This is a genomic window from Pseudofrankia saprophytica (assembly GCF_000235425.2).
GTDB lineage: Bacteria > Actinomycetota > Actinomycetes > Frankiales > Frankiaceae > Pseudofrankia > Pseudofrankia saprophytica.
On record NZ_KI912266.1, the window covers coordinates 5,019,484 to 5,076,518 of the forward strand.

The window sequence follows — 57,035 nt, forward strand, 5'->3', positions numbered from 1 at the left end:
TTCGACAGTCACGGGCGCGGGCGGCGCTGGTCACCACCACGGCGCAGGCCCCGTCGGTCTCGAGGCAGAAGTCGAACAGCCCGAGTGGCCGGGCGATCGGGCGGGCCGACAGGTACTGGTCCATGGTGAGGGTGCGAGCGTGCATCTGCGCCGCGGGGTTCGCGTTCGCCCTGGCCCGGCAGGTGAGCGCGATGTGGCCGATCTCCTCCTTCTTCGTGCCGTACTCGATCATGTGACGCTGGGCCATGACGGCGAAGATCTGCCCGGGAGTGAGCAGCCCGTAGGGAGCGAAGAACTCGTCGTAGCTGCCCCATCCACCTACCTTCGCCCCGCCCGCCTTCGCCTCGGCCGCCGCGGACAGCCCGAACCGGCGCCCCGATCGGCCCCTGAGTTCCCGGAACACGAGGACCGTCGTCGCCTGGCCCGAGAGGATGGCGCCCACCGCCTGCCCGACCATGGCGCACGGCGCCACTCCCCCAGGCCCCACCTCCGCCCAGTAGGTGAGTTCGTCGATCCCGAGCGAGTCGGCCAGGTCGTTGTGCAGGACGGTGTCCATGTCGCAGCGGACGATGCCGTCGATGTCGCCCGGCGTCAGGCCGGCATCCTCGATGGCGGCCAGCGCGGCCTGGGTCGCGAGGGTCAGGTCGCTGCGACCGGCGTCACGCGAGTAGTCCGTGGCGCCGATCCCGACGATCGCGCAGCGGTCGCGGTGCTGGAACTCCTCGTTCGTCGCCGTCATCGGACGCGGTAGAGGCGAGCGGCGTTGTCGTGCAGGATCTTGCGCAGCGTCGCCTCGGGCAGGTCTCCGAAGGAATTGTCCAGGAACTCGTTCGGAGCGACCGCCGTGCTGGCCGGCCCGGGCGACATGCTCGTCGGATGCGGGAAGTCGGTCTCGTAGAGGATGTTGTCGGGGCCGAGCCGCTCGATGGCGTAGCGCGCGTTCTCGGCCTCGAACCAGAAGCAGCCGTAGATCTGCCGGCGGAAGTACTCGCTGGGCAGCAGCTCGTATTCCGGGTGTTCCTTGGCGACTCCGCAGTTCTTCCACTGCCAGTCCAGCGCGTCGAGCGCATAGGGGATCCAGCCGACCCCGCTCTCCACCGACACGAAGTCGAGATTCGGGAACCGATGGCAGATCCCCCCGCACACGAGCTGGGCGATCGTCCGGGCGTTGCTCATGAAGAACGAGACGCCGACGCTGGCGTAGTTCGCGTGCGGGCCGTTGTCCGGGTGCCCGCCCGCCATGGGTGAGAGGTCTCCGGACGCGATGTGGAAGTTGACCGGGAGGCCCATCTCCTCGGCCGCGGCCCACATGGGGTCCCAGTGCCGGTCCGTGAGGACCGGGAGACCGAAGTAGCCGGGGTCCTGGCTGAAGATGACGCCCCGGTGCCCCATGGCCCGGCAGCGCTCCATCTCCGCGATCGTCGCCGAGAGGTCCCAGAACGGCAGCGAGGCCACGGGAAGGTACCGGTCGGGGGCCACGCTCCCCCACTCGACCTGGAAGTCGTTGTACGCGCGCACGCACTCAAGCTGGAGCCCGGCGTCGCGCATCCCGAGGATCTTGCTGGCGTCGAACAGCGCGACGTTCGGGTAGAGCACCTGGGCATGGATGCCGTAGGAGTCCATCCGCTCGAGGCGTAGTCGTGCGTCCCAGGTCACCGGGTCGATGTCCGCCCACCGCCGCGGGTGGTCCGGCGGGTACTCCCCCCACCCGGCCATGGCCGGATTGCCCACCGCGGCGAGTCGCTGGTCGCCGATGAACCAGGCCTCGTCGCCGGCCCGGTCGTCCCAGCGCACATGCGGCACGTCCTGGGCCGATGCACTCGACACCCGGGAGGTCCACAGGTCGGGCGGTTCCACGACGTGCGTGTCGGCATCGATGACCGCGATACCGCGGATGACAGAAGGCATCGGAGCACCTCTCGCGTCGGCTCGGCCGGCCGGCCCCTCCCCCGGGACGAGCCGGCTGGCCGCGATCCACAACGAAGCTCATGAATCATGAGGAATTTGTCAGAGTGCCGGCGGAGTCGACGGGAGGGTCGCGGGACCGCGGCCCCCGACCTCCGCCAGGTAGCCGGTGGAGTCGGTCCTGCGGTCTCCCCACCCGATCTCGAACACGAGCCTGCTGATCCGCCAGCCGTCGGAGCCACGCCGGAGCTGTAAGTGATACCGGCCGACGAGGATGTGCATCGTGCCCGGATTGCCGCCGAACTCCTGGTGGGAGGTGTGATAGACGAGCGCGTCGGCCACGTCGCCGTCGACGTCGACGTGGTACACGCTCAGCAGGTGGTGCTGGTACAAGGCGTCCCGCGTGAACTCGTCGATCCACTTCACGACGTTGTCACCGCCGACGATCGGGTCGGCGTTGCCGTACTGCGCCCACAGGTCGTCGGCGAGCACGGCGCGTATCCCGTCGTTGTCCCGGCGGTCGATGCACGACGCGTACCGGTAGATCGTGTCGGTGATCTCGGTGCGGTCGATGAGTGCCTGGATCGCGTTGTCAGCCATCAGTGTCTCTCCGTTTCCGTCCCGCGCCGGCTGCCCGCCGGGCGTGCCGAAGCAGCGAAAGGTCAGCCGTCTACCTTCATCCACACGCTCTTGACCTGGGTGAAGTCGTCGAGGGACGCGGCGCCGAGGGTCCGGCCGTGGCCGGACTGCTTCACCCCGCCGTAGGGCACGGTCGGGTGGACCATCTGGTAGGTGTTCACCCAGACCGTTCCCACCCGCAATGCGCGGCTGGCACGGTGCGCGAGGCCGAGGTCGTTGGTCCACACGCCGGCGGCCAGGCCGTATTCCGTGTCGTTCGCGATGGCGTAGGCCTCCTCCTCCGAGCCGAACGGCAGGACGCACATCACCGGCCCGAAGATCTCCTCCTGGGCGATCCGCATGTCGTTGCGCACGCCCGTGAACACCGTCGGCTCGTGGAAGAAACCCACCTCGCCGTACCGCTGCCCCCCGAGAGCCAGGTCGGCACCCTCGTCGCGGCCGACAGCGACGTACCGCTGGACCCGTTCCAGCTGCTCCGCGGAAACCAGCGGTCCCACCTCGGTGGCCGGGTCGAAGCCCGAGCCCAGCCGCAGCGCCCGTGAGCCGTCGAGGATCCGCTTGACGACCTCGTCGTGCACGCTCTCGTGCACCAGCACCCGAGAACCGGCGGTGCAGACCTGCCCCGAGGCCCCCCACACCCCGGCCATCGCCGTCGCGGCGGCGGCATCGAGATCGGCGTCGGGGAAGATGATGAACGGGCTCTTGCCACCGAGCTCGAGGCATACCCGCTTCACCCGCTTCGCCGCGGCGGCCTGGATCGCGCTTCCGGTGGCCACCGAGCCGGTGAAGGAGATCGTGTCGACACCGCGGGCCTCGACCAGGGCGGCGCCGACGACCTCGCCGACCCCCTGGACGACGTTGAAGACGCCGGGCGGAATGCCCGCCTCGAGCGCCAGCTCCGCCATCAGGACCGCCGCCATCGGGGTCTGTTCCGCCGGCTTCAACACCACGGAGTTTCCCGCGCTGACGGCGGCGGCGACCATCGCGAAGACGGCCGTCGGCCCGTTCCACGGCGTGATGAGTCCCACCACGCCGATCGGCTCGCGGTGCTGGTAGACGGCGAACTCGGACGGGACCGGCGGAATCGCGCCCTGCAGCTTGGACGGCCAGCCGGCGTAGTAGTCGATGCCGTCAACCGCGAACTGCACGATGAAGCCGGTGTACATCCGCAGCAGGCCGGCGTCGAGCACGTCGATCTCGGCGAACTCGGACCCACGTTCGGCCACGAGGGCCCCGAGCCGACGCAGCCGGCGCTCCTTCTCCAGTGGCGCCAGGTTGCGCCACCGGCCGTCGTCGAAGGCGGCCCGCGCGGAGGCGACCGCCCGGTCCACATCGGCCGCCGACCCGGCCGCCGCGACGGCGATCTGGCTTCCGGTGGCGGGATCGATCACGGGCATGGTCGCCCCGTCCAGGGACGGCACGACCGCACCGTCGACGACGTGGCCGAACAGCGGACGGCGAAGGAGTCGAGCCGTCGTCTCCGAGATCGGGTAGGTGGCGGGGTCGGCCAGTGTGCTGCTCATCCGAATCACCTCAGTTCGATGGATGGATTGTCAGGATGCCGGCTGCCTCGTGGCATCCGCGGCCGCGGCCGCCGCCTGGGTGCGGCGGCTGCGCCTGGTCTGGGATATCTGGCGGCTGGCGAGACCGACGGCGACGAGCAGCGCCGCGCCCTGGAAGAGCGGCTGGATCCAGAATGTCCCCGGTCCGAAGGACAGCTGCAGGCCCTTGACGCCGAAGGCGAGGGCGAAATAGGCGACGAGGGTGCCCCAGACGTTGGGACGGCCGGAGAACTGCGAGGCGCCGAAGAACACGGCGGCCAGCGCCGGGAACAGCAGTCCCGGGCCTGCCTGCTCGCTGTAGGCGCCGACCCGCATCGCGTAGATGATGCCGGCGATCGCGGCTATTCCGCCGGACGCCGCCAGCGACCCGTAGGTGAGCCTGGTGGTCGGCAGACCGGCCAGGCGGGCCGCTTCGGGGTTGCTCCCGACCGCGAACAGGTAGCGCCCCACCGGTGTGTGTTCGAGCACGAACCAGATGACCGCGGCCAGCACGAGCAGGTACAACACGACGATCGGCACACCGAGGACAATCTTTCCCCCGAGCTGTCCGAACCTGTCGGAGAAGGCACCAGTGATCTGCCGGTTGTTCGAGACCTTCAGCGTGACGGCACTGAGGACCTGGCTGACGCCGAGAGTGGCGATCAGCGAGTTGACGCGGAACTTCACGATGATGAGACCGCTGACGAGGCCGATCAGGCAGCAGAGGACCACCGTGCCCACCGCGACGAGGCCGATGGGGATGTCGGTGTTCGCGCCGAACCAGTTCATCATGACGAGAGACGTACCCATCATCGCCCCGACCGACAGGTCGTACGTCCCGGCGGCGAGGGGGATGAGGAACGCCAGGGCAACGACCGCGGTGACCACCCCCTCGCTGAAGGTGATGCGGAAGGTGCTGGCGGTCAGGAAGAGATCGGGTTTCAGCGCCCCGAAGACGATGACGAAGAAGGCCAGCAGAAACAGCGCGCTGTAACGCCCCAGCACCGCGCTGATCGGTTGGCGGAACCGCGGTACTGATTGCGCGCCGGCGTGCCCGGCGCTGTCGTCGCTGTGTCCGCCGTCAGCTTTGGGGCGGACGCTGGCCTGGGTTGACATGGGCCTACCTCGGAGACTGGATGGCAGGATCTGAACGACGGGGATCTGAACGGCGGAGGTGGTGCTGGGCGGCGACGAGGTCCGGACGCGTCATGCCGCGGTCGCCGCTACCTGGGCAAGGTCGATGGCTTCCGGACTGAGGTCGCGGCCGCGGCGGATCTCCCGAGCCACCCGCCCGTGGCTCATGACGAGCACCCGGTCACAGAGGCGGGCAAGTTCGGCGCTGTCCGTCGAGACCAGGAGGACCGCCAGGCCGGACTCCGTGCTGCGCTCGATGATCTGGTGCACGGCGTCCCGCGCCTTGATGTCGATGCCCGCGGTCGGGTCGTCCAGGACGAGCGCCTTCGGTTCCAGTCGCAGCGCCCGGGCGACGAGCACCTTCTGCTGGTTCCCACCCGACAGACTGGTGATCGGGACGTCGGCACCGCGGGTCACGATGCCGAGCTCCTCGATCCACCCCTGTACCTCGCGACGCTCGGATCGAGCGTCGATCCGGCCGCGGCGCACATGGCGCCGCAGGGATCCCACGGTCAGGTTGTGGCGGACCGTCATCGACGGGAACGTGCCGTACCGTGCCCGCTCGCCCGGCACGAACGCCAGGCCCGCGGCCAACGCGGCCGCCGGGGCCGCCGGCGCGACGGCGGCCCCGTCGACGAGCACGCCCCCGGTACGGGGCAGCCGGCCGCTCACCATCGCCCCGAGTGCCTCACGCCCGGATCCCGTGAGGCCGGCGATCCCGACGATCTCACCCCGCCGGACCGTGACCGACACCGACCGGACCGTTCCTCCGGCGACCCCGTCGAGGTGGAGAACACCCGGCTCGGTCGAGGCCACCGTCTCGTCACGCCCGGTCGATATCGTCAGGTCGTGGCCGACGATCAGCCTCGTCAGGCCGTCGTGGTCAACGCCCGCCCCGGCGGTCGAGGTAACCCTGCGCCCGTCTCGCAGCACCGTGATCTGGTCGGCGACGTCCAGGACCTCGTCGAGGTGATGGGACACGAGCAGGATGCTGTTGCCGGCCGCCCGCAGCCGCCTGATCGTGGCCAGGAGGCGCTCCACCTCGTCCGCGGGCAGGGACGCGGTGGGCTCGTCGAGCACCAGCACCGCTCTGCCCAGGGCGGGGTCGGGCAGCGCCCGGGCGATCGCGACTCCGGTGCGGTCCGCCAGTCCCAGCTCTCCGACCGGCCGGCGCACGTCGGTCTCCAGGCCCACCCGCGCCAGCATCTGCCCGGCCAGCAGCCGGGCCTCCCGCCAGCGAATACGTCCCGGGAAGGCCCTTGGATAGGGCCTCGTCAGCATCAGGTTCTCGACGATGCTGAGCTCCAGTACCAGGCCGAGGTCCTGGTGGACGAAGCGGATCCCCCCGTCGTGCGCCGCCGATGCCGACCCGAGCTGCAACGGCCGGCCGGCCACCGACGCCGAGGCTCCCGGATCCGGCTGGTGGTAGCCCGCCAGAACCTTGATCAGGGTTGACTTGCCGGAGCCGTTCTGCCCGACGAGGGCGTGCACCTCCGCCTCGCCGAGGACGAGGTCCACCCGGTCCAGTACCACCTGACCGGAAAACGTCTTGGACAGGTTGCGGATCTCTAGGGCTGGCTCATTCATCCGTTCTCCTACGACACGGCCACGACGGCACCGGAAACCGGCCCATCGGGGAGCCGGTGGGATCCGCCGGCGGCGCAAAAGTGCTTCGACCCCGCGCCGCCGGCGGAAAGGACTCCGGTCAGACGCCCCACAGCTTCTTGAGTGTGTCCTTGAAACCTTCCGGCCCAGGCCAGCCGTGCTCTAGGCCCACGAGATCCTTCGCCAGCTCCGGTGAGTCCACGAGGTAGAACGGCGGCACGGCGGCCGCGCGCTCGTCCTTGAGCGACCACTTGTTGACCGAGAGCCGGGCCATCTGGTCCGTCATGGTCCACATGGCGAACTCCTCCGGAAGCGCGCTCCACGCCGCCGAGGTACCTTTCGCCACCTCGGCGAACTGCGGCTGGTTCCCCTGCGTACCGACCAGCTTCACCCTGTCGGTCAATCCGGCCGCCTTCAGCGCGGCGGGCACCCCGCCCTCAAGTCCGTTGTAGGTGAAGTAGACGTAGTTGATGTCGGGGTGCGCCTGCAGGTAGGAGGTGACGTTCTGCGGGACGGCGCCGCCGGCGAGGTCGTTGACCGTGACTTCCAGCTTGTCCAGCTTGCAGCCTGCGCAGTTCTTGCCCAGCTCCGCCTTGACCGCGTCCACCTGGGCGGTCAAGATCGGGTAGGAGGGGATTGTCACCGCCAGGATCTTCGCCGACCCGCCAGAGTCCACCGTCATCCAGTCCGCCATCGCCTGGCCATAGACGTTGGACGCGGTCGCGTCGTAGCAGTCCGAGTAGAGGTTGTTCTCCGGGCCTTGCGGCACGTCGGTGTTGTAGCACTGGAAGAGTGGGATCCCCGCGGACTTCGCCTCGTCCATCTGCGGCTTGTAGAGGGCGATCGGGATTCCGGTGATGCTGATGTAGTCAACCTTGGCGTCGATCGCCTGCTGGATGGCCGCGCCGAAGTCGCCGCCACTCGCGCTGAACGTCACCAGATCCCAGCCCAGCGCGCCGGTGGCGTCCTTCATGAACCCGGCGAGAGTCGCGCAGTTCGGGTCCGCGCACTGGATGAAGGCCACCTTCTTCTTCGGCGGCACCGCACCCAGCGGCTCGTCCTGCACGATGCTGGTCGGCACGGACGAGTACTTGTCCGCGACGGCCTGCGCCGCCGCCACGTTGGCGGAGGCCGCGCCCGATGCACTGGCGCCGCCCCCGTCGGACGAGTCAGAGCTCCCACACGCCGCCAGCACGGCGACGAGTAATCCGGCGACCAACGCGGTCGCGCGTCGAGCGGAAGTGCGCATGCTGTAACCCCCAGTGTTGCACTGTTACCGGAACGTCGTTGGAAGTGTGGTCACCGGGTCATCGTCGTTGCTCACCGTTATCGTTTGGGCCCCCGCAGCCGCGGCAAGGGGGGCCCGTCCACCGACGGGGGCTGCGCGTCCCGTCCCGGCGGCTCCGGCCGTGACCCAGGTCACGGACACCATAAACATCATGAGGAATCATGGCAAGGGGTCCAAGCAAGCTCTTGCGACGATTCCTCATGACGTTTAAGGTGCCGGCGTGAGCTTCGACACGGTAGCAATCCGGTGAGCATCGGCCTGACGGTGTACGGCCTGCACCCCCGGGACCTGCTGGACCTGGCCGTTGCCGCCGACGAGCTCGGCTTCGACGCGATCTGGCTGGGCGAGCACGTCGTGCTGCCCTGGGGGTACTCGAGCGAGCACCCGACCAACGACGAGACCACCCCTCAGCACATCGCCGGACCGATCATCGACACGGCCACGGAGCTGGTGGCCCCGCTGCCGGCCCTGGCCGCGGCCGCGGCGGTCACGACGAGCCTGAAGCTGGCGACGGGCATCTACCTCCTTCCGCTACGGCATCCACTCGTCACCGCCCGCGCGGTGCACACGGTGCACGAGATCTCCGGGGGCAGGTTGATGCTGGGGGTCGGGTCGGGCTGGCTGCGGGAGGAGTTCGACGCGCTCGGGGTCCCGTTCCAGGGCCGCACGGCCGCCCTCGAGGAGGCGCTGGGAGTCCTCCGGTCGGCCTTCGCGGGCGGGCCGTTCGACAGCCCCGGCCCCCGCTTCCCCTTCGGCCGGGTCCAGGTCAGCCCAGAGCCGGTGGACGTCCCACTGGTGCTCGGCGGCAACTCGGAGAAGGCGCTGCGGCGGGCCGTCCGGCTCGGGGACGCGTGGTTCAGCTCGGGCACCCCGTCCTTCGAGGACGCGGTACGCCTGCGTGACCGCATCGCGCAGCTGTGCGCCGAGCAGGGCCGCGACCCGCTGCGCTGCTACTTCCGTACCGAGAAATGGGACGCCGAGACGATCGGCCGCTACCACGCCGAGGGAATAACCGATCTCGTCATCTGGGCCGACCAGGTGTGGCCATCAGGAGACCTCGCGGAGAAACGGCGCAGCCTGTCCCGGGCGGCCGAACAGCTCGGACTGGAACCTCCGACCAGCACCCTTGACTAGAACGCAGCCGTCCGCGACACGTCACGAGGGACCGACGGGGGGACCTACAGGGAACCCCACACGGGACTCACGAGAAGTAGTGACGAGAAGACCGACGAGAGGACGGCGTCCGGATGCGGACACGCGCGGCCGTGCTGTGGCCCGGCCAGTCGACCTGGAGCACCGAGGAGATCACCCTCGATCCGCCCGCGTCCGGCGAGGTCCTGGTCCGGCTGGTGGCCACCGGCCTGTGCCACAGCGATCATCACCTGCTCGCCGGCGGATACCCCGGCATGCGGCTGCCCATGGTGGGCGGGCACGAGGGAGCCGGCGTCGTCGAGGCCGTCGGGCCGGGAGTGCGCGGGGTCCGGCCCGGCGACCACGTCGTGCTCAGCGTTCCCGTCCCGCCCTGCGGCGCGTGCGCGGCCTGCCTCGGCGCGCTCCCCCACCTCTGCGAACGCGGCGCTCTGACGGGCACGGGATTCCAGATCTCGGATGGCACCGCCAGGCATCACGCCCGCGGCGGGGACCTGGGCGTCTTCGTCTTCCTGGGCACCTTCGCCGAACACACGGTCGTCCACGAGACGAGCTGTGTCGTGGTGGACCGCGCGATCCCCCTCGAGATCGCGTGCACCATGGCCTGCGCGGGGACCACCGGGTGGGGAGCGGTCCTGAACACGGCCGAGGTCCGGCCCGGCGACCTGGTCGTGGTCGTCGGCGTCGGCGGGATCGGCGCCAATGCCATCCAGGCCGCCCAGTTCGCCGGCGCCCGCGCGATAGTGGCCGTCGATCCCGTCCCGTTCAAGCGCGCCGTCGCGGCGAGACTCGGCGCGGTGGCCGCGGCGCCGAGTCTCGCCGACGCACTGTCCGTCGTCCGAGACATGACGGAGGGTCGGATGGCGAACCACGTCATCATGGCCGCGGCGGTCGGTGACGGACGGCAGCTCGAATCGGCGCTTGCCCTGGTCGGCAAGCGCGGGCGGGTCGTCGTGGTGAACGTCCACTCCGCCGACGAGAACGTGGCCACCGTCAGTCTGCGGAACCTGCAGAGCCTGGAGAAGCAGGTCGTCGGATGCCTCGCCGGCTCCTGGGACGGGCGGCGGGGAATCGGCTTTCTCGCCGATCTCTACCTGCGGGGCCGCTACGACCTCGACCTCGTCGTCACCCGCCACTACGACGGTCTCGACGCGTTGCCGCAGGGATATCGAGACCAGGCCGACGGTGCCGTGGTCCGGGGAGTGATCCGACTCTCCGACGGTTCCTGACCGGGCGCTCCCAGCGGTGGTTGGAGCCAGCCGGCAGCGTGCTCTCCTGGCGCGGTAGAGAGGTTATGTCATGATGAATGCTCCAAAGCGCGACGGGGAGGGAGCGAACGTGGCCGTGCGGCACGGCACGCTGGACAATCCGCCGGAGCTGGCGCCGGTCCGGCCGGGCGAGGAGCTGCCGTGGGACCAGCTGGTCGACTACCTGGTGCCCCGGTTGGCCGAACAGGGGCTCGACGTGCCCGCGGAGCTGTCCGTTCGACAGTTCCCGAACGGCTCGGCGAATCTCACCTACCTGCTGTCGTTCGGCGACGTCCGGCTGGTGCTGCGCCGGCCGCCCTTCGGCGAGATCGCGCCGGGCGCACACGACATGCGGCGCGAGTACCGCGTGCTGTCCAGGCTGTGGCAGCGGTATGACCGAGCGCCCCGCGCCTTTCTGTTCTGCGACGACCACGACGTCGTGGGCAGCGACTTCGTGGTCTCCGAATACCGGTCGGGGGTGGTGATCTGGGGGGCGCTGCCCGCATCGATGCGCGGGCTACCCGACGCGGCCCGCCGGGTCGGCCTCGCCACCGTCGACGCCCTCGCCGACCTGCACCTTGTCGACCCGGCGGGCTGCGGCCTGGGCGACCTAGGCCGGCCCGAGGGCTATCTCACCCGCCAGGTCACCGGATGGCGCCACCGCTGGGAACTCGTGGCCGCCCCCGACTCCGACGCGGCGATGACCGAGACCGGCGAGCGGCTCGAACGCACGCTCCCGCCCTCGCCGGTGCCGGCGATCCTGCACAACGATTTCAAGATTGACAACTGCCAGTTCACGCTGGGGGAGCCAGACCGGGTGGCGTCGGTGTTCGACTGGGACATGGCGACCCTCGGCGATCCGCTGGCCGACCTCGCCACGCTGCTGGGGTACTGGCCCGATCCGTCCGACACCCCGGACGACCACGCGCTGCACGTGCCCGGCCTCGAGGCCCTCGGCCTGCCGACACGCGCCGAGATCATCGAACGATATGCGGCCCGGACCGGTGCCGACGTGTCACGGATCTCCTGGTACCAGACCTTCGCCAGCTGGCGGACCGCCGTCGTGTGCCAGCAGCTCTACCACCGTTATCTCCGGGGTGACAGCACCGACGAACGCATGGTCGCCCGCGGCGAGAGCGTTCCGGGGCTCGCCGCCCGCGCTCTTCGCATGGCCCGAGAAGACCTGGCATGAGCGGCGAGTCTGCTGGTGCCGCCGAACTGCCCGAACGCCGCGGCGACTTCTCCGAACCGCCACGGCATGATCGATCGCCGGGAACGGCGGTAGGCTCACATGATGCCTGATCGTCGTAACGTCGATGCGTCGCGTAGTCGTGTGGCCAGTCGTGATCTGCCGCTGTCACGAGGATGCATCGCGATCGGCTCGGGCGATGCCCTGATGCGCCGCCTCAAGACGTCCGAGAAGGTGGCCCGCGACATCGTGCACGACATCATTTCGAATGGTCTGCGGCCCGGAGACGGTCTGCCATCCGAAGCCGCGATGCTCCGGCAGTACGAGGTGAGCCGCGAATCCCTTCGGGAGGGCCTGCGCCTGCTCGAGGTGCAGGGGCTGATCACCATTCGGCGCGGACCGGGTGGCGGCCCGGTGGTCGGCACCGTCGATCCGGCCAATCTCGGCCGGATGTCGACGCTGTATTTCCACATGGCGGGCGCGACCTATGACGAGCTCTTCGACGCGTGGTCGCTGGCCGAATGCATGCTCGCCGAACTCGCCGCCCGTAACCCCGACCGCGAGGCCCGGGTCGCGGCCATGGCTCCGTACCTTGCGCCATCGAGCGCCGAGGACGTGGCGTCCGAAGACCTGGAGGAGTTCGTAGCGGAACAGGGCCGTTTCCACGGCGTCGTCGCCTCGCTGGTCTCCAACCGCGTGCTCGAACTGATCCTGCAGACCATGGGTCTGATCGTCAGCCACCACGTCGCCTCGACCGACGACCCGCGGGTGCTGCACGACCTCATCGCCGAGGGGCATCGCCAGCTCGCCAAGGAGATCGCGACCGGGCACCCCAGGGCCGCACGCACGCTGATGGAGGAGCACATCGGCGAGATCAGCGCCTACAACCGCGAGCGGCTGGGCTCGAAGGTCAACGATCTCATCGAGTGGCACTGACGCAGGGCTGACCCACCGGGAGGAGATCCGACCGGCGGACCCGCCGCCGGTCGGATGACTCGCTCAGTCGAGGTGGTAGATACGCGCGGCGTTGTCGTGAAGGATCTTGCGCAACACATCCCGCGGCAGGTCGGACAGTGCGCCCTCGATGAAGTGGTCGGGCCGCACCGCCGCGGTCGCGGGGCCGGGCGACATGCTGGTCGGATGCGGGAAGTCCGTCTCGTACAGGATGTTGTCGGCGCCGAGGAGCTCGATCGCCTGCTTGGCGGTCTCGTTCTCGAACCAGAAGCAGCCGTGGATCTGCCGCTGGAAGTACTCGCTCGGCAGCAGGTCGTACTCCGGGTGCTCGAGCGGCACGCCGCAGTTCTTCCACTGCCAGTCCAGGGCGGCCAGCGCGTAGGGGATCCAGCCGACGCCGCTCTCGACGGAGACGAAGTTCAGCCGCGGGAAACGGTGGCAGATGCCGGCGCAGATGAGGGTCGCGATGGTGCTGGCGTTGCCCATGAAGAAGGAGACGCCGACGGAGGCGTAGTTCGCGTGCAGCCCGTTGCTCGGAATGTTCTTCTCGATCAGCGACAGGTCACCCGAGGCGATGTGGAAGTTGACCGACTGGCCGACGTCCTGCGCGGTGGCCCAGAGTGGATCCCAGTGCGGGTCGGCGAGCATCGGCAGCCCGAAGAAGTCGGGCTGCTGCGCCATGATGATGCCCCGGTGGCCGGCCGCGGCCGTCCGCTCGACCTCCCGGCAGGTCGCCTCGATGTCCCAGAACGGTAACGCGGTCATCGGCAGCAGGCGGCTCGGGTCCGCGCTCGCCCATTCCGTCTGCCAGTCGTTGTAGGCCTGGATGCAGCGCAGCATCAGCTCCGAGTTCTTCAGCCCGAGGAACTTCCCCATCCCGAACCCGGCCACGTTCGGGTAGAGCACCTGCGCCCAGATGCCGTACTCGTCCATCCGCTTCAACCGCTCCGGTGCGCTCCAGAGCGCCGGGTCGACGTCCGCCAGCCGCCGCGGGTGCTTTGGCGGGTACTCGTGCCATCCGGCCATCGCGCCGCCGGCGGTCGCCGACAGGCGCTCGTCACCGAAGTACCACGCCTCCTCCTGGAGCTCGTCGTCCCAGCGGGCGTGCGGCACCAGATTGCCCCACTTCTTCGTGGAAAGTCGCGAGGTCCACAGGTCGGCGGGTTCGATGACATGCGTGTCAGTGTCGATCACCTTGATGTCGTCGATGACAGGCGACACGGCCATAGGTCAGCCTCCTGGAGGTCCGGGAAACAGCGGAAAGCCCCAGGGACGGGCTGTGTGCCAACGCGTCAACCCAGGTACAGTTTTAGGCTATTCCTCATGAGGAAAACGAGCAAGGCGCGCGGTCGCCACCGCCGGTCATCGGTACCGGCGGTGGCGACGCCTTCTCGGCCGCGCTACGGTCCACCCACGAACGCACCGCCGGGCTGCCCGGGCGGGTTCCTGGGTCAGGTGACCCACCGCTCGCTCGGACGGGCTCGGTTCCCGGCCCTCAACCCGCGTAGGGCACGACCGCCTGGCCTCCGTCCACGGGGAGCACCGCGCCGGTGGTGAAGCTCGACCCGGGTCCGGCGAAATACAGCGCCGCACCGACGATCTCGCCTGGCCGGCCGCCCCGGCCCAGCGGGAACCGGGCAGCCATCTCCTCGAACGCGGGCATGTCCCAGGCCTTGCTGATGTCGGTGAGGAACGGCCCGGCCATGATGGTGTTCACCCGGACCGACGGCCCGAACGCCTGGGCGAAGCCGGCGGTCAGGACGTTGAGACCCGCCTTGGCCGCGGCGTACGGGAGGTCGGTCGGCGTGGGCCGGACCGACGCGACGCTGCTGATGTTGATGATCGAGCCGCCGCCGGAGGCGGCCATCCGGGCGCCGACGAGCGCGGTGAGCCGGAACGGCCCCTTCAGGTTGACTCCGATGACCTTGTCGAAGAGTTCCTCGCTCACCTGGTCGAGGCTGGGGTAGAGCGGTGCCATGCCGGCGTTGTTCACCAGGATGTCGAGTCCGCCGGCCTCGTCGTAGACGGCGTCCACCAGCCGACCGAGGCCGTCCCAGTCGCCCACGTGCGTCGGATACGAGAAGGCGCGGACGTCGGTGGTCTTGCGCACCTCGTCGGCAAGCGCCTCGCATGCCTGCGCCTTCCTGCTGACGATCGCCACGTCGGCGCCTGCCTCGGCGAACGCCAGCACCATCTCCCTGCCAAGCCCCCGGCTACCACCCGTCACCAGGGCCAGCCTGCCCGCGAGTGGCCGGTCGCCGCCCGCCGCCTGATCCCGTAACACCTCGTCGTCTCCTTCTCTGGACCCAGGACCGTCGGCCCGGGAACTGATGATCAGGTCTGTGTGGCGTGGAGCGCAGCGGGCCTCACCACAGGGACTCGCCGCCGTCGACGACGAGGCTGACGCCGGTGACGAACCGGGCGGCCGGACTGCACAGGTACACCGCCGCCGCCGCCATGTCCTGCGCGGTGCCCGCCCGGCCGAGCGGTACCGACGCCGACGCCTCGGCGAAGACCTCCGGATTTCCCTCCAGCGCCAACGGGGTCGCGGTGATGCCGGGGAGCAGCGCGTTGACCCGGATCTGGCGGCTGGCCAGCTCGTAGGCGGCGACCCGGACGAGCTGGTTGAGACCCGCCTTGGTGACCGAGTACGCGAGACGCCCGGGACGGACGCCGAGCGAGCGGATCGACGAGACGACCAGGATGGCGCGGTTCGCGCCGCCGTCCGCCGGCCCGTCGTCCGCCGGGCCGCCGTCCGCCGATCCACCGCCGGCCAGCATCGCCTGCGCCGCCCGCTGGCAGCCGAGGAAGGTCCCGGTGAGGTTCAGCGCGATGGTCTGGTTCCACTCCTCGAGCGGGATCTCGAGGAATGGCCGCATGATCCCGCTGCCCGCGTTGGCGACGTAGACGTCGAGGCGGGGGAAGGTGGCCTGGATGGCACCGAACAGCTGCTCGATCGAGTCGGTGTCGCTGGTATCCGCACGGGTGGTCACCACGACCTGGTCGGCGCCAGCCCGCCTGCGCAACGCGTCGCCAGCTCGATCGAGATCGTCGGCGTTACGGGCAACGATCATCACGTTCGCTCCGGCGGCGACGAAGCCCTCCGCGATGCCGAGGCCGATCCCCTTGCTTCCACCGGTCACCACCGTCCAGAGACCGTCCAGTCGGTGATCCGCCGGCTCCGCCGCTCGTCCGCGCTCCGCGAGCAGCGCCCCGTTGACATCGTTCATGGCCTGGGCCTCCCTGCCGGCGCGCCGGGCGGCACGGCCATGGCGCGAGGCCGAAGATTCGTCATTGATGCCTCACTCTCCCCGGCCAGAGACAGCGGCCGTTCCCCGGGGCCCGAGGCGGCGGCGCGCCGCCGACTCCCCAGCTCCCGGCGCCGGCCTGCCTCATGACCATCCGAGCGCTTGCGGTCTTTCATCATGAGAAATAGAGTGTAACGTGTCACACGGCGCGGGTGCATCACTCGCGCATCCGGCCAGTGTCGGCCGCTCAGCCGTTTCCGCGGGGCCACCCGGGTGGCCAGTCGCTGTCGCTGTCGCCAGCCGCCCGACGTGTGCAATCGACCACGAGGAGGACGAGGTGGAGGTTGGGCAGGTCTGTCCGGATGGAGGGAGCGGTGCCCTCCGCTCGGGTGATCGCACCGAGCGCCGGGCCATCGGGTCCACGCGGATCGGAAGCCGCCTGGACCCCGATCTGCCGCGCTCGTCGATGCTGCCTGAAGGTGATGGAACACGTACCGATCCGTTGGTCGACGACGGCACCCGACGGCCGCGGACACGGCGCGGGCCACTCTCCGGAATCCGGGTAGCCGACTTCTGCTGGATGGGCGTCGGCTCGGTGGCCACGCGGATGCTGGCCGACTTCGGCGCCGAGGTCATCAAGATCGAGAACCGTGCCCGCCTGGACACGCCGCGGCGCCTTCCCATCTACAAGGACGATCCCCGGTCCTACGGAAACGAGGACCCGAACCCGGACCCGAACAAGGGCGGCCTGTTCAACAACTACTGCCGCAACAAGCTCGGCGTCACCATCAACATGCGCTCGCCGCGGGGCCACGAACTGGCCGAGAAGCTGATCGCGAAGAGCAGCGTCGTGACCGAGAACTTCGCTCCCGGGGTCATGGAGCGATGGGGGCTGACCTACGAGCGGATCCAGGAGCTCTCCCCGGAGGCCATCTACGCGCACATGAGCGGGTTCGGCCAGACCGGCCCGCACAGCTCCTACCGCAGCTACGGCCCAATTGTCCAGGCGGTCAGCGGCCTGACGTTCATCAGCGGGCTTCCCGACCGGGAACCGTCCGGCTGGGGCTTCTCCTATATGGACAACCAGGCGGCCTACTACAACAGCGCCGCGCTGCTCATGGCCATCATGCACCGTAACGCGACCGGAAAGGGCAACCAGATCGATGTCTCGGCCGTCGAGGCCGGCGTCAGCCTGCTCGGTCCCGACCTGCTCGACGTCATCGTCAACTCACGGCCGACCCGGCGCCCCAGCTTCCCACCGGGTAACCGCCTGCAGTATCCACAGGCCGCGCCGCATGGCGTGTACCCGTGTACCGGCGAGGACCGGTGGGTCGCCATCGCGGTCTTCGACGACGCCGACTGGGAACGGCTCGTCGAAATCATGGGCAGCCCGGCCTGGGCGTCCGCTCCCCGCTTCGGGAGCCAGCAGGACCGGTTCGACAACCAGGATGCGCTCGACGGCCACCTGTCGGAGTGGACGAGAAGCCGCGAGCCGCACGAGGTGATGCATCTGCTGCAGCGCGGTGGCGTCTGTGCCGGGGCAGTTCAGGATGCGCGTGATCTGAACGAGGTCGACCCGCAGGTCGCGCACTACGACCTGTTCTTCGAGCTCGACCATCCCGTGATCGGGCCTGCCCGCTTCGAAGGCAATCCGATGAGGTTCTCGCGCATCGAACAGGACAACTGGCGCTCGGCCCCGCTGCTCGGCGAGGACAACTCCTACGTCTTCACCGAGATCCTCGGCCTCTCCGACGACGAGGTGCGCGAACTCGCCGCCGTGGGCGCGATCTAGCCGGGGCGCCGGTCGCGAACAACGAGCCTTTTCCATACAACAGGATCCGACGGGAAGGCAAGGCGCCTGACGGAGTGCCGGAAAAGGCTCAACAGCTGATCATTTGTTTCGGCCATATGAAAGGCCAGAAATGAGCGAAACCGACGGGCGGGGTGCCGCGCCCTACACGGGGCTCGTCGTCGTCGAACTAGCTGACGACCCCGCCGGCGAACAGACCGGAAAGCAGCTTGCCGAGCTCGGCGCCGACGTCATCAAGGTGGAACCACCAGAAGGATCGCGGTCCAGGCGGACCGGGCCGTTCGCCAGGGACGTCGTTGGGGTCGACACCAGTCTGACGTTCTGGACGTACAACGCCGGCAAGCGCAGCGTCATCCTCGACGGGTCCGCCTCCGGCCGAGCGGCCCTGCGGGCCCTGATCGCCAAGGCGGACGTCCTGCTGGCCACTCTGCGGCCGAGCGAGCTCGCCGCGGCCGGGCTGGACTACCAGCAGCTGCTCGAGACCCACCCGCGCCTGGTGATCATGTCGGTCACCCCGTTCGGCCTGGAGGGCCCATGGGCCGGCTACCGTACGTCCGACCTCGTCGGACTCGCCGCGGGTGGCCCGCTGATGAGCTGCGGCTACGACGATCACTCGATTCCGCCGATCAGGCCTGGCGGCAACCAGGGTTATCAGACGGCGGCGAGCTTCGCCCACTGTGGCCTGCTGCTGGCGTTGATCGAGCGGCAGCAGACCGGCACCGGCCAGCTGGTGGACGTGTCGATGCACTGTTCGCTCGCCGTCAGCGGCGAGCTGGCGAACCCGTACTGGTTCTATCCCAAGGTCCTGGTGCAGCGGCAGACCAGTCGGCATGCACAGCCGGAAATGACGCAGCCGGCGCTGTTTCGCTGCGCGGACGACCGATGGATCTATTTCGCGCTCATCCTGGCCGAGCAGAAGCCGTGGGAGGCCCTGGTCGATTGGATGGCCAGCCTGGACCTGGCTGTGGACCTGACCGATGCCGAATATTCAGACCTGACCTACCGGCAGCAGAACTTCTATCACGTGCAGGAGCTCATCGAGGTGTTCTTCCTCCTCATGGACTCCGCCACGGCCTACCACGAGGGGCAGCGGCGCGGCCTGCCCATCGGGCCGGTGCAGGCGCCGGAGGACCTGCTCGACGACCCCCATCTCGCGGCACGGAACTTCTTCGCGCCGTTCTCCGATGACCAGGGGGCCACCGCGCTTGTTCCCACCAGCCCCTTCCGGTTCTCCTCGTTCGCCGTCCCGTCCCCCAGGCGTGCTCCGAGACTGGGCGAGAACACGGCGGAGATCCTCGCCGACCTGGGCGAGGCACAACATCGCGGGATACCCGGGTGAGGCGTGGACCTGGGTTCATCGGACGAGGAGGAAGCGAAGCGTGACGAAGAGCCGACCGATCGACGACGGGCTTTTCATCCAGACCGACGACGGCCCGCGGCTCGTCGGCAGCAGCTGCCGGTCCTGCGGGACGACGACGTTCCCGCGGCAGCAGTCGTGCCCGAAGTGCACCCGGGTGGACATGGCCGACAGCGTTCTGCCCCGCCGTGGCGCCCTCTGGTCGTTCACCGTTCAGGGCTTCCGGCCCAAGCCGCCCTACGCGGGCCCGGCCGAGTTCGTCCCGTACGGCGTCGGATACGTCGAGCTGCCCGGCGCGGTCCTCGTGGAGGCGGTGCTCACCGAGAACGACCCGGAGCGCCTGCACATCGGGGACGAGATGGAGCTGGTTCTCCGGCCGCTGCGGCGCGACGAGGACGGAACCGAGGTCCTCACCTTTGCGTTCGCACCAGCCCGCTAACAGGCCGAAGGGCCCGCGATCATAGCGGGTCCCATCGGATCGCTCGCTTCGCTCCCGATCCGATGGGCTACGTGCGGCCGCACGCCCGGAGGCCGCGGTCCCAGTGACGTGAGAGGGGAACCTGCGATCGCCCGGGCATCCGGGCCGTTCTTCAAGGAAAGGGGCACGTCGTGGACGTCGCCATCGTGGGAGTCGGCATACATCCGTTCGGCCGCCATGAAGGGGTGAGCGGGCGGCAACAGGGAGCCCATGCGATCCGGGAGGCACTGAAAGACGCCGGCGTGTCCTGGACGGATATCCAGTTCGCCGTGGGTGGCAGCCACGCGGCCGGCGACGCCGACTCGCTCGTGTCCGACGTCGGGCTGACCGCCCTTCCGTTCGTCAACGTCTACAACGGGTGCGCGACCGGTGGCAGCTCGCTCATCATGGCCGACAGCCTCATCCGGTCCGGGGCACACGACCTCGGAATAGTCGTCGGGTTCGACAAGCACCCGCGGGGGGCCTTCGACACCGATCCGGCCACTCTGGGGATCGGAAGCTGGTACGGCGAGACCGGTCTCATGCTCACCACCCAGTTCTTCGGGATGAAGGCGCAGCGTTACCTGCATGACCACGGCATAAGCCGCTCCGCGTTGGCCAAGGTCGCGGCCAAGGCCTACCACAACGGGTCGCTGAACCCCAACGCCTGGCGGCGCGTCCCGCTCAGCGAGGAAGAGATCAACGCCTCGGCGATGCTGAGCCACCCGCTGACCCAGTACATGTTCTGCTCACCGGGAGAGGGCGGGGTGGCGCTGGTGCTCTGCCGGGCCGACCGCGCCCGTAAGTACACCGACGCACCGGTCTACCTCCGCTCCGCGGTACTGCGCTCGCGGCTGTTCGGCTCGTTCGAGGTGTTCAGCCCGTGGCTCGCGGTGGAACGGGCGGAGAGCCCTTCCGAGCAGGCCTCGCGCGCGGCCTTCGAGGCAGCCGGGATCGGCCCGGCCGAGGTCGACCTCGCCCAGGTCCAGGACACCGACTCCGGAACGGAGATCTCCCACCTCGCCGAATGCGGCCTGTGCAAGCACGGCGAACAGGAAGAGCTCCTGCGCACCGGCGCGACCAGCATCGGCGGCAGCCTGCCGGTCAACACCGACGGCGGGTGCATCGCGAACGGAGAGCCGATCGGGGCGTCGGGTCTCCGCCAGATCCACGAGAACGTGGTGCAGCTGCGCGGGGCCGCCGGCGCACGGCAGGTACCCGGCGAACCGAAGGTCGCGTTCAGCCACGTGTACGGCGCACCGGGCGTCAGCGCCTGCACCGTGATCACGACCTGATCTTGAGCGCCGGGATCCGAGACAGGTGCCGCCAGAGCGTCGGACAGGTAGTCAGGCTGCCTGCTGATCGTTTCTGTGGCTGGCGATGACGTGGAGGTTGTGGACGAGGGCGGTGCGGCGTAGGTCGAACAGCAACTCGGACGTGTGACTGAGGAGCCCTCGCTCGCCGAGCATCCGAGCGGGCCCGGTGCTCTGCGCTTCCATCGTGCCAGGTGTCTGGGCGCCTACCTCGTCAAGGTAGCGGCGTATGCGTCGACGATGCCCCAGCCGTAGGTCGGCGTGAACACGCCCCGCAGGTTGGCGATGGGTGTACGGGCGGTGGTGAGCAGGGCCCGTTCGACGTCGGGCAGCGTGCGCCCCTGAGCGAAGAGCAGGGCGGCGACGCCCGCGACGTGCGGGGCGGCCATGGAGGTGCCGGCAAAGGCGTCGTAGTCGGTGTAGCCGCAGGTGCGGGAGCCGGTGCCGCGGGGCACGGCGGAATAGACGTCGTCGGCGCAGCCGAGGAAGGCCGCTCCGCCTGGGGCCGCGACCGCTTTGCTGTCTGGTTTGAGCCCCAGGTTGGAGTAGGTGGCTTTGAGTTCGGTGCGGTCGGTGGCCACCACGCAGAGCGCGCCGGGATTGAACGCGGGAGTGCTGCACAACGGAGATGTCTCGTTGCCGGCCGCGGCGATGACGGCCACGCCGCGCGAGGCCGCGTAGCCGATGGCATCGGTCACGTCGCCGAGCAATCCGGTCAGGGTGAGAACCTGCGCGCCCGGCATTGCGCCGAGACTCAGGTTGATGACGTTCGCGCCGTGGTCGGTCGCCCATGTGATGCCGGCCGCGATGTCGGCGAACGAGCCGCTGCCGTTCTCGAGCACCTTGACCGGCATGATGTGCGCACGTGGAGCGACCCCGGCGATGCCCAGGCCGTTGTCGGCGACGGCCGCGGCGATGCCGGCGACGTGCGTGCCGTGCACGTCGGGTTGTTGCCCTGTGCCGTCCACGCCCTTCCAGTCGCCCAGCCCGCAGGGCGCCTCGGCCGCGCAGCCCACGAAGGTTGCGCCGGGGACGAGATTAGCGTGCAGGTCGGGGTGGCCGAGGTCGATGCCGGTGTCCACGACCGCGATCGTGGCCCCGGAGCCAGTGCTGAGCGCCCAGGCCTGCTTGGCGTGGATCTGGTCGAGTCCCCATTGCCGGTCGCGCAACGCGTCGGTGGAGGCGGCCACTGGGGTGGCGGCGGCAGCCAGGGTGGCCGCCACGACGGTGCCGCAGGCAAACAGCCTTCTCCGGCGCATCGGATTCCTTCCTGTTGCGGACCCTGGTGTGGACGTCGTTACAGGCGGACACGGCGCGCGCGGAGGCCGGGCTCGGCGGAAGCCGTCAGATTATTTGTGTAGGGGCTCTTCCAGCGTTCCGCTGACCATGGCCCGCGTGCCGTATAGATCCGCCGCGTCGCCGCAGCGAATTCCTTCCGTGCAGGAAACGTACCGCATCGCCGAGCGCATCAGATGCGCGGCAGAGGTCTGCACCGTGGTCTTCCCGTAGGCGGCGCCGATCGTGTCGGGAAGCCCGGACAAACCGTCGCAGCAGAAGATGAGAATGTCCCTCGATTTTCGCCGTTATGCCAGTCTGGTACCCGCCCGCGGGTCGTCTGACCACACTGGAGCAGCGGCTCGCGGCCGGCGACGTGGTTCGACGAGCGGCTATCCAGGGCCGCTCATGACCGCAGCGACCGAACCTGCTCGCGCGGGAAGAACTCCTGATCCTCGCCCCAGCCCCGCAGCCCGTCCCAGCGCCAGTCGGTCAGCGTCCAGAACGCCAACCGGCCGGGCCACCCGAACCAGCGCAGCGCGGTGCGCACGTCGCCCTCGGCGTGCAGCGTGCGCCCGCGGTCGTCCTCGGCATCGAGCACGACCCGCACCGGCGCTCCCCGCCGGCGCTCCAATACCCGTCGTTCGCCCCGGATCAGTTCGCCGAGTTCGCCGTCGCGGACGAGGTAGCCGTTCATGACCGTGTCCACACCGGGTTTCTCGCTGGCGATGGTGATGACGTGCCAATGCGAGTCCGGAGAGGCGATGGCCCACAGGTAGTCGCCGGAGCGCGACGCGCCGGGCTATTAGAAAGATGAACAAAGGCGTGCGATGTCGCCACCGCCGGTCTCGGGCCGGCGGTGGCGACGCTCTCTCGGCCGCGCTGTCACCCGCTATCCCGCGGTGTCCCAGGCCAGCTGGAGGTCGACCAGGCCGGCCGCGCCGCCGCGTTCGAGGACCGGCCCGTCGTCCGCGAGGCGATAGTCGGGGATCCGGCTGTGCCAGACCTCCAGCGCGACGGTCATCTCGGCACGGGCGAGGTGCGCACCAAGACAGCGGTGCGGCCCGGCCGCGAACGAGAAATGCCGGTTGGCCTCGCGATCCAGGTCGACGTCGTCGGGGTTCGGGAAGACCCTGGGGTCACGCATGGCCGAGCCCAGGGTGAGCTGCACCATGTCGCCCTTCTTCATGGGGCAGCCATGGAAGTCCACGTCCCGGGTGAGCTTGCGGCCATCCTGAATGATCGGGAAGGCGCGTAGGAACTCCTCGACCGCCGACGGCAGCACCGACGGATCGATCGATATCCGGTGTCGATGCGCCGGCGTGGTGGCCAGATGGTGGAACGCGTAGCTCAGCTGGCTCTTGACCGTGTCGAGACCGGCGAGCACCAGCACGACGCACATCTGGAGGATCTCGTCGTCCCGTAGCGGGCGGTCCCCGAACCTCGCCGTCATGAGGTAGCTGACGAAATCCCCCTCGGGATCACGCCGGGCGGCCCGGCGGTCCGCGACGAGAGTGACGAAGTACTCCATCATCGCAGTCACCGCCGCCAGCGTCCTGGCCTGCCCCTCGGGATCGGTGAAGCCGGCGAAGACCGTGTCCACCCATTCGGCGAACAGCCCGTCGTCGGCCGCCGGCAGTCCCAGCAGGGAGAGGAAGACCCGAGTGGAGTAGACCGCGGCGAAGTCGTTGACGAACTCGCAGCCGCCGGCATCGACGAACATGTCGATGGTCTGGTCGCACAGCTCGCGCATCCGGGGAACCAACGCGTTCACCGCTCGCGGCGAGAACGGCGGATTCAGGATCTGGCGGTACCAGCTGTGCTCGGGCGACGCGACATGCGTCGGTATCCAGTGATAACCCGGGTTCGGGTCCAGCGGTATGACCGAGTCGCTCCCGAAGATGTCCGGATTCTGGTAGGCCTCCCGGCATTCGTCGTAACGGGTGAGCATCCAGAAGCCGGTACCGAAATCGTTCCAGCAGACGGGCGCTGCCTCCCGAAGCTCCGCCATCTCCCTGACACCGGTCAGCACGGGGCGCGGGGACATGATGTCGTAGGTGACCACGGGACATCCGCCCCGCTCGGCCACCTTGGCGACGGTCGGTTCCTGCCGCGCCGCGGGTACCGGGTCCGCGGCGGTCGCGTCGGACCCGGGGGCGGCGGGCACGCTCATCAGCCGACCAGGCTCTGCTGCGGGATCTTCATGTCTCTCCTCTTCCTCGGCTCGTTCTCGCCGGTCGGACGGAAAGGCTGGTGGTCCTCCGCCGGCCAGCGGGTCGGTTCTCGGGGTCCGGCGATCGCGAGCGCCCGACCACCACAGCTCGTCACAGCCTCCCGGCCGCCTCCAGCTGGCGGATCAGCTGCTCCCGGTGGTAGGACGGGTCGCCGAACATCAGCGCGTTGCTCGTCGCCCGGCGGAAGTACAGGTGCGCGGAGTGCTCCCAGCTGAAGCCGATACCGCCGTGTATCTGGACGTTCTCGGCGGCCGCGAACGCGAAGCACTCCGAACAGCGGATCTTCGCGATGGAGGCGGCGACGGGCAGCTCGGGGTCCGAGGTCGCCGCCGCCCACAGTCCATGGGCCAGCGCGGTCCGAGCGGCATCCAGCTCGAGCGCCATGTCCGCGCAGCGGTGCTTGATCGCCTGGAACTGCCCGATCGGACGCCCGAACTGCACCCGCGTCCTCGCGTACGCGACGGCGGTCTCCAGCACCTGCGCCGCGCCGCCGACCTGTTCGCAGGCCAGGGCGATGGCGGCCAGGTAGCCGAGGTGCTCGAGGGTCGGGCCGGCGCCACCCTCCGGGCCGACGAGCCGGCCCGGCACGGCGTCCAGGTCGAGGCGTGCCTGGCGGCGGGTGAGGTCGAGCGTCGGCATCGCGGCGCGGGTCAGACCCGGGGCGGTCCCGTCGACCGCGAAGAGACTGACGGCCGATCCCTCGCCGTCGCCCGTCCGCGCGGCGACGAGCAGGAGGTCGGCGATGTGTCCGTCGATGACGAACATCTTCGTCCCGTGCAGCTCCCAGCCCGTCGCGCCGCGCGTCGCGGTGGTCGCGACATCGGCCGGATCCCAGCGCCCCGACTCCTCCACGACCGCCACGGTCGCGATGGTCTCCCCCGCGGCGATGCCGGGCAGATGATCCTTGCGGGCCGCCTCGTCGTCGATGTGCAGCAACGCGCCGGTCGCGAGCACGACGGTGGACAGGTACGGCGCGCACGTCAGGGTGCGCCCCATCTCCTCGAGCACCACGCCGACCTCGGCGAAGGTGGCGTCGCTGCCGCCGTACTCGGCCGGGATGCACAGCCCGGTGAGGCCGAGCTCGCCGGCCAGCCTCGCCCACTGTTCCCGGTCGTAGCCCTCCGGCGTCTCCATCAGTCGCCGGACGTCGGATTCGGCGGAGTGCGCGGCCAGAAACGAGCGCAGGGCCTTCCGCAGCTCGTCGCGTTCCTCGCTCGGTGCAAGATTCACGCTCCGGTACCCCCTTGCATGTCACTGGGCGGAGGGCCTCCGGGCGTGCGACCGCACCATGATCGCGTGCCCTTTGACCGATCAGAACCGCGGAGTTCCATGCCGTTCGACGGGCGGCCCGCGACGGGCGAGCCGCTCATTCCGCATCCGCGAGCTCGAGCTCGACGGCGTACCGCGCCCGGGCATCGGCGGCCAGGGACGGGAGGTGGCCGGTGGGGAACAACCCCGGGGCCGGTGTGACGCCGCGCAGCAGTTGCCGGGCCAGGTTCACCTTGTGAATCTCGGTGGGGCCGTCGGCCAGGCCCATGTGGAACGACTCCAGCACCCACCGGCCGAACGGCATCTCCGTGGAGATGCCCAGGGAGCCGTGCACCTGCAGCGCGCGGGACGCGACGTCCATCAGCACCTTGGGCATCGCCGCCTTGACCGCGGCGATGTCGGCGCGCACTTTGTTGTAGTCGTTGTACCTGTCGATGCGCCAGGCTGTGCGCAGGACGAGCAGCCGGAACTGTTCCATCTGGATCCAGGAATCGGCGATCATCTCCTGGACGAGCTGCTTGCGTCCGAGCACCTCGCCCTTGGTGGTCCGGGAGACCGCCCGCTCGCACATCATCTCGAACGCGCGCCTGACCAGCCCGACGGTCCGCATCGCGTGGTGGATGCGGCCGCCGCCCAGCCGGGTCTGCGCCACGGCGAAGCCGGCGCCCCGCTCGCCGAGCAGATGATCCGCCGGGACGCGCACCCCCTCGTAGCGGATGTAGGCGTGGGTGCCCTCATGCTCGTCATGCCCGGACACCCCCACATTGCGGACGATATTGATGCCGGGGGTGTCCGCGGGGACGACGAACGCCGACATCCGCCGGTGCGACGGCGCGTCCGGGTCGGTGACCGCCATCACGATGAGGAACGAGGCGAACCGGGCGTGCGAGGAGAACCATTTCTCCCCGTCGATCACCCACTCGTCACCGTCGAGGCGGGCCCGCGTGGTGAACCCGGTCGGATCGGAGCCGCCCTGCGGTTCGGTCATCGAGAAACAGGAGACGATCCGGTTCTCGATCAGCGGTTCCAGGTAGGTCTTCTTCAGGTCGTCGGTGCCGTAGTGCGCGAGGATCTCGGCGTTTCCCGAATCCGGCGCATGGCAGCCGAAAACGATCGGGCCGGAGTGGGTACGCCCGAGGACCTCGTTGAGCAACGCCAGCTTGACCTGCCCGTAGCCCGGGCCGCCGAGCTCCGGGCCGAGATGGCAGGCCCACAGCTTCCGTTCCCGGACCTGGTCCTGCAGCGGCGGGATCAGCTTCGCCCGTACCGGGTCACGCACGTCCCAGGCGTGCTCGATGACGAAGTCGAGCGGTTCGACCTCCTCACGGACGAACTCCTCGGCCCAGTCCAGCTCGCGCGCATATTCCGGATCCGTCTCGAAGTCCCAGGCCATGCCGCCTTGCCTCCTACGGTTGCTCGAACGTCTTTCTCGGTGACAGGCGTTCTTTCGGGTCGCTCCTGCTGACTTAGCGCCGTACGCTGTCGAGCCAGGTGAGGAGGAGTTCGTTGAATGCCTCCGGACGCTCCTGGTGCAACCAGTGCCCCGCGCCCGGATAGGCGATCGCGCGGCTGTTCGCCGTGGTGAAGGTTTTTTCCTCCCAGACGACTCGCGCCGGGTCGGCGTAGATCGCCAGCACAGGAACAGGCCTGCGGGCGAGCCAGGTTCTCGCCTCGTCGCTCAGGACGGTCGCGGGGTGCCGCAGGCCCCACTGCCGCATCGAGTCGGCCAGCACGTGCGGGGGGACGGTCAGAACCTGGCGTGCGTGCCAGCAGCGCAGGGCCGGCGGAGTCTCGGCCGTCCAGAAGGCCGCGAGGCCGGGCACGGCGGCCGCGGAACCCTGCTCGTCGATGGCGTCCGCGACCTCTTGGAATGCTGCGGGCCAGGCAGGGTCGTACCCGTAGGCTGGGTCCACCTCGACCACACCGAGGACTCGGTCGGGATGCTCGACGGCCAGGTGCGCCACGATCGTGCCGCCGAGCGAATGGCCGACGGCGACCACCCGGTCGATGTCGAGATGATCCAGCAGATGGACGAGATCCGTGACGTAGTTGTCGACGGCATAGCCCGAGGTCGGAACTGTCGTGTGCCCGTGCCCTCGGAGGTCGACGGCGACGACCCGGTGGGACGCTGACAGCGCCGGGATGTTGAACATCCAGTCGTGGGAGTCCGCACCCAGACCGTGCACCAGTAACAGGGGCGTCTCCCCGTCGCCGTCGTCGGAGTAGAAAAGCCTGACTCCGTCGAGGTCTGCGAACGGCATATCGAGTACCTCCGGTTGGTGCATCGGTCGGGCATGGAAAAGACCCAATGACAGCGGCAATGGCCCGCCGGGCCCGGACGAAGCCATGCGGATGCCCCGGGCCAGGGGGTGCGGAGCCCAGCTCAGCGGGGGATCTCACGCCATGGCCGGTCCCGGTCGACCCGCACGTCACCCGGCAGCCCGAGGATCCGTTCGGCAATGATGTTGCGCTGGATCTCGTCCGATCCACCCGCTATCCGGTAACCGGGCGCGCCGAGAACGTGGCTGGTCCAGGCGAAGGTCCCCCATTCGCCGGTGTCGGCCGCCAGGCGCGGCCCGAGCAGCAGTTCCGCCGCCCGCGACGCGAGCGCCATACCCGTCACCCAGTGCAGCTTGCGGAACGAGCCTTCCGGCCCGGGCGGCCGGCCGGCTCGCCGGTCGTGGGCTTCACGCAGCGCCGCCACCTCGGCAAGGCGTTCGCTGATGTAGACGTCAGCCAGCCGCTGGCGCACGAGGGGGTCGTCGAGGCGGCCCAGTGCGCGGGCCAGCGGGGCCAGCTCCCGCCATCCGCCGCCCACCCGGGGATGACCCCCGCCGGAGCCCTCACGCTCGAAGCCGAGTGTCGTGAGAGCGGCCTTCCAGCCCGCCCCCACCTCGCCCAGCCGAAGCGAGTCGGGAATGCGCACGTCATCGAGGAACACCTCGTTGAACGACGTGCCGCCGGACATCTGACGCAGCGGCCGGACGGTCACACCGGGTGAGTCGAGCCGCAGCAGGAACGCGGTGATGCCGGCATGTTTGGGGACGTCCGGATCGGTTCTCGTCAGCAGCATTCCCCACTCGGCGAACTGTGCCCCCGAGCTCCACACCTTCTGGCCGCCCACCACCCACTCGTCGCCGTCCCGGACCGCCCTGGTCGCCAGAGCCGCCAGGTCGGACCCCGCCCCCGGTTCCGAGAAGAGCTGGCAGCACAGGCTGTCGCACCGCAGGAAGGTCCGCATCAGCAGATCGCGTTGTTCGGGCGTACCGACCAGGCGAATCGTCGGGGCGATCAGACTGACGGTCACGGACACCAGCTCGTGCGGCGCCGGGATGTCGTAGCGCTCCTCCTCGGCCGCGAACGCCTCGACGAACTCGGGACCCAGCCCCGCACCGCCGTGCTCGGGCGGCCAGCCGAGCGCGCCGAACCCCGCGTCGAACTTCTGCCGCTGCCAGGCCGCCACGCGCTCGATCAGTGCCTGCTCCTGGGCGAAGGACAGGTTGTGAAAGACCGAGACGTCGTCGGACCCCTGCCCGGCGCCGGCATCCCGCCGGCCGGGATCGTCCTGTGACACCGCGTGTTCGGCGAGCCAGCTCCGCGCACGCCGCCGGAAGTCCTCGAGCTCACCGCTCGGATGTGCCGCGTCCAAATCTGGTCTCCTGCTCACTCTCCGCTATCTTCTGGCGACGAGCTCGACCGCGCCGGCGCTCAGTCCTCCAGGAGCTCGATGGCCTGTTCGGGGCAGGTCCTCGCCGCATCCCGAGACGCCGCTACCTGATCAGCCGGCACACCGACGATCTGATCACGGATCGTGACGTAACCTTCGTCGTCGTAGTCGAGGAAGTCCGGCGCAATGCTGTAACAGCGCCCGTGACCGGTGCAGCGGTCGCCAAGAACAGTGATCTTCACGAGGTGACCTCCCAGGCAAGCGGGAGAGTGAGCAGGGTCATCATGGAGCCGCCACCGCGTTCGAGCAGCGGCGCGTCGGTGGCCACCCGGAAGTCGGGGATGACCTTCAGCCATTCTTCGACGGCGATCTTCATCACCCGGCGGGCCAGATGCGCGCCCAGGCAGCGATGCGGTCCGGCCGCGAAACCGAGATGGTTGTTGGCCGTGCGACCCAGCACGAACTCGTCCGCCCGGTCGTAGACCCTGGGGTCCCGGTTGGCGCCGGAGACAAGCCCGTACACCATGTCGCCCTTGCGCAGCGGGCAGCCGTGGAACTCGATGTCACGAGCCACCTTGCGCCCGTCGCCGAAGATGATGGTGTAGAACCGCAGCGTCTCCTCGACCGCGGACGAAATCAGCTCGGGCTCGGCGATGAGCCGGCGCCGGTCGTCGGGATTGGTGGCGAGGTGCCGGAACAGGTAGCCGAGCTCCGCCCGGGTGGTGTCGAGCCCGGCGAGCACGAGCACGGTCAGAATGTCGAGTATCAGGGCGTCACCGATGGGCTCGCCGTCCAGCGTGGCGTGCAGCAGGTGTGAGGCGAGGTCACCCTCCCGCGGCACCGGCTCGTCGCGCCTTTCGTCCAGCGCGTCGACCCAGTACTGACGCATGCCGTCCAGCGCCCGGGCCATGGCCTCCTGCTGGGCGAGGTCGCCACCGAACCCGCGGAAGAAATCCTCGACCCACGGCACGAACAGGTCGGCGTCGGAGGCTGGCAGACCGATAACGGTCAGGAACACCTCGGTGGGGAACCGCATCGCGAACTCGGCCACGAAGTCACACCCGCCGCTCGGCGCGATCTGGGCGACCAGGCGTCGGCAGATCGCCTCTGCCGCCGGGCCGGCCTCGTTGACCGCGGCCGGCGCGAACCAGCGGCTCAGGAGCTGGCGGTACTTGCTGTGCTCCGGCGGGTCGATCTGGGTGGGCACGAACCGGTACACCGGTTCCGGCTCCCACGGCGTGATCGACTCGCTGGAGAAGATCTCGGGGTGCTGGTAGATCTCCCGGACCTCGTCATACCGGGTGAACATCCAGTAGCCCTGGGCCATGGTGTTGAAGAACGCCTGGCCCGCCTCCCGAAGCTCGTCGGCCTTGCGCCAGTAGCTGCCCGCCTCGAGGGCGGGCGACACGTCTAAGTGGACGACCGGACAGCCGCTCTGGACACGAGCGGGCTTCTCGACACCCTCGACAGGGTCGTCTGCCTTGTTGGCCACAGCCGACCAGCCCTCCCGGAGACCAGGTTCGTATGACGCAGGTCACCATAATCGTCATGATGAATCTCGTCAACGGGGTCGGCGAGCAGGCAGCTCCCCCGCGGCGAGGCCGCCCGGGGAAACCCGGGCGGATCCGGGCCGGTGCCGATCAGATGTGCGACCCTGCCCGGTATGACTCCTGGGTTAGGGACGACCGCGCTGCGCACCTGTCCGCTGTGCGAGGCGACCTGCGGGCTGGAGCTGCGGGTGGCGGGCGGCCGGGTCGTCGGCGCGCGCGGCGACGCGGCGCACGTGTTCAGCCGTGGCTACCTCTGTCCGAAGGGCGCCGCGCTGCCCCAGCTCCTGAACGACCCCGACCGGCTGCGTCGTCCGCTCGTCCGCGCCGCCGCGGCCGGCGCCAGCCGCGGCCGGCACGGCGAGGCCGGCTGGCGCGAGGTCGGCTGGGATGAGGCGTTCGACGTTGTGCTGGCCGGCCTGCGCCGGGTCCTCGACGCGCATGGCCGCGACGCCGTCGGCGTGTACCTCGGCAACCCGAACGCACACACGATGTCCGGCGCCCAGCACGTTCCGGCGTTCCTCGGCGCGTTGGGCAGCCGCTCACTGTTCACCGCCGCGACGGTCGACCAGATGCCGATGCACGCCGCCTGCGGCCACGTCTTCGGGCATCCGTCGCTGATCCCGGTGCCCGACCTGGACCGCACCGACTACCTGCTGATGCTCGGCGCGAACCCGGCCGTCTCGAACGGCAGCCTGTGCACCGCCCCCGACTTCCCCGGCCGGCTCGCCGCGATCCGGACCCGCGGCGGCAGGGTCGTCGTCGTCGACCCGCGGCGGACGCGCACGGCCGCCCTCGCCGACGAGCACCTGCCGATCCGGCCGGGCACGGACGCGCTGTGGCTGTTCGCGCTCGTCAACCACCTCGCCGTGACGGACCAGGTCACCCTCGGCGCGGTCGCGGAGCACCTCACCGGGGTGGAGCGCGTCGTCGAACTGGCCGAGCCGTTCACCCCGGAGGCGGTCGCGGCGGCCTGCGGGGTGCCGGCCGAGACGACCCGGCGGATCGCGCGGGAGCTCGCCGCGGCACCGCGCGCCGCCGTCTACGGCCGGATGGGGACGACGACGGTCGCGTTCGGCGGGCTGACGAGCTGGCTCACGATCGTCGTGAACGCGCTGACCGGCAACCTTGACGCCGCCGGCGGGGCGATGTTCGGCCGCGGTGCCCACGGCCGCGCCGACCGGCCGCGTCCCGATGGGCACGCCGGCGGCCGCGGGTGGCGCACCGGGCGTTGGCACACCCGGGTCCGCGGCCTGCCCGAGGTGATGGGAGAGCTCCCCGTCGCGGCGCTGGCCGAGGAGATCGACACACCCGGCGACGGCCGGCTGCGAGCGCTGGTGACCGTGGCCGGAAACCCCGCGCTGTCCACCCCGGACGCGCGGCGGCTGGCTGCGGCGCTCGGCACGCTCGACTTCATGGTGAGCGTCGACCCGTACCTGAACGAGACGTCGCGCCACGCCGACGTCGTGCTGCCACCCACCGACCCAGCCCGCGTCGGGCACTACGACTTCATGTTCGGGGCACTGGCCGTGCGCACCGTGGCCAGCTACTCGCCACCGGTCCTGCCGCCCGAGCCTGACGGGATGGCCGAGCACGACCTCCTGGCCCGGCTGACACTGATCGCGCTCGGCCAGCCGGCCGACGCCGACGTGTCGACCGTCCACGACTCGCTGCTCGACGAGGCGCTGCGCCGCGCGGTCGCCGAGCCGGGTTCACCGGTCGCCGGCCGCGACCCGGCGGAGCTGCGCGCGCTCGTCGACGGCGAGACCGCCCCGGAACGCCTGCTGGACGTCGCGCTGCGCACCGGCCACTTCGGTGACGGCTTCGGTGCCCGGCCGGACGGGATGCGCCTCGCCCGGCTGCTGGCCAACCCGCACGGAGTGGACCTCGGGCCGCTCACCTCGCGGATCCCGGCGATGCTGCGCACGGTCAGCGGGAAGGTCGAGCTCGCCCCGGAGCCGATCGTGGCGGACGTGCCCCGGCTGCGCGCCACCCTCGCCGCCAGCGCCACCGACGGCGCCGCCAGCGCGGACGTGGGCGCGGACACCGGCCTGGTGCTGATCGGCCGGCGCCACCCGCGGACCAACAACAGCTGGCTGCACAACGTCCCGGCGATGGTCAAGGGCCGAGAGCGCTGCACCCTGCTCGTGCACCCGGACGACGCGGCCCGCCACGGCGTCCAGGACGGCGGCCGGTCCAGGCTGGCGTCCGCCGCGGGCACCCTGGATGTCCAGGTCGAGGTGAGCGACGAGGTGATGGCCGGCGTCGTCTGCCTGCCCCACGGCTGGGGCCACGGCCAGGCCGGTACCCGGATGACGGTCGCCGCCGAACACCCCGGCGTGAACACGAACGTCCTCACGGACGCCTCCCAGGTCGACCCGCTGTCCGGCAACGCCGTCCTCAACGGCATCCCTGTCCGGCTGACCCCCATCGGCTAGGCGCGGCTCCGGAACTCCATCGGGCGCGGCGGCGGCCCGGTGGTCGGCGCCCGGCGCGGCGGTGTCAGCGCATACGTGATTTTCGGTATGCCGGCGATACGCGCCGGCTCGTAGCATCGCAGCATGCGTGTGTTGGTCGTCGAAGACGAACCCTATATGGCAGAGGCCATTCGCGATGGGCTGCGCCTGGAAGCGATCGCGGCCGACATCGCCGGTGACGGTGACACCGCTCTGAACCTTTTGAGCATCAACGCCTACGACATCGCCGTCCTCGATCGCGACATTCCCGGGCCTTCCGGTGACGAGATCGCCGAAAGCATCGTCGCTTCCGGTAGCGGCATGCCGATCCTGATGCTCACCGCTGCCGACCGGCTTGACGACAAGGCCTCCGGGTTCGAGCTCGGAGCCGACGACTACCTCACCAAGCCGTTCGAGCTGCGAGAGCTCGTGCTCAGGCTCAGGGCACTCGACCGCAGGCGTGCGCATATCAGGCCGCCCGTGCGGGAGCTCGCAGGTCTGCGTCTGGACCCGTTTCGCCGCGAGGTCCACCGGAATGGTCGATATGTCGCGCTGACCAGGAAGCAGTTCGCCGTGCTCGAAGTTCTCGTCGCCGCCGATGGTGGTGTCATTGGCACCGAAGAGCTGCTGGAACGGGCATGGGATGAGAATGTCGACCCGTTCACCAACGCCGTACGCATCACGGTCTCGGCCCTGCGTAAACGGCTCGGCGAACCCTGGATCATCGCCACCGTGCCCGGCGTCGGATACCGCATCGACACAGCACCGGCACCGGACACCGGGCGTGATGGAGGGGACCGTGAATAGATCGCGCGGTTTGAGCGTTCGCCTCAAACTCACCCTCAGCTACGCCGGCTTCCTCATGCTGGCGGGTACCTTGCTGCTCGCGGTCGTGTGGGTGTTCCTGCTGCGTTACGTACCCGAGAGGATCTACACAGCACCTCCCGAGCTGGGATCGCGACCCGGCACCTCGATGTTCATACCCGACCGCTCCGACCTGCTTCGAGCCTTCGTCCCGAAGGCAACCGCAATGCTGGAGTTCCTGCTGCTGTTCAGTCTGCTGGGAGGGTGGATCCTCGCCGGCAGCATGCTCGCGCCCCTGACGCGCATCACCAACGCGACCCGCCTGGCCGCGAACGGATCGCTCTCCCACCGGATCCAACTGGAAGGCCGCAGGGATGAGTTCCGCGAACTCGCCGACGCCTTCGACGCCATGCTCGCGCGGCTCGAAGCACACGACGCCGAACAGCAGAGATTCGCGGCCAACGCCTCCCACGAACTGCGCACCCCACTGGCGATCATGCAGACCCTGCTCGACGTGGCCCGCAACGATCCGAACCGCGATGCCGGCGAACTCGTCGACCGCCTACATTTGGTCAATACCCGGGCAATCCACCTCACCGAGGCACTGCTCCTGCTCAGCCGCGCCAACCAGCGATCCTTCGCCCGAGAACACGTCGACCTGTCCCTGACAGCGGAAGAAGCGACGGAAACGCTTCTCCCGCTCGCGGAAAAACATGGCGTCGCCATCGAGACCTCTGGCGATCTGGCCGCCACCCTCGGCTCATATCCGCTCCTGCTGCAGATGACCACGAACCTTGTGCACAACGCGATCGTCCACAATCTGCCTGAGCAGGGCACCGTGTGGGTCACCACCAGCGTTCACTCGACGACGGTGGTGCTCACTGTCGAGAACACCGGCCAGAAGCTCTCCCCACAAGTGACTTCCACGCTTGTCGAGCCGTTTCAACGCGGCACCGGGCGTACCCGCACCGACCACGCGGGGGTCGGCCTCGGCCTGGCAATCGTCAAGAGCATCGCCCAGGCGCACGGCGGAACCATCACCCTCACCCCCCGGGACGCTGGAGGCCTTTGCGTCACGGTGCGACTACCCGTCGCGCCACCGCACACTGACAGCTGACGATCAGCGGAACCGCCACGGCCCCGAGGTCCTCATGGGAATGGAGCCCTGGCATTCTCTCCGACTCTGACTCCCCGGCCCGCTCGACTACGTGATGGGAAAATCAAAATAGGTGTTTGGGTAAGGTTCGTGCCTCAGCGTGTAGTGCCACCATTCGTGATCGTACGAATCAAATCCACAGGCCTTCATGATGGAACACAGGTGCTGACGGTTCCTTGCCTCGACTGGCGTGATCTCTCTTGCGCCGTGATGTGAGACCGGATCCATCAGATCGTGGCGGCCGCCCATGTCGGCAAGCTCGCCGGTAGCCAGGTGATAGAGCGTCAGGTCAACCGTGCCGCCCCGGCTGTGGCCCGACCTGGCGGCCACGTATCCCTTTTCGAACATCTCGGGCCTGTCGATGTTCGGATAGTGTCTCGGCTTCGTCCGGCCATCCTCCGGCTGTTCTGACCAGCGCAGGAAGCAGTCTACGGCGCGTTGCGGGCGATAACCATCCCAGAGAAGAAGGCCGAAACCGGAGGCTGCGGCCTTTTCTCCCGCTCTCTCCAGGGCCGCGCACAGAGCCCTCGTACCGACGATCCGATTTGCCTGATATCCGTCCACCGGTTTGCCGGTAAAATTGTCCCAGGTGGCGTACTTGGCATCCCAGCGTACTCCGGGCACGAACTCGTCCACGAAGACGAAGTCGTTCTTCATCGCCTTTTTCCGTGCAGGGTCAGCGACACGATCCGATCGATCAATTCTGCGAGTGGCAGCCCCGCGGCGGCCATCATTCTCGGGTACCGGCTGTATGAGGTCATGCCAGGCAGAGTGTTGACCTCGTTGAGCACCACGGTTCCGTCTTCCGTCAGGAACATGTCCACCCGCGCGAGTCCCCTACAGCCCAGGGCGCGATATATTGCCTTTGCTGTCTCCTGGACGAGCGCGCGGGACTCCGCCGAGATGTCGGCGGGCACGATTGCTGTCGAGTTTTCGGAGCCGGTCTCGGGCGCACTCTCCTGATGGATTCTGAAGAAACCATGAGACAGCGAGATCCGGTCCACCTCGCCCGCGACCAGTCCGAATCGTTCCCCCAGGATCGCGCATCCCACCTCGCTGCCGACGACAGCCTCTTCGATCAACACCTTCGAGTCGTACCGTCTCGCGGCCTCCACGGCGCTCGGCAGGTCTTCTTTTCGAGATACCTTGCTGACGCCGAAGGACGAACCCGAACGGGCCGGCTTCACGAAGATGGGATAGGTGAACCCGTCGGGATCGACCTTCTCGTCCGCCGCGACGGCCCGGTAGTTCGGGGTAGCAATTCCCGCGTTTCCGGCGACGATGTAGGCAAGGGATTTGTCCATGCACAGAGCAGAGCTCTGGACGTCGCAGCCCGCGTAAGGAATGCCGGAGAGCTCCAACAGTCCCTGCATCGCGCCGTCCTCGCCAAGCTTGCCATGCAGAACGGGAAACACCACGTCCAGACGGATCATCTCGTATCCGTCCTGCTCCAGGACGAGCAAGCCGTGTACGCTTCGGTCCGGCGACAGGACGGCCGGACGGCAACCACCGTCCTCCCAGGCCGCGCCGGGGCCGTCACATAGTTTCCAGGCGCCGCTCCTCGTGATCCCGACATAGAAAGGCTCATACTTTTCGACATCGATGTTCTTCGCGATCTCCTGCGCGGATTTGACGGAGATGGAGTGCTCCTCGGAACAACCCCCGAAGATGATCCCGACCCTCAGCCTATCCATGCCGACTTCCCCTTCCCCTTCTCGAACTCGAGGCAATTGATGAGACTGTTTTCAACGATGTCACTCAGGGCATGGTCCGTGTAATAGGCGGTGTGGGGACTGATCAGCACGTTCGGCAGGCGTTGCAGCCGCGACAGCGACCTGCTTTCAGCGGGTTTGTTCCGGCAGTCGGCGTAGAATATTCCCTCCTCTCCCTCGAGGACGTCCAAAGCCGCGCCGCCCAGCCTGCCACTCTCCAATGCCTCGACGAGGGCCTCCGTATCGAGAAGTGAGCCGCGCCCAGTATTGATGATGAATGCGCCGTACTTCATCTGGCCGATACGCCGACGGTCCAGGATATGGTATGTGCCCGCGTTGAGTGGAGTATGGAGCGTGACGATGTCGCTCTGCCGCAGCAATTCTGTGAGGGAAACGTGGTGGGCAAAGGCCTTCGGACGGCTGTCATGGGCGAGTATTCGGCACGCAAAGCCCGCCAGCCTGTCGATGACCGCCGCGCCGATGCGCCCCGTTCCGACCACTCCGATCGTCAGGTCGCGCAGCTCCCTCCCGCGTACATCATTCAGCCTGTAGTCATGGTTATCCACGCGGCGGAGCATGGACTTCGCATCTCGAACCGCCATCAGCATCAGCATCAGCGTGTAGTCAGCGACGCTGTCCGGCGAGTAGGCGATGTTTCCGACAGTGACGCCGACGCTCTCCGCGTATTCCACGTCGATATGGTCACATCCGACGCTTCGCGTCGAGATGTACTCCACGCCGGCCCGGCCCAGAGCACGAACGATCGAGTTATCGATCCGATTCTTGTGGCCGACGCTGACGCATCGGTTTCCGAACGCCAGTTCAATGTTCGCTTCGGATACCGCGGCCTCCGCGATGGTCGGTATGATGCCGAAGCGAGGCGCCAGCTCCCGGAACAAAATGGCCTCGTCCTGCCCGCACCCATAGATGGTGATTCCCGTTCCCGGGGCGGCCGAGGACGACGAGGGGGACGAGGGCGCCGGCGGTCGGGCGCGGCGGGCCGCTGTTCGTGCTGGCTCGCTGTGGGTCATGCCGGTAGTCAAGGCGGCGCGGTGTAGCCAGCACGTATGCGTTTTTCAATATGCCGACGATATGCGCCGGTCAGCAACATGCGGGAGCATGCGTGTCTCGACCTACAGCGAACCAGTCACCGTCAGCCGCGGCCCGCGCGGCCTGCTCCCGCCGGCCTGCCCCAGCCCCGCCCAGGCATGATCCCGGTCAGCCTCGACGAGATCGTCGCGATCGTCGGCGGGACGCTCGACGGCGACGGCGACGGCGACGGCGACGTGACCGTGACCGCGCCGGCCGTGCTCGACGGCCGGCTGGCCGAGCCGGGCGGCCTGTTCGTCGCCTTCGCCGGCGAGCACGTCGACGGCCACGACTATGCCGGCCAGGCCGGCCGGGCCGGCGCGGTGGCCGTGCTCGGCTCCCGGCCGACGCCGCTGCCCACCGTCGTCGTCGAGGACGTCCAGGCCGCGCTGCAGGCGCTCGCCGCCCACGTCGTGGCCCGGCTGCGCGACGGGTTGACCGTTGTCGGGCTGACCGGCTCCCAGGGCAAGACCAGCACCAAGGACCTGCTGGCGGCCGTGCTTTCGAGCGTCGCGCCGACGATCGCCACGATCGGCTCGCTCAACAACGAGCTCGGCGTGCCGCTCACCATGCTGCGCGCGGACGCGGCGACCCGGTTCCTCGTCCTTGAGATGGGCGCCCGCCACATCGGCGACATCGCCGAACTCACGGGCCTGGCCGCGCCCGACATCGCCGTCGTCCTCAACGCCGGCCAGGCCCACCTCGGTGAGTTCGGGTCACGCGAGGCCATCGCTGCGGCCAAGGGCGAGCTGGTGGCGGGGCTGGCCCCCGGCGGCACCGCCATCCTCAACGCCGACGATCCTCGGGTGGTCGCGATGCGCTCGCTCACCGACGGTCCGGTGCTGACCTTCGGCCGGGTGGCGCACGCCGACGTACGGGTGCTCGACCTGGTGCTGGACCGGCTCGGCCGGCCGTCCTTCACGCTGCGGACCGCCGGCGCCTCGGTTCCCGTCATGCTGCCGCTCGTCGGCGGCCATCTGGCGCTCAACGCGTCGGCTGCCGCGGCGGCGGGGCTGGCAGCCGGCGTACCCCTCGACGTGACCGCGGCGGCGCTGGCCACCGCCTCGCTGTCGAAGTGGCGCATGCAGCTGTGCGACCTCGCCGGCGGCGCGACGCTGCTCGACGACTCCTACAACGCCAACCCCGACTCGACTCGCGCCGCCCTGGACGCGCTGGCGGCGATCGAGGGCAGACGCCGCATCGCCGTCCTCGGCGAGATGCGCGAGCTCGGCGCCGCCACCGTGGCCGAGCACCGCGCCGTCGGGGAGTACGCCGCCTACCGCGCCGACGTGGTGGTCGCGGTAGGCGAGGCGGCCCGACCGATCGCCGACGGCGCGGGAGAGCGGGCGGTGACGCTGGCCGACAACGACGCGGCCGTCGCATGGCTGTGTGGCGACCTCGCCGCTGGCGAGGTCGTGCTCGTCAAGGCCTCCCGCGGGGCACGCCTCGACGAGGTCGCCGCCGCGCTGCGCCGCCGGCTCCCCACAACAGGGCCGCCCCAGCTCGGCTAGAATCAGCGCGCCGCGGTTCGACGGAGGTCGCAAGCGGACAGAGCCGTCATGTTCTTCCGGGAGTCGACAGACGTGGCTGGGCGAGCCAATCCTGTTCGGCCCGACGGCGGAGATCCGCCCGCCGGTACCGGTTCGGTGCGCCTTCAGATTCTCGGTCCGTTGCGGGTGTGGCGTGACGGCGCCGAACTGGACGCCGGCCCCCGCCAACAGGCGCAGCTGTTGGCGCTGCTCCTGGCTCACGTGGGCCGTCCGGTGAGCACGAGAGAACTCATCGACCTGATCTGGCCCGATGACGTCCCCGCCAGCGCGCTCAACGTCATCCACAAGTACATCGGGGCATTGCGGCGGGTGCTCGAACCCGCGCTCCCCACCCGGGAGGCTGGTAGCTACCTGCACCGCCGCGGCAACGGGTACGTGTTCGTCGCCGGCCCCGGCACGCTGGACCTCGTCACGTTCCGGGAGCTCCTCGCAAGAGCCCGGGCCGCTCCCGCCGAGGAAGCTCGCGAAGCGGCGCTCGACCACTACGTCGAAGCGCTCGGCCTCTGGCATGGTCCCGCGGGGGATGGGGTCTTCCACGGATCGACCGCCCCTCCGGTCCTCGCCGCCCTCGACGACGAGTTCCATGCCGGCTGCGTGGCAGCCGCCGAACTGGCCGTGGCGTTGCACCAACCGGCGCGAGTAATCCCGCCGTTGCGGCTGGCCGCGTCGATGGCGCTGTTCCACGAACCCGTACAGGCCAGCCTCGTCACCGCCCTCGGCGCCGCGGGGCGGCAGGCGGAGGCGCTGTCAGCGTTTCAGGCGGTCCGCGACCGCCTCGCCGAGGAGCTCGGCATCGACCCTGGACCGGCGCTGCGGGCCGCGCACCTGCAAGTACTGGCGCAGGCCCCGAGGCCGACCGCGGCGGCGAGTACGGAGAGTACGGAGAGCGAGGGCGAACGCGTATCGGCGAGGCGGGCAACCGGCCTGGTCGGCCGGGAGGAAGAGCTCGGCGTGCTGCGCCGCGCCATCGAGAACGCGCTCGCCGGCCGCACCGGGCTCGGCATCATCGAAGGCGAACCGGGGGTGGGCAAAACGCGCCTGCTGGAGGAGGCCGCGCTCGAGGCGGACCAGCGTGGCGCGCTCGTCGTCTGGGCTTCCTGCCTGGAAGGCGTCGGAACACCATCGATGTGGCTATGGGAGCAGGCGCTCCCGGTCGTCCTCGACAGCCTGCCCCCTTCGGCGCGCGAGAAGTCGCTGGCTGGCGGCCTCGGTAGTCTCCTCGAATCTCGACACGACGATGCCGGGCCGCCGGTTTCCGGCGGCCGCGCCCAGTTCCGTCTGTTCGAGCAGGTCGTCACCGTCATTGCGCAGGCATCCTCAGAACGGCCGATGCTGCTCGTCGTGGACGATCTTCAGTGGGCTGATGCCGCCTCGCTCCAGCTGTTCGGCCACGTGATGGGCCGCCTACCCGCTGGCACCGCGATCATCGGCGCCCTACGCGACCGCGCGCCCAGCCCCGGCTCCGAACTCTCGCGAGTACTGGCGGCCGCCAGCCGCCTGGCCAGCCATCGCAGGATCCGGCTCGGCCCGCTCGGCCTGACCGACGTGGCCGAACTCATCCGTCGCGAGGCTGGCCACGAACCTGGCGTCGACGTCGCCCGCAACATCCACGTTCGTAGCGCCGGCAATCCTTTCTTCGCCCGCGAGCTTTCGCGGCTGCTCATCGACCGCGGCGCGTTCGGCGACGTCGACGCATCGACTCGCGCCGGGGTGCCGTCCACGGTGCGAGACGTCGTCCGCGATCGGATGGTGGGCCTCGACGACGGCGGTCGTGACCTGCTGCGGGTCGCCGCGCTCATCGGCCGTGAGCTCGACCTCGGCCTGCTCGCCCGCGCCGCCGGCATCGACGTCGCGGAGTGCCTCGAACGCCTCGAACCGCTGCGTGCGCTCGGCCTGCTCGAATCGGGGCCCGAGGACCCGTTCTCGTGGCGCTTCGCGCACGACATAGTCCGAGAGTCGGTCACCGAGACGACGGCGCATCAGCAGGCTGTCCGGCTGCATCTGCGCATCGCGGACGCACTCGACGAAAGCCAGACCGACGACGAGTCGATCACCGAACGCCTCGCGTACCACCTGCGGGCCGCCGGCCCTCTCGCCGACCCGGTTCGCACCGTGGAGGCGCTGAAGCGCGCCGGCCGCCGCGCCGCGACCAAGCTCGCGGTCGCGGCCGCCGATCAGCACCTTGAACTGGCCGCCCAGATCGCGCGAACCGCCGGACTCCCGGAACTCGAGCTCTCCGCCCTCTCGCTCCTCGCCGTCGCCCCGCGCCGGCAGGCCGGGTTCGGCGGCACGACATTCGATCTGCTGGAGCGCGCGGAACACCTGGCTCGCCAACTCGGTCAGGAGGTCGAGGCCGCCGGCCTCCTCTTCGCTCGGCTGTTCGGGGCCTACACCTTCCTGGAGTGGGACCGCGAACGTCTGGTCCGCCGGCTGTCCGAGCAGGGGGAGGCGTCCCGCGATCCGGTCGTCCGGGTGTACGGCCGGCAGGCCTGGGGCCTGCATCAGTGGGACAGTGGCAACATCGGCGAGGCATACCGGTGCTTCAGTGGCAACGATCCCGCCCTTCTCGACGGGGTTGTCTCGTCGCACAGCGAGACCCCGATCAGGCGTGACGTCTCGGGTGAGTGGCCCGGCTGGCTGGCCGTCGTGACCGCGCTCCACGGTGACGTCGAGACGGCGGGAACCCTGATCAACAAGTGGAACGGCCCCGAGGACCCGTACGCCGTCGCGACCTGGGCGTACTACATCACCATCATCGCTTCGATGGCCGGCGACGCGGGCTGGGTGACGCGCACGATCGAGCGGTGGATGGCCGTGGGCACGGGCCGCGCCGCCGCCCAGCAGGAACACTACGTACGGCTGAACTGGTACTGGGCCCGTGCCCTCACCGGCGACGACCCGGCCCGTACCGCGGCGGAGGCCGAACGGCTCCTCACCGGGACGCTGGTCGACCCGCCGCGGTGGGGCGTCGCGTATCACCACGCACTGATCGCCGAGATGTGGTTGGCCGCCGGCAGGCCGGACGAGGCGGGCGTCGCCCTCGACCGAGCGGACCGGGCCCTCGAGTCCTATGGCCAACGCTACGCCGAAGGACTTGTCCTGCTGCTGCACGCACGCCTGCTCCACGCCCGCGGCGGACCCGTGGGCGTCGTACGAGCCGCCGCCGAAAAGGCCCGGAAGCGATCCGACGAACGCGAGTGCTACCTGTTCGCCCGCCGAGCCGAGAGATTCCTCGCCGAGCTTTGACGGGCAGCTACCGGGACGGGCTCAGCTGGGCTCAACCGGGCTCGACGGGTGACCAACCAGCCGAACCCGGCCGCCGTGAAGAACATGACGATGCCGTACACCACGCCCGAGACGGCCATCTCGGCACTGTCCAACAGCGCTGGGCTCAGCGCGACCGTGATGGCGAGCGCGGTGTTGTGGATGCCGATCTCGAACCCGGCCGCGACGGCCGCGCGGTAGTCGACGCCGGCCAGGCGCGGCACACCGTAGCCGATCAGCAGGCTCACGACGTTGAAAGCCAGCACAGCCAGGCCGACCGAAAGGAATTGATCGGCGAGGTTCGCCCGCTGGGCGAACAGCACGGCGGAGATGACCCCGAGGAGGACCACGACCGACAGCACCCGGACGGGGCGGTTGAGCCACCGCGCCACCCGCGGCGCCCACGCGCGTACGAGCATCCCGATCGCGACCGGGACGAGCACGATCGCGAAGACCTGCATGATCTTGCCGAACTGCAGCCCGAGCGCGGCCTCGTCGGCCAGGAAGTACCCGGCCGAGAGGTTGACCACGATCGGCAGGGTGACCACCACCAGCACCGAGTTGGTCGCGGTGAGCGTGATGTTCAGCGCGACGTTCCCGCCGAACAGGTGGCTGAACAGGTTGGCTGTCGGGCCGCCCGGCGAGGCCGCGACCAGTATCAACCCGACCGCCAGCTCCGGCGAAAGCCGGAAGGCGAGCACCACGCCGAAGCAGATCGCCGGCAGCAGCACCACCTGGCAGAGCAGCGCGACCACGACCGCCCTCGGATGCCGGCCGACCCGCCGGAAGTCGTCCAGGGCCAGGCCGAGGCCCAGACCAAACATGACGATGCCGAGGGCGAAAGGCAGACTGGCCAGGATCAGCGCGAAATCCACGGCGACATCCTTGGGCATGCTGTGGCCGGGCCGCGGACTGGCCCGGCGCTTCGACCCTTGACTCCTGTCCGTCCATTTCTCGGGCAGCGATCCCGCTGACGTCTCATTCGGCCCGTCCCTGGGACCTGTAGTCCTGGACGGCGCGGCCGACGTACGTCAGGAGCTCCGGAGTCATCCGGTGCATCGCCCGGCGGTCGTACCAGCGGACGATCAGGGTGCCCACGGCGAGCCAGCAGAGCAGGCCGATCGAGGCCGCCGCGACGCCGCGGGTCAGGCCCGCGTCGGCCTGGGCGCCGAAGTACAGGATGGCCCGGTCACCGGCGAGGATCTGCCGCAGCGGCTCGGCCTCGCTGAGCAGCCGGAAGAAGCCGGGTAGTGCCTCGATGGGCACGGTCCCACCGGCCGAGGCCAGGCCCGCGTAGACGAACAACAGGAGGGCGACGAGCTGCCCGGGAGTGCCGAGCACGGCGAAGAGCACGATCGTCCCGGCGGCGACGCTGGCCGCGCTCAGCCACGCGTACAGCCACAACAGCAGCGGATGCGGAGCGTCCATGCCCACGGCACCGGCCGCCACCGCGATCATCAGGCCGGTCACCACGGCGGTCAGGACCGCGGCCATCGCCCACTTGATCAGCAAGGTCCGCCACCGGCTGATCGCCGTTGGTTGGAGCTGGGTCCACCGGGGGCCGACCTCGGAGGTGCCGTAGCCGAGGGCCGCGTCCACCGTGCCGTGCAGGACGGTGCCGGTCAGGAACCCGCACATGAGGGTCAGCAGGGCCAGGTAGAAGGCGCTCAGGCCCAGCGCGCTGCTCGCGGGCGGGGGGTGGAACTGGCTGGTCGTGACCGTCACCGGGTTGGCCAGGAACGCCGTCGTCGCGGCGTCCTGGGGACCCGTGCCGGCACCCGCCGTGAGCTGGTCGCTGGTCGCCCGCGAGGCCGCGGCGAGCGCGGGCTGCAGGATGCCGGTGGCCAGGCTCGCCCCCAGCGTGCCGGCCCGCGGGTTGGTCAGCAGCTGGACTGCCCCGCCGCCCGTCGCCCCGGCCGTCGGCAGACCAGCGGTCGGCAGACCAGCCTTCGCCAGGAGCGAGGCGGTGAAGTCAGGCGGGATCACGACCGTCGCGTAGGCGCGCCCGCGGTTCATGGCTCGTTCGGCCGCGGGCATGGTCACGAGCTCCAGGCGCAGCCGGTCGGACAGCGCGGGGCTCGCCCGCAGACCGGTCTCGATCTGCCTGCCGATGTCGAGGTGTTCCGTCCCCAGAGTGGCCCCGCGGTCGCTGTTCACCACCTCGACCGGCAGGCCGCGCACATGGGCCACCGGGTCCACCGCTGACCCGAGGTACAGCGCGGTCATCGCCGCGACGACCACCGAGGCCAGGATCAGCGGCAGCACCCACACCGCGCGTTTGCGCAGCAGGTCGCGCGCGCGAACCGGAAAATCATCCCGCGGGGTCTCGTTCTCCGGACTCAACAGACCGTCTCGTTTCACTCGGACCCCGCGGGCCGCTCGGTATGTGGCCAGCCAGCGGCCGTGGTGACGGCGGCCGTGGGCTTCCGGCTCAGGCGGACACTGACTTGACAGCCGTCCTGATCAGATCGGCCACGACGGTCGGCTGGGAGAACATCACCAGGTGTGACGAGTCCACCTCGATGGTGTCGGCCCCCGCGCGCTGGTAGCCGAAGCGCTCGACCTCCGGATTGATGGCGCGGTCCGAGGTGGCCACGAGACCCCATGCCGGCCTGGTGTGCCAGGCGGCGGCGGGCGCCTTGTCGCCGAACGCCGCCGCGGACAACGGCCGCTGTGACACGGCGAGCACCGCGGTGACGGCCGGGTCGACGTCGTGGGCGAAGACCGCCGGGAACTTCTCGACGTCGACCGAGAGGTCGACGCCGCCCGGGAAGGGCGTCGCGACCAGCGCCTGGGCCAGGTCGGAGTCGGGGAAGCGGCCCTGGAGCTCGCCCAGCGCCTCGCCTTCCTCCAGGACGAAGCCGGCGAGATAGACCAGGGCCTTCACGTTCTCGGCGGCACCGGCCACGGTGGCGACCGCGCAGCCGTACGAGTGGCCGACGAGGACGACGGGGCCGTCGATGGCCGCGAGGACCGACCCGATGTACTCGGCGTCGCCGATGAGCGAACGGTTCGGCACGGCGGGTGCCACCACCCTGAGGCCGTCGGCGAGCAGCTCGGGAATCACCCGGGCGAAGCTGGACGCGTCGGCGAAGGCGCCGTGAACGAGGACGACGGTTGGCTGCGGCATGCTCTTCGGCTCCCTTGATCTAAGTCGTGAGGCCCGAGTACACCACCGGTTAGTTGACGATTAGTGCATCATCACTTCACGGGGCTGCGCTGACTGAACGCCGACTGAGGGAGGCCGTGGTCAGGGGTCCAGACGCAGCGTCCCCGTCAGGTCCGGACGGAGCACGCATGTGACCGTGTACGTCCCGGCGTGGAACGGCGCCGACGCCGAGGGGCACGCCGACGACCGCGGTGGCTACGACGGTGGGGACGGCGACCGCGACGGTGACCGTGGCGGTGCTGGCGACCGCGACGGTGGTGGCGACGGCGGTCGCGTTCGGCGGCTGACGAACTGGCTCACGACCGTCCTGACCAAAGCATCCACGACGGCGCGAGACCCTGGAGTTTGACGCAAGACTTCCCGCATCGACTTCAGTTATGCATCGGTGCGCTCCTCGGGCACCGGCGTCCCGTGGGGCTCAGGATCCCCACAGCGGAGTCCGGTTGAAATTCCGGCGGCTCCGCCGACCGCCCACGATCCGACGCGGAAAGAATGACTGCCAAGCGCCGATAGCGCTGCCAGCCGAGACCTCGACGTTTCCGCTGCGGCTATTCTCCGCTACCGCCGGCCCGCCACCCTTCACACGCGGCCGGAGGCAGGACTCCCGTCAGATCTGACTTGGAGGCCCATCTTGCCTCGCCAGAATGGTCACGCACGACTCCGCCCGTGGGCTCTATACCGGTCGTGTCGCTCACCCGGCTTATATGGCCTCGCCGGAAAGAGATGGTCGTCCCCGACCCGCGCGAGGGGATGACATGCCACGATCGCCGCACTGCCGCCAGGCATCCCGTGGCTGGTTTCGCTGGCTACCGGGACGCAGTCGTCGGCCGAGTACACAGTCCCCCTTCCCCGCCTTCCTGGCCGCCGGACCCCGCCCGGGTGCCCGGGTCGTGTTCGGACATGGCGTTCCACGCCCGACGGCGCTGCTCGCCGCGGCGCTGGCCACGGCCATGGCCGCCGGCTGCTCGACACCAGGCGGCGCGAGCGGCCGCCCCAGTATGGCGGCGTGCGACACCCCCGGCTACGGCGCCCACGAGATACGGCTGGGCCTCGTCTATCCCGACAGCGGCATCGTCGCGGGGCCCCTGTCCGCCGCGAGGAGCGGATTCCACGTCCGCCTCGAGCAGGCGAACGCCGACGGCGGAATACACGGCCGCGAGCTGGTCTACACCTGGAAGGACGACGCCGGCGACGCGAGCCAGAACCTCGAGGCCGTGCGCGAGCTCGTCGGGCCAGAGAGCGTCTTCGGGCTCGTCGAGGCGACCGTCAGCGCCTCCGGCGGCGCCGACTACTTGCAGAAGCGCGGCATCCCCGTGACCGGAATACCCGCCGAGGCCTTTTGGTCGGACCCCCGCTACCGGAACATGTTCACCTTCGCATACCCGTTCGCCAACGGGCCCTCCGTCACCACGTTCGGTGAATTCGCGAAGGCCCAGGGCGTCACCCGGGCGGCCATGATCCAGACCGACGTCACCTCCGCCTCGAACGATCTCGCCGCGAAAATCATCAGCAGTTTCGCGGCGGCCGGCATCCCCATCGCGCCCGGCCCCTTCGTCTTCAAGCCGATGCTCACCGACCCCGTGGATTTCGGCCGGCGGCTGGCCACGGCCCAGGTCGACGTGGTCGCCTCGGCGCTGGGCAGCGACGATCTCGCCCGGTTGGTGCGGGGCATGCACCAGGCCGGCGCGCCGGTGAAGGTCGTTCTTTCTCCCAACGGATACGACACGTCGCTGATCCAGCGGTACGGCGGCACGGTGGCGGGCCTGACCGCCGCCCTCAACTACGTCCCTTTCGAGATCGGCGGACCGGCCCACCAGAAATACCTCCGCGCAATGAGCAGCTTCGCACCCGAGCTCCAACCGCCCGACCAGGAGCTCGCCTTCATCACCTATATCCTCACCGATCTCTTCCTCGACGGCCTCCAGAGAGCCGGCGACTGCCCGACCCGCGCCGAGTTCATCGACGCCCTGCGCGCCAGCACCTATGACGGCGGCGGATTGCTGCCCGCCCCCGTCGACATGACCAGGGACTTCGGGCAGGTCGCCCTCTGCTACACGTTCATGCAGGTCAACGCGGCGGGAACCGGCTACCAGGTCGTGCCGAGCGAGGACGCCAACCCGGCGAACCGCAACCGCTGGTGCGGCCACCGGCTCGACCAGTAGCGGCACCGGCCCCGCCACCCTGGCCGCTGGACCGTCGGATCGTGGCCAACCGACGTCGAGCTGCACGCGCCGGCGCCGGTCAGGGTCATTCCCTGGCGCCATGGCTCCACGGCCCAGGTGAGTGGCGGGGTGTTCTCGCCAGGGCGATCTGGTTGACTCCCGCCATGGCCGACGACAGCCTCGCCGATTTCGAGGCGACTACCTTCACCCATGACGGCAAGTCCAGGACCGTGTACCGGGCCGGCACGGGCCCGGCCGTGATCGTGATCGCCGAGATGCCGGGTATCACGCCGAAGGTGGCCGCATTCGCCCGCCAGGTCGTCGGCATCGGCTGTACCGCGGTGATGCCGCACCTGTTCGGCGTCCCCGGCAAGGACCCATTCGCGGCCGGCAGGTTGGGCTCCGTGCGGTACACGCTGTCGTCGCTTGTTCCAGCCTGCGTCAGCCGGGAATTCACCATCTGGGCGACGAGCCGGACGTCACCTGTCGTCTCCTGGCTACGCGCGCTGGCCGCGGACGAACACGCGCGCTGTGGCGGGCCTGGTGTCGGCGCCATCGGCATGTGCTTCACGGGCGGGTTCGCGCTGGCGATGGCGACGCACCCCAGCCTGATCGCTCCTGTGCTCGCGGAGCCGTCCTTGCCGTTTCCCTTCTCCAAGGCCAAGAAGGGGTCCATCGACTGTTCCGCCGCCGACCTGGAGGTAGTCAAGGGACGGTGCGCGGCGGAGAGCCTGCAGGTGCTTGGCCTCCGTTTCCAGGGCGACGCCTTCTCCCCTGGTGAGCGCTTCCGGTTCCTCCGGGAGCAGCTGGGTGACGCCTTCGTCGCCATCGAGCTGGCCGACCGCGCCGCCAACCCCGAGGCGACGATGAAGCCGCACTCCGTCCTCACCGAGCACCTCATCGACGAGCCGGGCCAGCCCACCCGGGCGGCGCTCGACCAGGTTCTCGACCTGTTCCGAACCCGTCTCCTACCGGCCTAGTACATCGGCGGCACAGCCTCGCGGGAGCCGACGGAGGCCCACATCCACAAACGATGGCTTGCGAAAGCGAACGTTTGCATTAGGGTGTGGCCATGCCCTCTCCGCCCCTGGCGTCCGGCCCAGAACTCGACCTGGCCTTCGCCGCCCTCGGCGACCCCATCCGTCGCGCCTTGGTGACTCGTCTCGCGAGCGGTGACGCCACGGTCGGAGAGCTCGCCGAACCGTTCGACCTGACCCCGCAGGCGATCTCCCACCATGTCGGCGTCCTGCGGCGCAGCGGCCTGGTCGAGCAGCGACGCGAGGGCACCAGACGCCACTGCCGACTGAGAGTCGACCAGCTGTCGCTGCTCGGCACGTGGATCGACGAGCAGCGCCGCGCCTGGGACGACCGGCTCGACGCCCTCGAACAGCACCTCACCGAGGGCGGAGCGGGCCGTTGACCGCCAGCGCGGAGCTCCGCGGCGACGAACTGATCGCCAAACGCCACCTCCCGGCCGAACCCGAACGCGTCTGGGCCGCCTTCACCTCACCGGCGAGCATCGCGGCGTTCTGGGGCGGCTCGCACGCCACCGTGCCCCCGGAGTCCGTCACCGTCGACCTGCGTCCCGGCGGAGAGTTCACGCTCGACACCCGCGCGCCCGACGGCGCCACCCGCCGGCTCCGGTTCGTCTACGTGAGCATCGCCGCGCCGCGCGAGCTCGTGTTCGACGAGCCCGTCACAGGTCTGCGCACCACCGTCAGCGTGCGCCCCGCCGGCGACGGCACGGACCTCACCGTCCACCAGCGCCGGCTTCCCCGTGAGCTACGGACAGCCCAGGCGGCCGGCGGACTCGCCTCGATCCTCGACGCCCTCGCCGCGCACCTGCGGCGCCACCAGCCCGCACCAGGACGGAGAACGCCATGACACCGACGACCCAGCGCGACGCCGTCGCCGAGTACTTCGACGGATTCCGCGTGGGCGACCACGCGCGCATCCTCGCGACCCTCACCGACGACGTCGAGTGGGTCATCCACGGCCACCGGACCACCCACGGCAAGACCGAGTTCGACGGCGAGATCGAGAATCCGGCGTTCACCGGCAGCCCCGCGCTCGACGTCCAGCGTGTCCTCGAGGACGGCCCGGTCGTCATCACCACCGGCGAGGGCCGCGGCGCCACCGTCGAGCACGGCCCGTTTCGGTTCGCCTTCAACGACCTGTTCACGTTCCGCGACGGGTACATAGCCCGCGTCGATTCCTACGTCGTCCCGCTGCCCTGAGGGCGGCGTGCCCGCCGCGGCCCGCCGGGCGAGGGCCCGTCCGGCGAGGGACGTCGGGCGGCGGCTTCGCGGCTGCGTTCGCCGCGGTCCTTAGAGCTTCCGGTAACGGGCCTCGAAGAAGGAGTAGGCGCCGAACAGCGCCAACCCGACCGCGCAGATCCCGAGCAGCCAGGGACCGTAGGCGTGCCCGGCGATCGACTTCAGGGTGCCGTCCAGCCCCTTCGCCTCGTTCGGGTCGAAGTCCACCGCGGCCTTCGTCACGAAGAAGCCCGCCAGGCCGAACACGACGCCCCTGGCGACGTAGCCGGCTCGCCCGGTGCCGACGGTCAGCTTCTTGACCCCCGGCTTCATCTCGCCGGTGCGCAGCTTCTTCTCGAACTTGGTGGTCACGCCACGCCAGATCATGCCGACGCCGACGCCGATCACCACGATGCCCACCAGGCCGACGAGCCAGCGCCCACCGGTGTGGCCCATGACCCGGGCGGTGTAGGGGGCCGGCTCGCCGGAGCCGCCGTGCCCCGAGGTGAGGAACTTGATGGTGCTGCCCGCGATGGCGAGGTAGATCGCGCCGCGGACGGCGGACGTGGCCCGCTTGGCGGCCCGCTTCTTGCCGTCGTTCTCGTCCGTGTGCCCAACAGCGGCGTCCAGCAGCCGCCACGCCGCGTAACCGAAGAAGCCGATGATCAGGATGACCAGCACGGCGGTGCCGAACGGCTTGTCGGCGATCTGGCGAAGCGCGCCCTCGCGGTTCGTCTTCTCGCCGCTGTGTCCCGCGGCGACCTGCACGGCGAGTATGCCGATCAGCAGGTAGACCAGTCCGCGCGAGGCGAGCCCAAGCCGGGCCGTCGCGGTCACCGCCTTGCTGTGTTTGGCCTTCTGGGCCTGACCGCGGCCTTCGGCCAGTGGGGCGCCGGGTCGCGACGCGCTTTTCACCGTCACCGTTCCTCCGCGGAATGAGTCGCTGGATGATCCCCCCAGACGCTGCCCCCGCTGGGCGGCGGACAAACCGCGCATCGCTATCTGCCGCCCGCCGGACGGCTCGACCCTGCGTGACTTCGACCTTGCGTGCGCCCCGACTCTGCGTGAGCTCGGCCCTCTACGTGATCTCGAGCCTCTGCGTGAGCTCGACCCTGTGTGCGAGCTCGACCGTCTGGGAGCTCGACCTGGCGTGCGACGTGAACTCGGCCTAGCGCGCGACGTCCGCCGGGCGCGGCCACGGCCGTCCGCTGCGGCGTTCGATGCCGGCGTTGAAACGTCGCAGGAACTCCGCGAAGGCGGCGACCTCGTCGGCCGTCCAGTCCGCCAGGACGTCGTCGATGCCGGCGATGATGTCGGCGCGCTGCTCGTCGAGGCGGCGGGCGCCCTCGTCGGTGATCCGGAACTTCCTGGCCATCCCACCGTCGGGATCGGGGATGCGGTCGACCAGGCCCTCGGCGCGCATGGCGGCGGTCTGGCGATGCAGCGTGGAGACGTCCAGCCCGAACGCCTCGCTGAGCTGCCCGAGCGACATCGGGCCCTGCACGCGGATCCGGCTGAGCAGGATGTAGGCGCTGCGCTCGAGACCGCCAGGCCGGTGCCCCCCACGCGCGGTCAGGTGGGCGTACCGGCCGAGCAGCATGCCCTCGTACTCGATCAGGTGCGTGGGCCGGTCCATCACGCTCCTCCTCGCGGCCTACCCGACCCGTGTCTACCACGTCGCGTGCGCCCTACATGGAGTTTGCACTATACAAACAGTTTGTATCGCGCAAATCGAACCGTGCCAGCGACCAGGACAGCGACAGGGACGAGGTAACGAGGTGCCCGTGCACGGCTCCGCGCCGGCCACCCGCCCGGGCTTGATCGTGGCCGTACTGGCCGCGGGCGGCATCGTGGCCACGCTCATGCAGACCCTGGTAGTGCCACTCATCGGCGAGCTGCCCCAGCTGCTGCACACCAGCGCCGTCAACGCGTCGTGGGTGGTGACCGCCACGCTGCTCGCCGGCTCGGCCGCCATCTCGGCGATCGGCCGGCTGAGCGACCTGCACGGCAACCGCCGCCTGCTTCTGACGTGTACTGGGGCGCTCCTGGTCGGTTCGGTGATCTGTGCGCTGGCCGGGTCCCTGGTCCCGCTGGTCATCGGACGGGCGCTGCAGGGCGTCGGCCTGGGCGTGGTCCCCGTCGGGATCAGCGCGCTGCGGGAGCTGGTCCCGCCGCAGCGGCTGGGGTCGGCGATCGCGCTGGTCAGCTCCTCCCTCGGCATCGGCGGCGCGCTCGGCCTGCCGTTCTCCGCGCTGATGGCCCAGCACTTCGGCTGGCACACGCTGTTCTGGACCGCCGCCGGGCTCAGCGCGGCGGTCGGCGCGCTGATCTGGCTGGCGGTTCCCGTGACGCCCGCGAGGAGTCAGGGCCACTTCGACGCCGCCGGCGGGATCGGGATCGGGATCGGGCTGATCTGCCTGTTGCTGGGCGTGTCCAAGGGCGCGGACTGGGGATGGGCGAGCGGGACCACGCTCGGTCTGTTCGCGGCGTCGTTGGTGACGTTCACCGTCTGGGGCTGGTGGGAGCTGCGCATCACCGACCCGCTGGTCAACCTCCGGGTCGCGGCTCGGCGCCAGGTGCTGATGACCAACCTCGCGTCGGCCGTGCTGGGGTTCGCGCTGTATGCCTCCCAGCTGATCCTGCCGCAGTTGTTGCAGCTCTCCCGGAGCACGGGCTACGGCCTGGGGCAGTCCATGCTGGCCACCGGCCTCTGGATGGCCCCCTCGGGCCTGCTCATGCTCCTGGTCTCGCCCGTCGGCGCGAGGCTGTCGGCGTCGCGCGGACCCAAGATCACCCTCATCGCGGGCAGCCTGATCATCGCGGTGGGGTATGGATCCTCGATGGTGCTGCTCGGTACCACGTGGGGCCTGCTGATCGTCTCCTGCGTCTGCATGGTCGGCGTCGCCTTCGCCTACGGCGCGATGCCCGCGCTGATCATGGGCGCGGTCCCGCCCTCCGAGACCGGTTCCGCCACCAGTTTCAACACCCTGTCCCGCTCCATCGGCATCACGATGGCCGCGGCGGTGGTCGGCCTGGTGCTTTCCCAGCTGACCACTCAGCTGGGAACCCGGTCCGTGCCCTCGGAGAGCGGTTTCCGCCTCGGTCTCCTGATCGGTTGCGCCGTCGCGCTCGCCGCCGCCGCCGTCGCGCTCGCGATCCCGTCCCGGCGAGCCGCCGCCCACGTCGGCGCGCTCGAACCCTCCGCTTCCGCGAACGTCGTGCCCTCCGTCGACATGGTGACCTGAGGGTCTAGACGTGGTGACCTGAGGGTCTAGAGGAGCGAGAGCTGGAGCGTGCCGTCGGCGTTGATGACCATGCCGGTGAGACCGTCCCCGCTGGCCGGGGCGTCCATGTCGAGGGCGACCAGGGTCTTCTGGTAGTTCCACGCGCTGACGTCGAGGGAGAGCTCGACCAGCTGGGCGGTGGAGAAATGCGTGCGCAGCTCCGCCCGAAGCTCGGGGGTGATCTGGCGGGGCCCCGTCATGTGGGCGTCGGCATAGCGCAGCGCCGCCCGCCGCGCCGGCGAGAACGCCGGGTCGTCGGCGTAGCCGCCCAGCCGGGCAAACAGCTCCTCGTCGACGACGACCAGGCCGTCGACGACGAACCGCAACGACAGGCAGGTGCGGCAGTCGTGGTAGCTGGCCGCCCGCAGCCGGACCAGCTCGGTGGTCACCGGGTCCAGCGCCGACAGTCCCAGCGCGGCATCGTGGAACAGGAGGTTCGCCGCCGCGAGCGACTTGTGCTCGCGCGGCGCCACGTCGGGTGGGACGTCGCCGAACTCCCCCGGGTCGAACAGCCTGCCATGCCCGACGACCAGCCGGGCCGCCTGGTCGAACACGTACATGGCGTCGACCAGTTCACGGGTCCCACGCCCGCGGAGCCGTTCGCGCAGCACCCCGACCAGGTCGGGCCGTCTGGTCGCGACGTGGCGGACGAACCCGTCGGTGAACTCGATGACCGCCTGGCCGAGCGGATCGGCGGCAGCTTCCCCGGCCGGAACCGCGCCGGCCGGAGCCGCGCCGGCGGCCGGCGCGAGGCCGTGCCCGGCTGCGACCCGGCCCCGGACGAGGTCGAGCAGCCGCGGCTCGACCCTGGCCAGGGCCGCGTCCCACCCGGCTCGCAGCCAGCTCGCCGCGGCCGGCGCGACGGCTCGGATCGACTCGAGCCCGGACGCCGGAACCAGTACCTGGGAAGCGGACACGCGGATCACCTCAGGACGTGGACGGGCTCACCCGCGGTCCGGTCCGGTCGACACGGCACCGCCAGCCGAGTGACGGGGATCACCTCCAACCATCATCACCGACCAGCGGTCACCGCGCAGCCATCCCGGATAATGATCATCTCTGCCCGGCCGATCGCCCTCACAGCCGGGAGAAGGCGGACCGAGACCTGGCGGTGAACCTGGTCGTCGCCTGCTTCCGTCCGACGGCGTCCTGACGACCGCATATGATCGGCCGGCCCGCACGACAGGAGCCGCCATGGCCTCGACCCTCGCCGCCGGTGCGGAGAACACCACCCAGGCGCGCATCCTGCGCCACCTCCGCGACGGCGGTCCGCTCTCCCGCGTCGAGCTGGCGGAACGCATCGGCACGTCCCGCACGACGGTGGCCACCGAGGTGAGCCGGCTCGCCGAGCTGGGCCTGGTGGACGACATCGGACCGGGCGTGTCCCGGGGCGGTCGGCGTGCCACCCTGGTCGACCTGGCGGGGCGGCTGCGTTTCGTCGGGGTCGACGTCGGCGCCACCTCGTTGACGGTCGGGATCACCGACGGTCGGCTGCAGGTACTCGTGCAGCGCGAGGAGGACCTCGACGTGCGCCGCGGCGCGGAGCACGTGCTCGGCCGCGTCCTGGAGCTGACCAGGAAGCTGCTCGCCGAACAGCAGCTGGCCCGGCCGGCGGGGCTCGGCATCGGGCTGCCCGGGCCGGTGAACTTCCACACCGGCGTCCCGGTCGCCCCGCCGATCATGCCGGGCTGGGACGGCTACCCGGTGCGCGACGTGCTGGCCCGCGAGCTCGGCTGCCACGTGCTGGTCGACAACGACGTCAACGCGATGGCGCTCGGCGAGCTGCACGCCGGTGTCGCCCGGTCGGCGCGGGACTTCCTCTTCGTCAAGATCGGCACAGGCATCGGCTGCGGCATCGTGGTCGACGGCCGGCTCTACCGCGGGGTCGACGGCTGCGCCGGCGACATCGGGCACATCCAGGCCGAGGAGTCCGGGCCGCCCTGCGCCTGCGGGAACTCCGGCTGCCTGGAGGCCTTCTTCGGCGGCGCCGCGCTGGCCAGGGACGCGGCCGCGGCCGCCCGGTCCGGCCGCTCCCCGGAGCTCGCGGCACTGGCCGCCGGCGGTGGCGTGCTGACCGCCGCCGACGTCGGCACCGCGGCCCGGCACGGCGACCAGGCAGCCCTCGCGTTGATCCGCGACGGCGGCCGGCGGGTCGGCACCGTGCTCGCCGGCCTCGTCTCGTTCTTCAACCCGGGCCTGGTCGTCATCGGCGGCGGCGTCTCCGGGCTCGGGCATCTGCTGCTGGCCGAGATCCGCGGCGTCGTGTACCGGCGGTCGCTGCCACTGGCCACCGGCAACCTGCCCGTGGTGCTCACCGAGCTGGGCGACGCGGCTGGCATCGTCGGCGCCGCCCGCCTGGCCAGCGACACGGTCTACTCCCCCGACTGACCCGCCCCCGCTCCGCTCTCCCCACCGCTCCACTCCCCCGCCCCGCCCCGCCACCGCCGCGCGGGGCCCGCCCCCCGCCGCGCCGGCGGCTCGAACCGTGGTACTTCCGTGCCGTCATAGACACCCCCATCGACCACGGTTCAACCGTCGATCACCAACTGTGGTCGATTGCGGTGTCTCCGGTGTCACTCATCGACCACAGTTGGCGGCCGAGGCGGGGCCGGAGCCCGCGGTGGCTGGTGGAGTCGTCGAAGCCGGGCCGGCCCACCGCGTGCCGGCGCGTCCTCGCGCTCCGGTCGAGGCGTCGCCAGGCCAAACTTTCGTCAATGACTTTGAAACTTCTGAAGATTAACTCTTGACCAGGCTCGGGCGGATCTCTAACTTGACTGCAGGCCGGCCAAAGTCGGGCCGGAAGTGGCACAGATCATGGGATCAGTGGTGGACAGCGCCCCCGCCTTACCGAACACGCCCGATCCACTCCTCATCGTCACTGGAGTCGTCAAGACGTTCCCCGGTGTGCGCGCGCTCGACGGCGTCGACCTGGAGGTCCGCGCCGGCGAGGTGCACTGCCTGCTTGGCCAGAACGGGGCCGGCAAGTCCACGTTGATCAAGGTGCTGTCCGGGGCGCATCAGCCCGACGCCGGCACGATCCGCTGGCGCGGCGAGCAGGTCAGCCCGCCGACGCCGACCGCCGCGACCAGGCTCGGCATCGCCACGATGTACCAGGAGCTCGACCTGGTCGACGGGTTGTCGGTCGCCGACAACATCTTCCTGGGCCACGAGCTGGCCCGCGCAGGGCTTTCCCGCCGCCGCGCGATGGACGACGCCGCCCGGGCGCTGCTCGCCCGGCTGGGCCACGCCGAGATTCCCGTGAGCCGCGAGGTCGGCCAGCTGTCCGCGGCCGGCAAGCAGGTGGTG

General features: G+C 69.8%; 51 protein-coding genes (2 of these 51 only partly in view). 21 read left to right on the top strand and 30 right to left on the bottom strand.

Going from position 1 to position 57,035, the window contains the following annotated elements:
- The 7 genes from FRCN3DRAFT_RS0221165 to FRCN3DRAFT_RS0221195 form a co-directional block, all read right to left on the bottom strand.
- Positions 1–739, bottom strand: partial view of a thiolase C-terminal domain-containing protein gene (locus FRCN3DRAFT_RS0221165; protein WP_007510182.1) — the 5' portion only. It extends 470 nt beyond the left edge of the window; only the first 739 of its 1,209 coding nucleotides appear in the window; its start codon is at positions 737–739; its stop codon lies off the left edge, out of view.
- Positions 736–1,908 (bottom strand): amidohydrolase family protein, encoded by a 1,173-nt coding sequence (locus FRCN3DRAFT_RS0221170; RefSeq protein ID WP_007510180.1) that lies wholly within the window; start codon positions 1,906–1,908, stop codon positions 736–738. Before FRCN3DRAFT_RS0221170 ends, FRCN3DRAFT_RS0221165 begins: the two co-directional genes overlap by 4 nt.
- A gap of 99 nt (positions 1,909–2,007) precedes the next feature.
- On the bottom strand, positions 2,008–2,505 hold the full coding sequence (locus tag FRCN3DRAFT_RS0221175) for a nuclear transport factor 2 family protein (RefSeq protein WP_007510178.1): 498 nt from the start codon (positions 2,503–2,505) through the stop codon (positions 2,008–2,010).
- A 62-nt stretch (positions 2,506–2,567) separates the two neighbouring features.
- On the bottom strand, positions 2,568–4,067 hold the full coding sequence (locus tag FRCN3DRAFT_RS0221180) for an aldehyde dehydrogenase family protein (RefSeq protein WP_007510177.1): 1,500 nt from the start codon (positions 4,065–4,067) through the stop codon (positions 2,568–2,570).
- A gap of 30 nt (positions 4,068–4,097) precedes the next feature.
- Positions 4,098–5,201 (bottom strand): ABC transporter permease, encoded by a 1,104-nt coding sequence (locus FRCN3DRAFT_RS45515; protein ID WP_007510176.1) that lies wholly within the window; start codon positions 5,199–5,201, stop codon positions 4,098–4,100.
- Positions 5,202–5,291: 90 nt separating this feature from the next.
- A complete protein-coding gene (locus tag FRCN3DRAFT_RS0221190) occupies positions 5,292–6,806 on the bottom strand; it encodes a sugar ABC transporter ATP-binding protein (RefSeq protein ID WP_007510175.1) in 1,515 nt (504 codons plus the stop codon).
- A gap of 118 nt (positions 6,807–6,924) precedes the next feature.
- Positions 6,925–8,073, bottom strand: coding sequence for a sugar ABC transporter substrate-binding protein (locus FRCN3DRAFT_RS0221195; RefSeq protein WP_007510174.1), 1,149 nt, complete (start codon positions 8,071–8,073; stop codon positions 6,925–6,927).
- Between the two features lie 285 nt (positions 8,074–8,358).
- Between FRCN3DRAFT_RS0221195 and FRCN3DRAFT_RS0221200 the strand changes: the two genes are divergently transcribed.
- From FRCN3DRAFT_RS0221200 to FRCN3DRAFT_RS0221215, 4 genes are all read left to right on the top strand, one after another.
- Positions 8,359–9,246: a TIGR03619 family F420-dependent LLM class oxidoreductase gene (locus FRCN3DRAFT_RS0221200; protein WP_007510168.1), complete on the top strand. Its 888-nt coding sequence runs from the start codon at positions 8,359–8,361 to the stop codon at positions 9,244–9,246.
- Positions 9,247–9,359: 113 nt separating this feature from the next.
- Positions 9,360–10,490, top strand: coding sequence for an alcohol dehydrogenase catalytic domain-containing protein (locus FRCN3DRAFT_RS0221205; RefSeq protein ID WP_007510166.1), 1,131 nt, complete (start codon positions 9,360–9,362; stop codon positions 10,488–10,490).
- Positions 10,491–10,599: 109 nt separating this feature from the next.
- Positions 10,600–11,700 (top strand): phosphotransferase family protein, encoded by a 1,101-nt coding sequence (locus FRCN3DRAFT_RS0221210; RefSeq protein ID WP_232794099.1) that lies wholly within the window; start codon positions 10,600–10,602, stop codon positions 11,698–11,700.
- Between the two features lie 102 nt (positions 11,701–11,802).
- Entirely contained in the window at positions 11,803–12,633 is an 831-nt protein-coding gene (locus FRCN3DRAFT_RS0221215) for a FadR/GntR family transcriptional regulator (RefSeq protein WP_051467055.1), read from the top strand.
- A 63-nt stretch (positions 12,634–12,696) separates the two neighbouring features.
- On the opposite strand, the gene FRCN3DRAFT_RS0221220 is transcribed toward FRCN3DRAFT_RS0221215, so the two are convergent.
- From FRCN3DRAFT_RS0221220 to FRCN3DRAFT_RS0221230, 3 genes are all read right to left on the bottom strand, one after another.
- The gene (locus FRCN3DRAFT_RS0221220; RefSeq protein WP_007510160.1) at positions 12,697–13,878 is read right to left on the bottom strand and encodes an amidohydrolase family protein; all 1,182 of its coding nucleotides are present in this window, start codon (positions 13,876–13,878) and stop codon (positions 12,697–12,699) included.
- Positions 13,879–14,146: 268 nt separating this feature from the next.
- Positions 14,147–14,935: an SDR family NAD(P)-dependent oxidoreductase gene (locus FRCN3DRAFT_RS0221225; RefSeq protein WP_007510158.1), complete on the bottom strand. Its 789-nt coding sequence runs from the start codon at positions 14,933–14,935 to the stop codon at positions 14,147–14,149.
- Between the two features lie 82 nt (positions 14,936–15,017).
- Positions 15,018–15,881 carry an SDR family NAD(P)-dependent oxidoreductase gene (locus FRCN3DRAFT_RS0221230; RefSeq protein ID WP_007510156.1) on the bottom strand — a complete coding sequence of 288 codons (864 nt, stop codon included), beginning with the start codon at positions 15,879–15,881 and terminating at the stop codon, positions 15,018–15,020.
- Positions 15,882–16,365: 484 nt separating this feature from the next.
- On the opposite strand from FRCN3DRAFT_RS0221230, the gene FRCN3DRAFT_RS0221235 reads away from it, so the two are divergent.
- From FRCN3DRAFT_RS0221235 to FRCN3DRAFT_RS0221250, 4 genes are all read left to right on the top strand, one after another.
- Positions 16,366–17,691 carry a CaiB/BaiF CoA transferase family protein gene (locus tag FRCN3DRAFT_RS0221235; protein WP_051467057.1) on the top strand — a complete coding sequence of 442 codons (1,326 nt, stop codon included), beginning with the start codon at positions 16,366–16,368 and terminating at the stop codon, positions 17,689–17,691.
- Between the two features lie 130 nt (positions 17,692–17,821).
- Complete coding sequence (locus tag FRCN3DRAFT_RS56385) at positions 17,822–19,048, top strand: CaiB/BaiF CoA transferase family protein (protein WP_007510145.1); 1,227 nt, start codon at positions 17,822–17,824, stop codon at positions 19,046–19,048.
- 40 nt (positions 19,049–19,088) lie between these two features.
- Complete coding sequence (locus tag FRCN3DRAFT_RS0221245) at positions 19,089–19,505, top strand: Zn-ribbon domain-containing OB-fold protein (protein WP_007510144.1); 417 nt, start codon at positions 19,089–19,091, stop codon at positions 19,503–19,505.
- 170 nt (positions 19,506–19,675) lie between these two features.
- The gene (locus FRCN3DRAFT_RS0221250) at positions 19,676–20,818 is read left to right on the top strand and encodes a thiolase family protein (protein WP_007510143.1); all 1,143 of its coding nucleotides are present in this window, start codon (positions 19,676–19,678) and stop codon (positions 20,816–20,818) included.
- Positions 20,819–20,869: 51 nt separating this feature from the next.
- Here FRCN3DRAFT_RS0221250 and FRCN3DRAFT_RS55205 read toward each other — a convergent pair whose 3' ends face one another.
- The 11 genes from FRCN3DRAFT_RS55205 to FRCN3DRAFT_RS45530 all read right to left on the bottom strand — a co-directional run bounded on the left by FRCN3DRAFT_RS55205 (position 20,870) and on the right by FRCN3DRAFT_RS45530 (position 30,689).
- The gene (locus FRCN3DRAFT_RS55205; RefSeq protein ID WP_198536011.1) at positions 20,870–21,022 is read right to left on the bottom strand and encodes a hypothetical protein; all 153 of its coding nucleotides are present in this window, start codon (positions 21,020–21,022) and stop codon (positions 20,870–20,872) included.
- A 20-nt stretch (positions 21,023–21,042) separates the two neighbouring features.
- Positions 21,043–22,059 (bottom strand): S8 family serine peptidase, encoded by a 1,017-nt coding sequence (locus FRCN3DRAFT_RS0221260; RefSeq protein ID WP_198536012.1) that lies wholly within the window; start codon positions 22,057–22,059, stop codon positions 21,043–21,045.
- 126 nt (positions 22,060–22,185) lie between these two features.
- Positions 22,186–22,401 (bottom strand): transposase, encoded by a 216-nt coding sequence (locus FRCN3DRAFT_RS58210; RefSeq protein ID WP_116439446.1) that lies wholly within the window; start codon positions 22,399–22,401, stop codon positions 22,186–22,188.
- A 116-nt stretch (positions 22,402–22,517) separates the two neighbouring features.
- Positions 22,518–22,886 carry a DUF7064 domain-containing protein gene (locus tag FRCN3DRAFT_RS45520; protein WP_442960536.1) on the bottom strand — a complete coding sequence of 123 codons (369 nt, stop codon included), beginning with the start codon at positions 22,884–22,886 and terminating at the stop codon, positions 22,518–22,520.
- Positions 22,887–23,003: 117 nt separating this feature from the next.
- Positions 23,004–24,284, bottom strand: coding sequence for a cytochrome P450 (locus tag FRCN3DRAFT_RS45525; protein ID WP_007510140.1), 1,281 nt, complete (start codon positions 24,282–24,284; stop codon positions 23,004–23,006).
- Between the two features lie 151 nt (positions 24,285–24,435).
- On the bottom strand, positions 24,436–25,575 hold the full coding sequence (locus tag FRCN3DRAFT_RS0221285; protein WP_007510139.1) for an acyl-CoA dehydrogenase family protein: 1,140 nt from the start codon (positions 25,573–25,575) through the stop codon (positions 24,436–24,438).
- Positions 25,576–25,711: 136 nt separating this feature from the next.
- Positions 25,712–27,007 carry an acyl-CoA dehydrogenase family protein gene (locus FRCN3DRAFT_RS0221290; protein WP_007510138.1) on the bottom strand — a complete coding sequence of 432 codons (1,296 nt, stop codon included), beginning with the start codon at positions 27,005–27,007 and terminating at the stop codon, positions 25,712–25,714.
- Between the two features lie 73 nt (positions 27,008–27,080).
- Entirely contained in the window at positions 27,081–27,875 is a 795-nt protein-coding gene (locus tag FRCN3DRAFT_RS0221295) for an alpha/beta fold hydrolase (RefSeq protein ID WP_007510137.1), read from the bottom strand.
- Positions 27,876–27,997: 122 nt separating this feature from the next.
- On the bottom strand, positions 27,998–29,263 hold the full coding sequence (locus tag FRCN3DRAFT_RS0221300) for an acyl-CoA dehydrogenase family protein (RefSeq protein ID WP_007510136.1): 1,266 nt from the start codon (positions 29,261–29,263) through the stop codon (positions 27,998–28,000).
- 59 nt (positions 29,264–29,322) lie between these two features.
- Positions 29,323–29,523 carry a ferredoxin gene (locus FRCN3DRAFT_RS0221305; RefSeq protein ID WP_007510135.1) on the bottom strand — a complete coding sequence of 67 codons (201 nt, stop codon included), beginning with the start codon at positions 29,521–29,523 and terminating at the stop codon, positions 29,323–29,325.
- Positions 29,520–30,689, bottom strand: a complete 1,170-nt coding sequence (locus FRCN3DRAFT_RS45530; RefSeq protein WP_035925037.1) for a cytochrome P450 — start codon at positions 30,687–30,689, stop codon at positions 29,520–29,522. Before FRCN3DRAFT_RS45530 ends, FRCN3DRAFT_RS0221305 begins: the two co-directional genes overlap by 4 nt.
- Before the next feature lie 255 nt (positions 30,690–30,944).
- Between FRCN3DRAFT_RS45530 and FRCN3DRAFT_RS0221315 the strand changes: the two genes are divergently transcribed.
- The 3 genes from FRCN3DRAFT_RS0221315 to FRCN3DRAFT_RS0221330 all read left to right on the top strand — a co-directional run bounded on the left by FRCN3DRAFT_RS0221315 (position 30,945) and on the right by FRCN3DRAFT_RS0221330 (position 35,205).
- Positions 30,945–33,266, top strand: coding sequence for a molybdopterin-dependent oxidoreductase (locus FRCN3DRAFT_RS0221315; RefSeq protein ID WP_035925039.1), 2,322 nt, complete (start codon positions 30,945–30,947; stop codon positions 33,264–33,266).
- Positions 33,267–33,389: 123 nt separating this feature from the next.
- A complete protein-coding gene (locus FRCN3DRAFT_RS0221325; RefSeq protein ID WP_007510132.1) occupies positions 33,390–34,091 on the top strand; it encodes a response regulator transcription factor in 702 nt (233 codons plus the stop codon).
- The gene (locus FRCN3DRAFT_RS0221330) at positions 34,084–35,205 is read left to right on the top strand and encodes a sensor histidine kinase (RefSeq protein WP_007510131.1); all 1,122 of its coding nucleotides are present in this window, start codon (positions 34,084–34,086) and stop codon (positions 35,203–35,205) included. The genes FRCN3DRAFT_RS0221325 and FRCN3DRAFT_RS0221330 overlap by 8 nt, the downstream gene beginning before the upstream one ends.
- An 87-nt stretch (positions 35,206–35,292) precedes the next feature.
- On the opposite strand, the gene vanX is transcribed toward FRCN3DRAFT_RS0221330, so the two are convergent.
- Genes vanX through FRCN3DRAFT_RS0221345 form a run of 3 tightly spaced genes read right to left on the bottom strand, consistent with a single transcriptional unit; the run spans position 35,293 to position 37,987 of the window.
- Positions 35,293–35,901, bottom strand: coding sequence for a D-Ala-D-Ala dipeptidase VanX (gene vanX, locus FRCN3DRAFT_RS0221335; protein ID WP_007510130.1), 609 nt, complete (start codon positions 35,899–35,901; stop codon positions 35,293–35,295).
- Complete coding sequence (vanA, locus tag FRCN3DRAFT_RS0221340; RefSeq protein WP_007510129.1) at positions 35,898–36,938, bottom strand: D-alanine--(R)-lactate ligase; 1,041 nt, start codon at positions 36,936–36,938, stop codon at positions 35,898–35,900. Before vanA ends, vanX begins: the two co-directional genes overlap by 4 nt.
- Complete coding sequence (locus tag FRCN3DRAFT_RS0221345) at positions 36,926–37,987, bottom strand: D-isomer specific 2-hydroxyacid dehydrogenase family protein (protein ID WP_083401817.1); 1,062 nt, start codon at positions 37,985–37,987, stop codon at positions 36,926–36,928. Before FRCN3DRAFT_RS0221345 ends, vanA begins: the two co-directional genes overlap by 13 nt.
- A gap of 177 nt (positions 37,988–38,164) precedes the next feature.
- On the opposite strand from FRCN3DRAFT_RS0221345, the gene FRCN3DRAFT_RS45535 reads away from it, so the two are divergent.
- Entirely contained in the window at positions 38,165–39,556 is a 1,392-nt protein-coding gene (locus FRCN3DRAFT_RS45535; protein ID WP_007510127.1) for a UDP-N-acetylmuramoyl-tripeptide--D-alanyl-D-alanine ligase, read from the top strand.
- Between the two features lie 48 nt (positions 39,557–39,604).
- Complete coding sequence (locus tag FRCN3DRAFT_RS0221355) at positions 39,605–42,841, top strand: ATP-binding protein (protein WP_007510126.1); 3,237 nt, start codon at positions 39,605–39,607, stop codon at positions 42,839–42,841.
- Here FRCN3DRAFT_RS0221355 and FRCN3DRAFT_RS45540 read toward each other — a convergent pair.
- The 3 genes from FRCN3DRAFT_RS45540 to FRCN3DRAFT_RS0221370 form a co-directional block, all read right to left on the bottom strand.
- Positions 42,796–43,734, bottom strand: a complete 939-nt coding sequence (locus FRCN3DRAFT_RS45540) for a bile acid:sodium symporter family protein (RefSeq protein ID WP_083401821.1) — start codon at positions 43,732–43,734, stop codon at positions 42,796–42,798. The genes FRCN3DRAFT_RS0221355 and FRCN3DRAFT_RS45540 overlap by 46 nt on opposite strands.
- A 103-nt stretch (positions 43,735–43,837) precedes the next feature.
- Positions 43,838–45,202, bottom strand: a complete 1,365-nt coding sequence (locus FRCN3DRAFT_RS0221365; protein ID WP_007510124.1) for a YhgE/Pip domain-containing protein — start codon at positions 45,200–45,202, stop codon at positions 43,838–43,840.
- Positions 45,203–45,290: 88 nt separating this feature from the next.
- Positions 45,291–45,989 (bottom strand): alpha/beta fold hydrolase, encoded by a 699-nt coding sequence (locus FRCN3DRAFT_RS0221370; RefSeq protein WP_007510117.1) that lies wholly within the window; start codon positions 45,987–45,989, stop codon positions 45,291–45,293.
- A gap of 929 nt (positions 45,990–46,918) precedes the next feature.
- Between FRCN3DRAFT_RS0221370 and FRCN3DRAFT_RS0221380 the strand changes: the two genes are divergently transcribed.
- From FRCN3DRAFT_RS0221380 to FRCN3DRAFT_RS0221400, 5 genes are all read left to right on the top strand, one after another.
- Complete coding sequence (locus FRCN3DRAFT_RS0221380) at positions 46,919–48,190, top strand: ABC transporter substrate-binding protein (RefSeq protein ID WP_035925044.1); 1,272 nt, start codon at positions 46,919–46,921, stop codon at positions 48,188–48,190.
- 164 nt (positions 48,191–48,354) lie between these two features.
- Positions 48,355–49,170, top strand: a complete 816-nt coding sequence (locus FRCN3DRAFT_RS0221385; protein ID WP_007510110.1) for a dienelactone hydrolase family protein — start codon at positions 48,355–48,357, stop codon at positions 49,168–49,170.
- Between the two features lie 92 nt (positions 49,171–49,262).
- A complete protein-coding gene (locus tag FRCN3DRAFT_RS0221390) occupies positions 49,263–49,610 on the top strand; it encodes an ArsR/SmtB family transcription factor (RefSeq protein WP_007510108.1) in 348 nt (115 codons plus the stop codon).
- Positions 49,607–50,074, top strand: a complete 468-nt coding sequence (locus tag FRCN3DRAFT_RS45550; RefSeq protein ID WP_007510106.1) for an SRPBCC family protein — start codon at positions 49,607–49,609, stop codon at positions 50,072–50,074. The genes FRCN3DRAFT_RS0221390 and FRCN3DRAFT_RS45550 overlap by 4 nt, the downstream gene beginning before the upstream one ends.
- The gene (locus FRCN3DRAFT_RS0221400) at positions 50,071–50,427 is read left to right on the top strand and encodes a nuclear transport factor 2 family protein (protein WP_007510104.1); all 357 of its coding nucleotides are present in this window, start codon (positions 50,071–50,073) and stop codon (positions 50,425–50,427) included. Before FRCN3DRAFT_RS45550 ends, FRCN3DRAFT_RS0221400 begins: the two co-directional genes overlap by 4 nt.
- Before the next feature lie 90 nt (positions 50,428–50,517).
- Here FRCN3DRAFT_RS0221400 and FRCN3DRAFT_RS0221405 read toward each other — a convergent pair whose 3' ends face one another.
- Both FRCN3DRAFT_RS0221405 and FRCN3DRAFT_RS0221415 read right to left on the bottom strand, forming a co-directional pair.
- Entirely contained in the window at positions 50,518–51,366 is an 849-nt protein-coding gene (locus FRCN3DRAFT_RS0221405; RefSeq protein ID WP_007510102.1) for a DUF1206 domain-containing protein, read from the bottom strand.
- A gap of 247 nt (positions 51,367–51,613) precedes the next feature.
- Positions 51,614–52,081, bottom strand: coding sequence for a MarR family winged helix-turn-helix transcriptional regulator (locus FRCN3DRAFT_RS0221415; RefSeq protein ID WP_007510101.1), 468 nt, complete (start codon positions 52,079–52,081; stop codon positions 51,614–51,616).
- Between the two features lie 148 nt (positions 52,082–52,229).
- Here FRCN3DRAFT_RS0221415 and FRCN3DRAFT_RS0221420 point away from each other — a divergent pair, with 148 nt between their 5' ends.
- Positions 52,230–53,690, top strand: a complete 1,461-nt coding sequence (locus FRCN3DRAFT_RS0221420; RefSeq protein ID WP_027140812.1) for an MFS transporter — start codon at positions 52,230–52,232, stop codon at positions 53,688–53,690.
- A gap of 26 nt (positions 53,691–53,716) precedes the next feature.
- Here the strand turns inward: FRCN3DRAFT_RS0221420 and FRCN3DRAFT_RS49705 are convergent, their stop codons facing one another.
- Positions 53,717–54,646: a carboxymuconolactone decarboxylase family protein gene (locus FRCN3DRAFT_RS49705; protein WP_007510091.1), complete on the bottom strand. Its 930-nt coding sequence runs from the start codon at positions 54,644–54,646 to the stop codon at positions 53,717–53,719.
- Between the two features lie 277 nt (positions 54,647–54,923).
- On the opposite strand from FRCN3DRAFT_RS49705, the gene FRCN3DRAFT_RS0221430 reads away from it, so the two are divergent.
- Positions 54,924–56,117: an ROK family transcriptional regulator gene (locus FRCN3DRAFT_RS0221430; RefSeq protein WP_007510090.1), complete on the top strand. Its 1,194-nt coding sequence runs from the start codon at positions 54,924–54,926 to the stop codon at positions 56,115–56,117.
- A 435-nt stretch (positions 56,118–56,552) separates the two neighbouring features.
- A protein-coding gene (locus FRCN3DRAFT_RS0221435) for a sugar ABC transporter ATP-binding protein (RefSeq protein WP_232794101.1) crosses the window boundary here: on the top strand, positions 56,553–57,035 show its 5' end (the start). It continues 1,056 nt past the right edge of the window; only the first 483 of its 1,539 coding nucleotides appear in the window; its start codon is at positions 56,553–56,555; the stop codon falls past the right edge of the window.

Bases quoted from the DNA above. Each gene is read 5' to 3' on its own strand.
- FRCN3DRAFT_RS0221230 (WP_007510156.1), bottom strand. From the start codon at position 15,881: ATGAACGATGTCAACGGGGCGCTGCTCGCGGAGCGCGGACGAGCGGCG.
- FRCN3DRAFT_RS0221195 (WP_007510174.1), bottom strand. From the start codon at position 8,073: ATGCGCACTTCCGCTCGACGCGCGACCGCGTTGGTCGCCGGATTACTC.
- FRCN3DRAFT_RS0221215 (WP_051467055.1), top strand. From the start codon at position 11,803: ATGCCTGATCGTCGTAACGTCGATGCGTCGCGTAGTCGTGTGGCCAGT.
- FRCN3DRAFT_RS0221170 (WP_007510180.1), bottom strand. From the start codon at position 1,908: ATGCCTTCTGTCATCCGCGGTATCGCGGTCATCGATGCCGACACGCAC.
- FRCN3DRAFT_RS0221355 (WP_007510126.1), top strand. From the start codon at position 39,605: ATGTTCTTCCGGGAGTCGACAGACGTGGCTGGGCGAGCCAATCCTGTT.
- FRCN3DRAFT_RS0221205 (WP_007510166.1), top strand. From the start codon at position 9,360: ATGCGGACACGCGCGGCCGTGCTGTGGCCCGGCCAGTCGACCTGGAGC.
- FRCN3DRAFT_RS56385 (WP_007510145.1), top strand. From the start codon at position 17,822: ATGAGCGAAACCGACGGGCGGGGTGCCGCGCCCTACACGGGGCTCGTC.
- FRCN3DRAFT_RS0221180 (WP_007510177.1), bottom strand. From the start codon at position 4,067: ATGAGCAGCACACTGGCCGACCCCGCCACCTACCCGATCTCGGAGACG.
- FRCN3DRAFT_RS45515 (WP_007510176.1), bottom strand. From the start codon at position 5,201: ATGTCAACCCAGGCCAGCGTCCGCCCCAAAGCTGACGGCGGACACAGC.
- FRCN3DRAFT_RS55205 (WP_198536011.1), bottom strand. From the start codon at position 21,022: ATGGAAGCGCAGAGCACCGGGCCCGCTCGGATGCTCGGCGAGCGAGGG.
- FRCN3DRAFT_RS0221370 (WP_007510117.1), bottom strand. From the start codon at position 45,989: ATGCCGCAGCCAACCGTCGTCCTCGTTCACGGCGCCTTCGCCGACGCG.
- FRCN3DRAFT_RS0221290 (WP_007510138.1), bottom strand. From the start codon at position 27,007: ATGGCCTGGGACTTCGAGACGGATCCGGAATATGCGCGCGAGCTGGAC.
- FRCN3DRAFT_RS0221315 (WP_035925039.1), top strand. From the start codon at position 30,945: ATGACTCCTGGGTTAGGGACGACCGCGCTGCGCACCTGTCCGCTGTGC.
- FRCN3DRAFT_RS0221175 (WP_007510178.1), bottom strand. From the start codon at position 2,505: ATGGCTGACAACGCGATCCAGGCACTCATCGACCGCACCGAGATCACC.
- FRCN3DRAFT_RS0221190 (WP_007510175.1), bottom strand. From the start codon at position 6,806: ATGAATGAGCCAGCCCTAGAGATCCGCAACCTGTCCAAGACGTTTTCC.
- FRCN3DRAFT_RS45535 (WP_007510127.1), top strand. From the start codon at position 38,165: ATGATCCCGGTCAGCCTCGACGAGATCGTCGCGATCGTCGGCGGGACG.
- FRCN3DRAFT_RS0221325 (WP_007510132.1), top strand. From the start codon at position 33,390: ATGCGTGTGTTGGTCGTCGAAGACGAACCCTATATGGCAGAGGCCATT.
- vanA (WP_007510129.1), bottom strand. From the start codon at position 36,938: ATGGATAGGCTGAGGGTCGGGATCATCTTCGGGGGTTGTTCCGAGGAG.
- FRCN3DRAFT_RS0221400 (WP_007510104.1), top strand. From the start codon at position 50,071: ATGACACCGACGACCCAGCGCGACGCCGTCGCCGAGTACTTCGACGGA.
- FRCN3DRAFT_RS0221235 (WP_051467057.1), top strand. From the start codon at position 16,366: ATGCTGCCTGAAGGTGATGGAACACGTACCGATCCGTTGGTCGACGAC.
- FRCN3DRAFT_RS45525 (WP_007510140.1), bottom strand. From the start codon at position 24,284: ATGAGCGTGCCCGCCGCCCCCGGGTCCGACGCGACCGCCGCGGACCCG.
- FRCN3DRAFT_RS0221295 (WP_007510137.1), bottom strand. From the start codon at position 27,875: ATGCCGTTCGCAGACCTCGACGGAGTCAGGCTTTTCTACTCCGACGAC.
- FRCN3DRAFT_RS0221220 (WP_007510160.1), bottom strand. From the start codon at position 13,878: ATGGCCGTGTCGCCTGTCATCGACGACATCAAGGTGATCGACACTGAC.
- FRCN3DRAFT_RS0221415 (WP_007510101.1), bottom strand. From the start codon at position 52,081: ATGGACCGGCCCACGCACCTGATCGAGTACGAGGGCATGCTGCTCGGC.
- FRCN3DRAFT_RS0221385 (WP_007510110.1), top strand. From the start codon at position 48,355: ATGGCCGACGACAGCCTCGCCGATTTCGAGGCGACTACCTTCACCCAT.
- FRCN3DRAFT_RS0221390 (WP_007510108.1), top strand. From the start codon at position 49,263: ATGCCCTCTCCGCCCCTGGCGTCCGGCCCAGAACTCGACCTGGCCTTC.
- FRCN3DRAFT_RS0221430 (WP_007510090.1), top strand. From the start codon at position 54,924: ATGGCCTCGACCCTCGCCGCCGGTGCGGAGAACACCACCCAGGCGCGC.
- vanX (WP_007510130.1), bottom strand. From the start codon at position 35,901: ATGAAGAACGACTTCGTCTTCGTGGACGAGTTCGTGCCCGGAGTACGC.
- FRCN3DRAFT_RS0221345 (WP_083401817.1), bottom strand. From the start codon at position 37,987: ATGACCCACAGCGAGCCAGCACGAACAGCGGCCCGCCGCGCCCGACCG.